The sequence below is a fragment of the Mycobacterium nebraskense genome (genome assembly GCF_002102255.1).
Classification (GTDB): Bacteria; Actinomycetota; Actinomycetes; order Mycobacteriales; family Mycobacteriaceae; genus Mycobacterium; species Mycobacterium nebraskense.
This window is the reverse complement of record NZ_LQPH01000007.1, coordinates 1-57,091: the sequence shown is the minus strand read 5'-3', so window position 1 is coordinate 57,091 and position 57,091 is coordinate 1. Positions and strand designations below refer to the sequence as shown.

57 protein-coding genes (1 of these 57 cut by a window edge) are annotated in these 57,091 nt (G+C 68.7%); 33 read left to right on the top strand and 24 right to left on the bottom strand.

All coding sequences use genetic code 11. The annotated features are described in order from the left end of the window. Positions 1–987, bottom strand: the 5' portion of a protein-coding gene (gene mycP, locus AWC17_RS00655) for a type VII secretion-associated serine protease mycosin (RefSeq protein WP_047322553.1). The gene continues 315 nt to the left of window position 1, outside the view; only the first 987 of its 1,302 coding nucleotides appear in the window; it begins with the start codon at positions 985–987; the stop codon falls past the left edge of the window. Continuing rightward, a complete protein-coding gene (gene eccD / locus AWC17_RS00650) occupies positions 984–2,411 on the bottom strand; it encodes a type VII secretion integral membrane protein EccD (RefSeq protein ID WP_046185620.1) in 1,428 nt (475 codons plus the stop codon). Before eccD ends, mycP begins: the two co-directional genes overlap by 4 nt. Before the next feature lie 94 nt (positions 2,412–2,505). Between eccD and eccCa the strand changes: the two genes are divergently transcribed. The 9 genes from eccCa to AWC17_RS00605 all read left to right on the top strand — a co-directional run bounded on the left by eccCa (position 2,506) and on the right by AWC17_RS00605 (position 12,459). After that, on the top strand, positions 2,506–6,195 hold the full coding sequence (gene eccCa / locus AWC17_RS00645; RefSeq protein WP_085164127.1) for a type VII secretion protein EccCa: 3,690 nt from the start codon (positions 2,506–2,508) through the stop codon (positions 6,193–6,195). Continuing rightward, on the top strand, positions 6,192–7,424 hold the full coding sequence (locus AWC17_RS00640) for a type VII secretion-associated protein (protein ID WP_046185616.1): 1,233 nt from the start codon (positions 6,192–6,194) through the stop codon (positions 7,422–7,424). The genes eccCa and AWC17_RS00640 overlap by 4 nt, the downstream gene beginning before the upstream one ends. A gap of 49 nt (positions 7,425–7,473) precedes the next feature. After that, positions 7,474–7,791, top strand: coding sequence for a WXG100 family type VII secretion target (locus AWC17_RS00635; protein WP_046185618.1), 318 nt, complete (start codon positions 7,474–7,476; stop codon positions 7,789–7,791). Positions 7,792–7,806: 15 nt separating this feature from the next. Then, positions 7,807–8,103: a WXG100 family type VII secretion target gene (locus AWC17_RS00630; RefSeq protein WP_046185615.1), complete on the top strand. Its 297-nt coding sequence runs from the start codon at positions 7,807–7,809 to the stop codon at positions 8,101–8,103. 230 nt (positions 8,104–8,333) lie between these two features. Next, on the top strand, positions 8,334–8,777 hold the full coding sequence (rplM, locus tag AWC17_RS00625) for a 50S ribosomal protein L13 (protein WP_046185614.1): 444 nt from the start codon (positions 8,334–8,336) through the stop codon (positions 8,775–8,777). Positions 8,778–8,794: 17 nt separating this feature from the next. Continuing rightward, positions 8,795–9,289: a 30S ribosomal protein S9 gene (gene rpsI / locus AWC17_RS00620; protein WP_276038869.1), complete on the top strand. Its 495-nt coding sequence runs from the start codon at positions 8,795–8,797 to the stop codon at positions 9,287–9,289. A 149-nt stretch (positions 9,290–9,438) separates the two neighbouring features. Then, the gene (gene glmM, locus AWC17_RS00615) at positions 9,439–10,776 is read left to right on the top strand and encodes a phosphoglucosamine mutase (RefSeq protein WP_046186885.1); all 1,338 of its coding nucleotides are present in this window, start codon (positions 9,439–9,441) and stop codon (positions 10,774–10,776) included. 43 nt (positions 10,777–10,819) lie between these two features. Beyond that, entirely contained in the window at positions 10,820–11,152 is a 333-nt protein-coding gene (locus tag AWC17_RS00610) for a type VII secretion target (RefSeq protein ID WP_046186884.1), read from the top strand. 2 nt (positions 11,153–11,154) lie between these two features. Next, on the top strand, positions 11,155–12,459 hold the full coding sequence (locus AWC17_RS00605; protein WP_085164126.1) for a hypothetical protein: 1,305 nt from the start codon (positions 11,155–11,157) through the stop codon (positions 12,457–12,459). Between the two features lie 4 nt (positions 12,460–12,463). Here AWC17_RS00605 and AWC17_RS00600 read toward each other — a convergent pair whose 3' ends face one another. From AWC17_RS00600 to AWC17_RS00585, 4 genes are all read right to left on the bottom strand, one after another. Further along, positions 12,464–13,507, bottom strand: a complete 1,044-nt coding sequence (locus AWC17_RS00600) for an LLM class F420-dependent oxidoreductase (RefSeq protein ID WP_046185368.1) — start codon at positions 13,505–13,507, stop codon at positions 12,464–12,466. A 49-nt stretch (positions 13,508–13,556) separates the two neighbouring features. Continuing rightward, positions 13,557–14,396, bottom strand: coding sequence for a dienelactone hydrolase family protein (locus AWC17_RS00595; protein ID WP_046185366.1), 840 nt, complete (start codon positions 14,394–14,396; stop codon positions 13,557–13,559). 23 nt (positions 14,397–14,419) lie between these two features. Then, on the bottom strand, positions 14,420–14,644 hold the full coding sequence (locus AWC17_RS00590; protein ID WP_046185365.1) for an Rv1535 family protein: 225 nt from the start codon (positions 14,642–14,644) through the stop codon (positions 14,420–14,422). Between the two features lie 421 nt (positions 14,645–15,065). Beyond that, positions 15,066–15,467: a DUF2510 domain-containing protein gene (locus AWC17_RS00585; RefSeq protein ID WP_052742806.1), complete on the bottom strand. Its 402-nt coding sequence runs from the start codon at positions 15,465–15,467 to the stop codon at positions 15,066–15,068. A gap of 83 nt (positions 15,468–15,550) precedes the next feature. Here AWC17_RS00585 and glmS point away from each other — a divergent pair, with 83 nt between their 5' ends. The 14 genes from glmS (at position 15,551) to AWC17_RS00515 (ending at position 30,662) form a co-directional block, all read left to right on the top strand. Further along, positions 15,551–17,416, top strand: coding sequence for a glutamine--fructose-6-phosphate transaminase (isomerizing) (gene glmS, locus AWC17_RS00580; RefSeq protein ID WP_046185363.1), 1,866 nt, complete (start codon positions 15,551–15,553; stop codon positions 17,414–17,416). 92 nt (positions 17,417–17,508) lie between these two features. Continuing rightward, positions 17,509–18,372, top strand: coding sequence for a DUF4436 domain-containing protein (locus tag AWC17_RS00575; protein ID WP_046185362.1), 864 nt, complete (start codon positions 17,509–17,511; stop codon positions 18,370–18,372). Between the two features lie 100 nt (positions 18,373–18,472). After that, entirely contained in the window at positions 18,473–19,150 is a 678-nt protein-coding gene (locus AWC17_RS00570) for a rhomboid-like protein (RefSeq protein ID WP_046185361.1), read from the top strand. Between the two features lie 33 nt (positions 19,151–19,183). Further along, entirely contained in the window at positions 19,184–20,605 is a 1,422-nt protein-coding gene (locus AWC17_RS00565; RefSeq protein ID WP_085164135.1) for an NAD(P)H-hydrate dehydratase, read from the top strand. A 14-nt stretch (positions 20,606–20,619) separates the two neighbouring features. Then, positions 20,620–22,002, top strand: coding sequence for a glutamate decarboxylase (gene gad / locus AWC17_RS00560; protein ID WP_046185360.1), 1,383 nt, complete (start codon positions 20,620–20,622; stop codon positions 22,000–22,002). 236 nt (positions 22,003–22,238) lie between these two features. Beyond that, complete coding sequence (gene alr, locus AWC17_RS00555) at positions 22,239–23,405, top strand: alanine racemase (RefSeq protein WP_141224378.1); 1,167 nt, start codon at positions 22,239–22,241, stop codon at positions 23,403–23,405. Positions 23,406–23,457: 52 nt separating this feature from the next. Then, the gene (locus AWC17_RS00550) at positions 23,458–24,513 is read left to right on the top strand and encodes an alpha/beta fold hydrolase (protein ID WP_197083438.1); all 1,056 of its coding nucleotides are present in this window, start codon (positions 23,458–23,460) and stop codon (positions 24,511–24,513) included. Beyond that, positions 24,503–24,985: a tRNA (adenosine(37)-N6)-threonylcarbamoyltransferase complex ATPase subunit type 1 TsaE gene (gene tsaE, locus AWC17_RS00545; protein WP_141224376.1), complete on the top strand. Its 483-nt coding sequence runs from the start codon at positions 24,503–24,505 to the stop codon at positions 24,983–24,985. The genes AWC17_RS00550 and tsaE overlap by 11 nt, the downstream gene beginning before the upstream one ends. A 49-nt stretch (positions 24,986–25,034) precedes the next feature. Then, on the top strand, positions 25,035–25,658 hold the full coding sequence (gene tsaB, locus AWC17_RS00540; RefSeq protein WP_046184666.1) for a tRNA (adenosine(37)-N6)-threonylcarbamoyltransferase complex dimerization subunit type 1 TsaB: 624 nt from the start codon (positions 25,035–25,037) through the stop codon (positions 25,656–25,658). Continuing rightward, entirely contained in the window at positions 25,655–26,125 is a 471-nt protein-coding gene (gene rimI, locus AWC17_RS00535) for a ribosomal protein S18-alanine N-acetyltransferase (protein ID WP_046184667.1), read from the top strand. Before tsaB ends, rimI begins: the two co-directional genes overlap by 4 nt. After that, positions 26,122–27,156, top strand: a complete 1,035-nt coding sequence (gene tsaD / locus AWC17_RS00530; RefSeq protein WP_046184668.1) for a tRNA (adenosine(37)-N6)-threonylcarbamoyltransferase complex transferase subunit TsaD — start codon at positions 26,122–26,124, stop codon at positions 27,154–27,156. The genes rimI and tsaD overlap by 4 nt, the downstream gene beginning before the upstream one ends. Before the next feature lie 238 nt (positions 27,157–27,394). Continuing rightward, complete coding sequence (gene groES, locus AWC17_RS00525) at positions 27,395–27,697, top strand: co-chaperone GroES (RefSeq protein WP_007167930.1); 303 nt, start codon at positions 27,395–27,397, stop codon at positions 27,695–27,697. Between the two features lie 77 nt (positions 27,698–27,774). Then, complete coding sequence (gene groL / locus AWC17_RS00520) at positions 27,775–29,397, top strand: chaperonin GroEL (RefSeq protein WP_046184669.1); 1,623 nt, start codon at positions 27,775–27,777, stop codon at positions 29,395–29,397. 164 nt (positions 29,398–29,561) lie between these two features. Continuing rightward, complete coding sequence (locus AWC17_RS00515) at positions 29,562–30,662, top strand: ferritin-like domain-containing protein (RefSeq protein WP_046184670.1); 1,101 nt, start codon at positions 29,562–29,564, stop codon at positions 30,660–30,662. Positions 30,663–30,705: 43 nt separating this feature from the next. Here the strand turns inward: AWC17_RS00515 and AWC17_RS00510 are convergent, their stop codons facing one another. The 8 genes from AWC17_RS00510 to AWC17_RS00475 form a co-directional block, all read right to left on the bottom strand. Beyond that, on the bottom strand, positions 30,706–31,356 hold the full coding sequence (locus tag AWC17_RS00510; protein ID WP_046184671.1) for a DUF1345 domain-containing protein: 651 nt from the start codon (positions 31,354–31,356) through the stop codon (positions 30,706–30,708). A 9-nt stretch (positions 31,357–31,365) separates the two neighbouring features. Then, positions 31,366–31,815 (bottom strand): VOC family protein, encoded by a 450-nt coding sequence (locus tag AWC17_RS00505; protein WP_197083439.1) that lies wholly within the window; start codon positions 31,813–31,815, stop codon positions 31,366–31,368. A gap of 109 nt (positions 31,816–31,924) precedes the next feature. Continuing rightward, a complete protein-coding gene (locus AWC17_RS00500; RefSeq protein ID WP_046184673.1) occupies positions 31,925–32,326 on the bottom strand; it encodes a styrene oxide isomerase in 402 nt (133 codons plus the stop codon). A 104-nt stretch (positions 32,327–32,430) separates the two neighbouring features. Continuing rightward, positions 32,431–33,192, bottom strand: coding sequence for a superoxide dismutase family protein (locus AWC17_RS00495; protein WP_046184674.1), 762 nt, complete (start codon positions 33,190–33,192; stop codon positions 32,431–32,433). Positions 33,193–33,239: 47 nt separating this feature from the next. Further along, positions 33,240–33,653 carry a hypothetical protein gene (locus tag AWC17_RS00490; RefSeq protein WP_197083440.1) on the bottom strand — a complete coding sequence of 138 codons (414 nt, stop codon included), beginning with the start codon at positions 33,651–33,653 and terminating at the stop codon, positions 33,240–33,242. Between the two features lie 51 nt (positions 33,654–33,704). After that, complete coding sequence (locus AWC17_RS00485; protein WP_046184675.1) at positions 33,705–34,184, bottom strand: hemerythrin domain-containing protein; 480 nt, start codon at positions 34,182–34,184, stop codon at positions 33,705–33,707. Beyond that, entirely contained in the window at positions 34,181–34,960 is a 780-nt protein-coding gene (locus AWC17_RS00480) for a Rieske (2Fe-2S) protein (RefSeq protein ID WP_231588601.1), read from the bottom strand. The genes AWC17_RS00485 and AWC17_RS00480 overlap by 4 nt, the downstream gene beginning before the upstream one ends. A 359-nt stretch (positions 34,961–35,319) precedes the next feature. Beyond that, the gene (locus AWC17_RS00475; RefSeq protein WP_046184677.1) at positions 35,320–35,628 is read right to left on the bottom strand and encodes a WhiB family transcriptional regulator; all 309 of its coding nucleotides are present in this window, start codon (positions 35,626–35,628) and stop codon (positions 35,320–35,322) included. Positions 35,629–35,984: 356 nt separating this feature from the next. Here AWC17_RS00475 and AWC17_RS00470 point away from each other — a divergent pair, with 356 nt between their 5' ends. The 3 genes from AWC17_RS00470 (at position 35,985) to AWC17_RS00460 (ending at position 38,220) form a co-directional block, all read left to right on the top strand. Next, the gene (locus AWC17_RS00470) at positions 35,985–36,803 is read left to right on the top strand and encodes a hypothetical protein (protein ID WP_085164122.1); all 819 of its coding nucleotides are present in this window, start codon (positions 35,985–35,987) and stop codon (positions 36,801–36,803) included. 90 nt (positions 36,804–36,893) lie between these two features. Next, complete coding sequence (locus tag AWC17_RS00465; protein ID WP_046186905.1) at positions 36,894–37,469, top strand: sigma-70 family RNA polymerase sigma factor; 576 nt, start codon at positions 36,894–36,896, stop codon at positions 37,467–37,469. Then, a complete protein-coding gene (locus tag AWC17_RS00460) occupies positions 37,456–38,220 on the top strand; it encodes an anti-sigma-D factor RsdA (protein ID WP_231588699.1) in 765 nt (254 codons plus the stop codon). The genes AWC17_RS00465 and AWC17_RS00460 overlap by 14 nt, the downstream gene beginning before the upstream one ends. A 26-nt stretch (positions 38,221–38,246) precedes the next feature. On the opposite strand, the gene AWC17_RS00455 is transcribed toward AWC17_RS00460, so the two are convergent. Continuing rightward, on the bottom strand, positions 38,247–38,654 hold the full coding sequence (locus AWC17_RS00455; protein ID WP_046186907.1) for a DUF5319 domain-containing protein: 408 nt from the start codon (positions 38,652–38,654) through the stop codon (positions 38,247–38,249). Positions 38,655–38,818: 164 nt separating this feature from the next. On the opposite strand from AWC17_RS00455, the gene guaB reads away from it, so the two are divergent. Genes guaB through AWC17_RS00440 form a run of 3 tightly spaced genes read left to right on the top strand, consistent with a single transcriptional unit; the run spans position 38,819 to position 43,354 of the window. Then, positions 38,819–40,426 carry an IMP dehydrogenase gene (gene guaB, locus AWC17_RS00450; RefSeq protein WP_047322520.1) on the top strand — a complete coding sequence of 536 codons (1,608 nt, stop codon included), beginning with the start codon at positions 38,819–38,821 and terminating at the stop codon, positions 40,424–40,426. 7 nt (positions 40,427–40,433) lie between these two features. After that, positions 40,434–41,561 (top strand): GuaB3 family IMP dehydrogenase-related protein, encoded by a 1,128-nt coding sequence (locus AWC17_RS00445; RefSeq protein WP_046184690.1) that lies wholly within the window; start codon positions 40,434–40,436, stop codon positions 41,559–41,561. 50 nt (positions 41,562–41,611) lie between these two features. After that, positions 41,612–43,354 (top strand): GMC oxidoreductase, encoded by a 1,743-nt coding sequence (locus AWC17_RS00440; RefSeq protein ID WP_046184689.1) that lies wholly within the window; start codon positions 41,612–41,614, stop codon positions 43,352–43,354. Positions 43,355–43,407: 53 nt separating this feature from the next. Here AWC17_RS00440 and AWC17_RS00435 read toward each other — a convergent pair whose 3' ends face one another. Next, the gene (locus AWC17_RS00435) at positions 43,408–44,310 is read right to left on the bottom strand and encodes a TauD/TfdA dioxygenase family protein (protein ID WP_046184688.1); all 903 of its coding nucleotides are present in this window, start codon (positions 44,308–44,310) and stop codon (positions 43,408–43,410) included. A gap of 61 nt (positions 44,311–44,371) precedes the next feature. On the opposite strand from AWC17_RS00435, the gene AWC17_RS00430 reads away from it, so the two are divergent. After that, positions 44,372–44,941 carry a TetR/AcrR family transcriptional regulator gene (locus AWC17_RS00430; protein ID WP_046184687.1) on the top strand — a complete coding sequence of 190 codons (570 nt, stop codon included), beginning with the start codon at positions 44,372–44,374 and terminating at the stop codon, positions 44,939–44,941. Between the two features lie 3 nt (positions 44,942–44,944). Here AWC17_RS00430 and AWC17_RS00425 read toward each other — a convergent pair whose 3' ends face one another. The 7 genes from AWC17_RS00425 to AWC17_RS00395 form a co-directional block, all read right to left on the bottom strand. Continuing rightward, positions 44,945–47,311 (bottom strand): glycoside hydrolase family 65 protein, encoded by a 2,367-nt coding sequence (locus tag AWC17_RS00425; protein WP_046184686.1) that lies wholly within the window; start codon positions 47,309–47,311, stop codon positions 44,945–44,947. Then, the gene (locus AWC17_RS00420; RefSeq protein ID WP_197083441.1) at positions 47,308–48,102 is read right to left on the bottom strand and encodes a beta-phosphoglucomutase family hydrolase; all 795 of its coding nucleotides are present in this window, start codon (positions 48,100–48,102) and stop codon (positions 47,308–47,310) included. The genes AWC17_RS00425 and AWC17_RS00420 overlap by 4 nt, the downstream gene beginning before the upstream one ends. Before the next feature lie 98 nt (positions 48,103–48,200). Beyond that, complete coding sequence (locus tag AWC17_RS00415; protein WP_046184684.1) at positions 48,201–48,593, bottom strand: hypothetical protein; 393 nt, start codon at positions 48,591–48,593, stop codon at positions 48,201–48,203. Then, positions 48,590–49,474 carry an alpha/beta fold hydrolase gene (locus tag AWC17_RS00410; protein ID WP_052742786.1) on the bottom strand — a complete coding sequence of 295 codons (885 nt, stop codon included), beginning with the start codon at positions 49,472–49,474 and terminating at the stop codon, positions 48,590–48,592. The genes AWC17_RS00415 and AWC17_RS00410 overlap by 4 nt, the downstream gene beginning before the upstream one ends. Before the next feature lie 5 nt (positions 49,475–49,479). Beyond that, a complete protein-coding gene (locus AWC17_RS00405; protein ID WP_046184683.1) occupies positions 49,480–50,283 on the bottom strand; it encodes a class I SAM-dependent methyltransferase in 804 nt (267 codons plus the stop codon). Beyond that, positions 50,280–51,098: a class I SAM-dependent methyltransferase gene (locus AWC17_RS00400; RefSeq protein WP_046184682.1), complete on the bottom strand. Its 819-nt coding sequence runs from the start codon at positions 51,096–51,098 to the stop codon at positions 50,280–50,282. Before AWC17_RS00400 ends, AWC17_RS00405 begins: the two co-directional genes overlap by 4 nt. Beyond that, complete coding sequence (locus tag AWC17_RS00395; protein WP_046184681.1) at positions 51,095–52,612, bottom strand: MFS transporter; 1,518 nt, start codon at positions 52,610–52,612, stop codon at positions 51,095–51,097. Before AWC17_RS00395 ends, AWC17_RS00400 begins: the two co-directional genes overlap by 4 nt. Before the next feature lie 80 nt (positions 52,613–52,692). Between AWC17_RS00395 and AWC17_RS00390 the strand changes: the two genes are divergently transcribed. Continuing rightward, positions 52,693–53,334, top strand: a complete 642-nt coding sequence (locus AWC17_RS00390) for a winged helix-turn-helix transcriptional regulator (RefSeq protein WP_085164120.1) — start codon at positions 52,693–52,695, stop codon at positions 53,332–53,334. Between the two features lie 13 nt (positions 53,335–53,347). On the opposite strand, the gene AWC17_RS00385 is transcribed toward AWC17_RS00390, so the two are convergent. Next, positions 53,348–53,920 (bottom strand): TetR/AcrR family transcriptional regulator, encoded by a 573-nt coding sequence (locus tag AWC17_RS00385; RefSeq protein WP_197083535.1) that lies wholly within the window; start codon positions 53,918–53,920, stop codon positions 53,348–53,350. A 141-nt stretch (positions 53,921–54,061) separates the two neighbouring features. On the opposite strand from AWC17_RS00385, the gene AWC17_RS00380 reads away from it, so the two are divergent. Together AWC17_RS00380 and guaA are read left to right on the top strand one after the other, a co-directional pair. Continuing rightward, positions 54,062–55,267: an acyl-CoA dehydrogenase family protein gene (locus AWC17_RS00380; RefSeq protein WP_085164134.1), complete on the top strand. Its 1,206-nt coding sequence runs from the start codon at positions 54,062–54,064 to the stop codon at positions 55,265–55,267. A gap of 57 nt (positions 55,268–55,324) precedes the next feature. Then, entirely contained in the window at positions 55,325–56,884 is a 1,560-nt protein-coding gene (guaA, locus tag AWC17_RS00375; protein WP_167385530.1) for a glutamine-hydrolyzing GMP synthase, read from the top strand. The last annotated feature ends 207 nt before the right edge of the window (positions 56,885–57,091 follow it).

Below are 57,091 nucleotides of genomic sequence, written 5' to 3'. Positions count from 1 at the left end.
CAACGTCGGGAACCGGGCCCGGATCAGTGCGGCCAGCCCACTGACCACCGGCGCGGCATAACTGGTGCCGGACACCGGTTCCGAGCCGAGCGGTGTCACCGCCTCGCCGGGGGCGGCGACGTCCACCCACGGGCCGGCAAGGGTGAATGCCGACGGCGCCCCTCCGGGATTCACCGAACCGACGGTCAGCACGTAGTCGTCGTACCACGCCGGGCTGACGGCGACAGTGACGGTCTCCCAAGTGGCGTCCGAACGCTGTGGTGGGCACTGCGCGGCTCCGCCGGTGTTGCCGGCCGCGGACACGATGACGGCATTCTTGACGTCCACGGCGTAGGCCAGCGCGGCGCCCAGCGCACGGTCATCGAGTGCCGACGCGACCGGAACGCAGGCGACAGAGGATATGTTGATCACCGATGCGCCGAGATCGGCGGCGGTTCGGACGGCTTTCGCCATGGTGTCGACATCACCGACGCCGACACGGGACCGATCGCTGGCGAGGGAGAACTTCGCGCTGGACTGGCGAATGCTGATCAAGGTGGCTTCGGGTGCCATCCCGCTGAAGCCAGCGTCCGTCGAATCCGTTGTGGCAGCGATGATTCCGGCCACCAGGGTGCCGTGCGCGTCGCAATCCTGGGTGCCGTCGCCGCTGGACACATAATCCCCGCCCGGCACCACATCGGGTAGCAGACGGTGCCGCGAAACGCCGGTGTCGATCACCGCCACCCGTTGTCCGGCGCCGCGGGTGAGCTGCCAGACCCGCGTCAGGTCGAGGGGGTCTGTCAGCCGGTTAGGCGCCGATCCGGCCGCCATCTTCGCGCAAACCTCGCGTTGCACCGTCGGCCACGATGGCGCGGGCCGAGCGGGCTTCGGCAACCACGTGTCATCGATCTGCGGCGGCGAAACCGCTTGCGCGAGCGGCGTTCCAAGGATCGACACCGACGCCAGCGCCGACACCGACAGGAGGCGGGTGACGCGCGACGTCCTCACTTGAGATTCAATCCCCGTGCGGCGCCATAGAGCCCACATATCCAGCACGTCAGCGGGACCATCGCAACCAGCGCCAGCCACTCCAGCGCATCGACGGCCCGGCGTAGCAGGGGCGGAGGCGATATTGCGGGCGCGACGAAGCCGAGATACATAGCCGCGGCGGCCAATGTTGCCGCCGCCGCGGCGACCCACGGCCCGCGGCCCGGTGTGCTCAAGGCGGCGACACCGAAGGTTGTGCCCACGACCACGGTTCCGGCGATGACGAACGTCAGCATCCTGCTGCTGTCAGTGGAACGCGCACGCAGCAGTAGCAACGCGCCGGTGATGCTGCCGAACGCCATGCAAGACAGGCGCGGTGCGCCGGCCAGGACGGTGACGACGGCGCCGACGGCCGCCGTTGACGAAAACCCGGCGAGCAGGCTCGACAACCATGTGTCGGCACGGAGCGCTTGCACCGCCACGCAAGCGTCGCCTGGTTCGGTGTCGTCCATGTTCGGGGTCGACGGCAGGCGGGGTGATAACCCCGCCAACACGATCGACACCCGCGCCGCCGCCCCAAGCAGCCCGAGCGACACCAACGCCGAAGCCGCGCCGATCACGTGCGGCGGGGCGGCGGTGATCACCCCCACCAACGCGGCCACGGCGACGACCGTCGCGACGCATGACAAGGAAGTCAAGGTGACCCCGCCGCAGCCCGATACCCGCTTCGCCAGCACGCAGGTGGCGGCCGCCGCGGTCGCGGCGAGCAATACATTGCAGACACCTGGGGCGCCGGGCACCGCCACAAAACCGGCAACGGTAGCGAACACGGTGGCCATCGCGTTGAGCGCCAGCGCCGCGACCGCATCCCGATAGGACCGGTGCGCAACCGCAGCGGACAGCAGGGCGACCAACCACGCGCCTGCCGCCACGCCCACCGTGATTTTGATCTCATGGTTGACGTTGGTGCTGAAAGAGTTTCGCGCAAGCGCCAGCACGCCGATGGCGGTCAGGCAGCTCGCCGCCATTGCACCGGCGAGCCGGACCGCCAGTCGGCGCCGGGCGTCCGTCCACGGTTCGGGACCCGCAACCAGCGCCTCCGACACGGCCTCCGCGACATCGTGGTGACGAGCGGCGGGCGGCGGGGTCAACGGCTGGCTCAGCAACAACACAGCGCCGTCCGCAATGCCGCTCTGCGCCAGCGTCTTCGACGGATCCAGGGTGGCGCAGCCGGGGAGTGACAGGTGGTAGCGCTTGGCGATCAGACCGTCATCGACGTCGCGGACCTTCAGGATGTCGACGATCGACGGGGTCAGTATGGCGACGGGAATCTCGGCCGGTAGGGCAAGGTCGGCGACGGCGGTGCCGGAATGGATTGACACACGGCGCAGCGCCGGATCGATTGCGGGCAATGGCGACCCTTTCGGTCGGATTGCCGCGAACATAGCCAGGTTTCGGTCACCGGGTATGCGGCTGTCCACAGGTGACTTGTCGTTGATTTCGGTGCTGCCTACCGTCGTCGGACGAGAAGGGAACGAGATGACCCAGGGTTTCGTGCCCGTGGCGCGGCGGCCGCCACCGGCGGTAGCGACCGCGGACCTCGTTGTCGATGCGCCGCCCGCCCCGCCGTCGCCGGCGATGCCGGGCTTGCTGCCCCGTCTGCTACCGGCCGTGCTGGCGATCGCCGGAATGGGCGTCATGGTGGCGGCACTGAGATCGGGGTCGGGTGGCGCCCGCAACCCCATGTTCCTGGCCTTACCGGTCATGATGCTGGCCTCGTCGATGGTGACAGTTCTGTCAGGGCGCGCCGGCCGCCAGGGCGGCGGCATCGACGTCGAACGCCTCCGCTACCTCGGATACCTCAGTCGGCTGCGCCATGTTGTCACCGAAACGGCTGCCGCGCAGCGTTCCTCGCTCATCTGGAGACACCCCGACCCCGACACGTTGTGGACATTGATCGGCGGCCCCCGAATGTGGGAGCGGCGCGCGACCGACCCCGACTTCTGCCTCGTTCGCGTCGGCACCGGGTCCCAGCCGCTCGCCACCCGTTTGGTGGCTGCGCCCACTAGTGAGGCTGCCGACCCGGCCACCGCCGCCGCCTTGCACAGCTTCCTGCGTACGCATTCGACGATCGTCGCGCCGATCGCCGTCGGCTTGTGCGGAAGCCCGCGCCTCAGGATCGACGGCGATGTGACCGCGGCACGCGGAATGCTGCGCGCGATGGTCTGCCAACTCGCCGTCTTGCACCCTCCCGATCAGTCGCTGATCGTCGCCGCGATCAGCGACCGGAACCATCGGCAGTGGGAGTGGCTGAAATGGTTGCCGCACAACCAACACCCGACCGCGGCCGACGGGGTGGGCCCGGTGCGGATGGTGTATCGCGGCGTGGCCGAGGCGCAAGACGCGCTCACCGGTGTGCGGTCGCACGCGGTGGTGGTCGCCGATTTGGACGAGAGCGTCCACGGCTTCGCGGGCGCGACCGTTGTCGAAGTCGGCGACGGCCGCGACGGCGCACCGGTGACGATAAGCGGGCTGGGTGAAACCCAGACGTTGCCGCGCCCCGATCGGATGGACCCCCTGGACGCGCTGGTGTGTGCTCGTCGGTTGGCGATGTACCGGGTCGGCGCGGCCCTCCGCGGCGGCGACGGCACGGGGTGGCCGGGCCTGGTGGGGATCAACGACCTGGACCTTTTCGATCCGGTTGCGTTGTGGCGCAACCAAGACCACCCCGGTCGGCTCTGCATCCCGATCGGAACCATGGCGGACGGCGCGGGGTTGGAGCTGGATATCAAGGAGGCCGCGGAGAACGGCATGGGCCCACACGGGCTCTGCGTCGGCGCCACCGGGTCGGGCAAGTCGGAGCTATTGCGCACGATCGCACTGGGCATGATGGCGCGCAACTCTCCCGAAGTGCTCAATCTGCTGCTCATCGACTTCAAAGGCGGCGCAACCTTTCTCGATTACGCGCGGGCTCCGCATGTGGCCGCCGTCATCACGAATCTCGCCGACGAGGCGCCGCTGGTGGCCCGGATGCGTGACGCCCTGGCCGGTGAAATGAACCGGCGGCAACAGCTGTTGCGGGCGGCGGGGTGCGTGAGCGCCGCGGCCTACGAACGTGCGCGCCGGACGGGTGCCGCAGCGACCGCGGCCCTGCCCACCCTGTTCATCATCGTTGACGAGTTTTCCGAGTTGCTCAGCCAACACCCGGATTTCGCCGACATGTTCGCGGCGATAGGGCGGCTTGGCCGGTCGTTGGGCATGCATCTGCTACTGGCCAGCCAACGACTCGACGAGGGCCGACTACGCGGACTCGACGCCCACCTGTCCTATCGGCTCTGCTTGAAAACCCTGTCGGCCGCCGAATCACGTGCGGTGCTGGGAACACTCGATGCCCATCAACTGCCGAATATCCCCGGGGCGGGCTACCTGTGCACGAGCGATGGAGAGCTGACCCGCTTTGACGCCGCATACGTTTCGGGACCGGCACCGCCCGGCGCGCCGACCGCTGTGTCCGTGTCCTTGCCTTCCGTGCAGACGTTCGGGACTCAGAGAGTCGGCGCGATCACCCATGCCGTCGAAACCTGCGGGCCGTCCGAGCGGACGGTCCTGCGCGCGGTCCTGGACCGGTTTTCCGGGCACGGACCGCCCGCGCACCAAGTTTGGCTGCCGCCGCTGGGCGCGGCACCCGCGCTGTACACCCTGCTTCGCGATGCTGTGCCCAACCCGATTGCCCTGACGGTTCCCCTCGGCATCGTCGACCGGCCCTTCGACCAGCGCAGGACGCCGCTGATGGTCGATTTGCGCGGAGCCGCAGGCAACGTGGCGGTCGTCGGGGCGCCCCAATCGGGCAAGTCGACGGCGCTGCGCACCCTGATCACGGCGTTGGCGGCCACTCACGAGCCTGGGCAGGTGCAGTTCTACTGCCTGGACTTCGGCGGCGGAGCACTGACATCGACACGGACGATCCCGCATGTCGGTGCCGTCGCCGGCAGGGCCGAACCCCGACTTGTCGCGAGGATCGTCGCCGAATGCGAGTCGGTTATCCGTTCGCGGGAGGCAATATTCAGTGACAAGCGGGTCGGATCGATCGCGGAATACCGTCAGTTTCGGGCGCAGCGCGGGGCGCCGGGCATCGATCCGTTCGGCGACGTCTTCCTCGTCGTCGACGGCTGGGCGGGCTTGCGCGAGGCATTCGGCGCGCTGGAGTCGTCGGTCACCGCCGTTGCGACCCAGGGGCTTTCGTTCGGCGTACACGTGGTGGTGTCGGCATCGCGGTGGGCCGAGATCAGGCCGGCATTGCGGGACCAGATCGGGACACGCATCGAGCTGAGGTTGGGTGATCCCGCCGATTCCGAACTGGACCGAAAAGCGGCGCAAAACGTGCCCCGGGGCAAACCGGGCCGCGGTCTCTCCGGCGACGGATCGCACATGATGATCGCCTTGCCCCTGGCCGAGATTGGTTCCGCTGAATCTGTTGCGCCGCCAATACCGTTGCTGCCCGGGATGGTAGAGCGTGACACCCTCATCGACCGGGTGGGTGACCGCATCCTCCTGGGTATCGACGAGCGTCGACTGCAGCCCGTGCCGTGCGAGTTCGACCGGCAGCCTCATCTTTTGATACTCGGAGACAAGGGGTGCGGCAAGACGGCGACGCTACGGACACTGTGCCGCGAGATCGTCCGGACGAAGACCCACGCGCAAGCCCAGCTCGTGATCGTCGATTTTCGGCGCTCGCTGCTCGGCGTCGTCGAATCGGAACACCTAGGCGGCTATGTCATGTCACCGGCCGCGCTGGCTGGAATACTGCCAGACCTGCTTGATGTGTTGGGGCGGCGAATGCCCCCGGCCGACGCGAGCCAGGCGCAACTGCGAGCGGGGTCCTGGTGGTCCGGGCCCGATATCTATGTCGTCGTCGACGACTACGATCTGGTCGCCGGCCCGGCCGCCAACCCGCTGGCCCCGATTATCGAATACCTGCCGTACGCAACGGATCTGGGCCTGCATCTGGTCATAGCGCGGCGTAGCGGTGGCGCAGAGCGCGCGTTGTTCGAGCCGTTGCTGGCGGGCTTGCGCGACCTCGGGTGCATGACACTGATGATGAGCGGATTTCCGAGCGAGGACGTGCCGTTCGACTCCCGTCGGTCCGCGCGGTTGCCACCCGGCCGCGGTGTCCTGCGCACCCGCGCGGGCGACGAACAGCTCGTCCAGGTGGCCTGGAGCGCGCCGTGAACGCACATCGCACCGTCATTGAAGCCGGTCCCAGCACGATCCGCCGATTATGTTGCGGGACAGGCGCGGTCGCCAGGGGCGAGGCGTCCGAGATCATCGGGGCGGCGCTCGGCGCGATCGACGATCAGGTGACGTTGGTGGGCGAGCACCCGGTTGCCGTTGCTTCGCTGTGGAGTGATGCGCTGCGATCGGCGGCCTGTACACGCGGCGAGGGCATGATCGTGGTGCATCCATCCTGGTGGTCGTCGTCGCGCGTCGGGGTCGTGAGATCGGCCGCGGGCACCGTGGTCGATGACGTGCTGGCGCGGCCCCGGTCGTGGTTGCTGGCGCGGGCCGCCGGTGCCGATGCGGAAGCGACGGTCGTGGTGGAGATCACCGAAAGGATGGTGGTGATCGGTGGTGCCGAAGTCGTCGCTGTACCGCGCCGGCCCTCACCTCATCCCTTCGCCGACGACGTGGTGGCCGCCATTGCGGGCATGCCCGCGGCCGTCGTGCTCATCGACACGCCGAGCACGGTCACCGGGGCGTCGACGATTGCGGCGTCGATCGCCGACGCGGTGCGCGCCAACGGCCGGAAAGCCGTGCGGATCGACGACGCCCGGCTGGCCCGGCTGGCCCGATTTGCCGTGTCCAATCATGATGCGACGACTGAGCCACGCGAACGTAGCGATCGCCTCCGATCCCGCGCGCGGAGGCTGAGCGGACTCGGTGCCGCCACCATCGTGCTGGCCGCAGCGTCCCCTGCCGTGATCACCGTCGGGCGGCACGGCACAGTGATCCCACCGCCAATGGCAGCTGCACCCACAACCTTTCTCGTGGAAGGGCGGGTAGCAGTGACGGTCCCCGCGGATTGGCCCACGCAGCGGGTGGTGGCCGGGCCGGGTTCCGCGCGAGTGCAGGTCACCTCGCCGTCCGACCCGGAAGTGGCGTTGCACGTCACGCAGTCGCCGGTCGCCGGCGAGACGCTGAGTGGCACCGCCGAGCGCTTGAAACGCGCGATCGACGCGGAGCCCGCCGGAGTGTTTGTCGACTTCAACCCCTTCGGGACTAGCGTCGGTCGGCCGGCGGTGACCTACCGCGAAGTCCGCGCCGGCCATCACGTGCGGTGGACGGTGCTGCTGGACGGCCCCGTCCGGATCAGCCTCGGATGCCAAAGCCGGCCCGGGGAGGAAGAGGCCGTCCGCGGTGTCTGCGAGCAGGCGGTGCGGTCCGCGCACGCGGTCGGATGAACGAGGAATCGGGTGGAACCAAATGACCGTCGTCGGGGTCGAACTCAATATGGACGCGCCGAACACATTGAGCACCGACTTCGACCTGATGCGGTCCGTCGCGGCGACGACGGACGCCCGCAACGAGGAAATCCGGGCCATGCTGCAGGCATTCATCGGTCGCGTGGGCGGTGTGCCGCCATCAGTGTGGGGTGGGCTAGCGGCCGCGCGGTTCAAAGACGTGGTGGATCGCTGGAACGCCGAGTCGTTGCGGCTCTACCACGTCCTGCACACGATCGGCGAGACCATTAGGCACAACGCCGCCACTCTGCAGGAGGCCGGCCATGACCACGCAACCCACATCGCCGCCGCCGGCGGAAACCTGTGATCGAGAGGATCATCCGTGGAATCGGCGCTTTCCTATGACTTCGGCGAAATCGAGTATTCGGTGCGCCAGGAAATCCACACCACATCGGCCCGTTTCAACGCGGCGCTGGAAGAACTGAGGGCGCAGATCGCCCCGTTGCAGCAGCTCTGGACGCGTGAAGCGGCGGCCGCCTACCAGGTTGAGCAGCAGAAATGGCACCAGGCGGCGACCGCCCTCAACGAGATACTGGTCGATCTCGGAGACGCGGTGCGCGACGGTGCCGAAGAGGTGGCGAACGCCGATCGGCGGGCGGCCGGCGGGTGGGGACGGTAGCCGCGCCCATAGTCGTCTGTGTGGTCCCGGCGGGGGAGAGCCGTCGGGACCACACAGTCATTTTGACCTGCGGGGACGCGCATCGGTAAGCTGCTCGGTTGGCGTGCGGTACGCCGGGGCCTCGGGTCAATGTCGGTCGCCGAGAACCCTTCCTTTTGGACCCACCGCGGACGCCTGACCGGCACCCGGCTCGACCCGGGAACCACCTCGAGAAAGAAAAGGTAAGCGCTGTGCCCACCTACGCGCCAAAGGCGGGTGACACCACGCGGTCGTGGTACGTCATCGACGCCACGGACGTGGTGCTTGGCCGCCTTGCCGTCGCGGCAGCCACCCTGCTGCGCGGCAAGCACAAGCCGACGTTCGCCCCCAATGTCGATGGCGGTGATTTCGTCATCGTCATCAACGCCGACAAGGTCGCCCTGAGCGGCGACAAACTGCAGAGCAAGCTGGCTTACCGCCACTCGGGGTATCCCGGCGGCCTGCACTCGCGCACGACCGGCGAGCTGATGGAAAAGCACCCCGACCGCGTCGTCGAGAAGGCGATCGTCGGCATGCTGCCCAAGAACAAGCTCAGCAGTCAGATCCAGCGCAAACTCCACGTCTACGCCGGCCCCGAGCACCCACACGCCGCTCAGAAGCCGGTTCCGTTCGAGATCAAGCAGGTGGCCCAGTGACCGAAACAACCGAGGCCCTGGACACCACGGCCACCGCGGAAACCCCGGAAACCCCGGAAACCCCGGAAACCCCGGACGTACCGGCCGAGGCGCCCGCGCCCGCGGCCGCCGAGTCGTTCGTCTTCGACCGGCCCATCCAGACCGTCGGCCGCCGCAAGGAGGCCGTGGTGCGGGTGCGCCTGGTGCCCGGCACCGGCAAGTTCGACCTCAACGGCCGCAGCCTGGAGGATTACTTCCCTAACAAAGTGCACCAGCAGCTCATCAAGGCCCCGCTGGTCACGGTCGACCGGGTGGAGAGATTCGACATCTTCGCCCTCCTGCACGGCGGCGGCCCGTCGGGTCAGGCCGGTGCGCTGCGCCTGGGCATCGCCCGGGCGCTGATCGTGGCGCAGCCCGAGGACCGGCCCGCGCTGAAGAAGGCCGGCTTTCTCACCCGTGACCCGCGTGCCACCGAGCGCAAGAAGTACGGCCTGAAGAAGGCCCGCAAGGCGCCTCAGTACAGCAAGCGCTGATCAACCATCACTTTCTGGCCGCAACGGGGCCTCAAATGGGGTAGTCGCGCGCTTCCTTCGGCGTGTCTGCGCGCAAACGCGCCCCGTTTCGGTCAGAAAAGAACGGGCACGTTAGGTGCTAAACCGTCAACTGTGAGAGGTTTGTCCGCATGGGTCGACTATTCGGCACCGACGGTGTCCGTGGGGTCGCCAATCGGGAGTTGACCGCCGAGCTGGCGCTGGAGCTGGGCGCCGCGGCCGCGCGGCACCTGGCCAGCGCGGGTCGACCGGGCCGGCGCGTCGCCGTGATCGGGCGCGACCCCCGGGCCAGCGGCGAAATGCTGGAGGCCGCGGTGATCGCCGGGCTGACCAGCCAGGGCGTCGACGCGCTGCGGGTCGGGGTGCTCCCCACGCCCGCGGTGGCCTACCTGACCGGCGCGTATGACGCCGACTTCGGCGTGATGATCTCCGCGTCGCACAACCCGATGCCCGACAACGGCATCAAGATCTTCGGCCCCGGCGGCCGCAAGCTGGACGACGACACCGAGGACCGGATCGAAGCACTGGTCACGGCAGAAGCCGGGTCGCGCCCGGTCGGCGCCGGGATCGGCCGCGTCATCGACGCCGAGGATGCCGACGACCGCTACCTGCGCCACCTGAGCAAGGCCAGCACGATGCGGCTCGATGGCCTGACCGTGGTGGTGGACTGCGCGCACGGCGCGGCCTCGTCGGTGGCGCCGCGCGCCTACCGCGCGGCCGGTGCGCGGGTCATCGCGATCAACGCCGAACCCAACGGCCTCAACATCAACGAAAACTGCGGCTCCACCCACCTGGATTCGCTGCGCACCGCGGTCATCGCCCACCGGGCCGACCTCGGCCTGGCCCACGACGGCGATGCCGACCGGTGCCTGGCCATCGGCGCCGACGGCGAACTGGTCGACGGCGACGCGATCATGGTCGTGCTCGCGCTGGCGATGCGGGAGGCCGGCGAGCTGGCCTCGGACACCCTGGTGGCCACCGTGATGAGCAACTTGGGGCTGCACCTGGCCATGCGCTCGGCCGGGATCACCGTGCGCACCACCGGCGTCGGTGACCGCTACGTGCTGGAGGAACTGCGGGCCGGCGACTACAGCCTCGGCGGCGAGCAGTCCGGTCACATCGTGATGCCGGCGATGGGCTCCACCGGGGACGGCATCGTCACCGGGCTGCGCTTGATGACGCGGATGGCGCAGACCGGCTCGTCACTGACCGAGCTCGCCGCGCCGATGCAGACGCTGCCGCAGGTGCTGATCAACGTCCACGTCGCCGACAAGGACACCGCCGCCGAAGCGCCCGCGGTGCGCACCGCGGTCGGCGACGCCGAGGCCGAGCTCGGTGACACCGGCCGAATCCTGTTGCGGCCCTCCGGAACCGAGCCCGTCATCCGGGTCATGGTGGAAGCGCCCGACGCGGACGTGGCCCAGCGCGTCGCGAACCGGGTCGCCGAGGCGGTCAGCTCCGCGCGCTGAATCCGGCCGGAACCCGGGCGCGTCCCCGGGCGTCGGATTAGGCATGAGATTCGACAGGGGAGTACGACCGGCCACCACCGTGGCCCGTACGGAGATCGACGTCCCGGCGACGCACCGAGCCGCCGACCAATTCTGCGCCGCCTCCGGCATCATCGACCGCGCCCTCAGCGATCAGCTGGGCAGGCTGGCGTTCGGCGGGGCCAGCGCCGGGCGGGCGCACGCCGCGCGCGGCGAGGCGCTGCGCGCTGAGCTGGAGCGGCTGACCGCCGAAGTCGCGCAGTGGTCGCGCGCGTCGGTCGAGATCGCCGCCGCCCTGCGGGCCAGCGCCGACCGCTACGCCGATGCGGAGCTATATGCCGCGGCGCGGATCGCCTGATCGTGGCCGACCGGCTGGACGTCGCCGAGCGCCTCGCCGAGGGCCTGCCCGCCGTCGAGCACACGCAGATTTACGTGCGGGCCTGCCATGCCGTGGGCTACCACCATCCCGACCTGACGGCGCACCCCTCGCAGATCCGCGACTGGTATGACACCGAAGACGGCCTGGACCTGCACGCCCTCGACCGCGACTGCGCGGAGCTGCGGGCGGCGGGCGAGGCGGTCTCCGAAGCGCTGCGGATGCAGCGCGCCCAGGTGGCGGAGCTCGCCGCGGCGTGGACCGGGCCGGGCGGGGACGCCGCGGTGCGGTTCGTGGAGCGCCACTGCGACACCGCGAGCGCGGTGGCCACCGAACTGCGCGCGGCGGCCCAACGGTGCGAATCACTGCGCGACAACCTGTGGTACCTGGTCGACTCGAAGGTCGCGACCGCTATCGCCGTCGACGACCGCACCCAGGCGCAGCGGCCGGCGTGGTTGGCCGCCGCTGCCGCGGTCACGACCGGGGTGGGGGATCGGCAAGCCGCCGAAGAGGTGGTCCGCGAGCAGGTGATGCCTTACGTGGACAACGAGATTCGCGACGACTGGCTGACCACGATGCGTTCGACGCGCGACGGCGTGGCGACCTCCTACGACATGGTCACCGACCGGATGGCCGCCGCGCCGACGGCGTGCTTCGAAGCCCCCGGTGATCTCGGACCCGGCTACCAACCGTTGCGACCGGCCCCGGCCAGCGATCCGCCCGTTGCCGTCACGCCGGCGGCCGCGGCCCCGAGCTCGCCGGTGGACCCGGCGCCGACCGCGACGACGCTCGCGCCGGCCCCGGTTCCGGCCGCGCCCGAACCGGACTGGGGAACCGCGCTCGGTGACGCAGCCGGCATGCCGGCGGGCGATCTGGGCGGCGGACTCGGCGGCGGTGGCGAAGGCCTCCTCGGGTTGGCCAGCAGGATCGTGGATGCGGTCGGCGGCCTGCTCGGCTCGGCCGGCGACGAGCTGGGCGCCGCCGATCCCGTCGAGGACGGCGACGCCTTCGACGAGGACCCCTTTGAGGCCGACGACACGGACGACGAGCCCGCGGAAACCGAACGCACCGAAGACGTCGCGGACACCGACGAGGTCAAGCCCGGCGCGGCGGCTCAGCCGATTGAGGCGCCGGTGCCTGCCGATGCGGCGCCGCCACCGGTTGCCGCACCGGTCGAGACGCCCGCACCGGCCGGCGCTCCAGCGGCGGGCGAGCCGGCGCCTCCGGCGACCGACGGTAAGACGCCCTGTGAGATCGCCGCGGACCAGTTGCCGCAGGCGGGGCAGTGACGGATCAGGCCGAACGAAGCCGCAGCACTTCCTCGACGTAGCGCACCGATTCGGCGGGGTCGCTGGCCAGCGGACTGAGCAGCAACGTCGTCACACCGGCCTCGGCGAAGGCGGCCAGGCGTTCGGCGACGTAACCGCGCGGGCCGACCAGTGACATGCCGCGCACCAGTTCGTCGGGCACCGCGTCGATGGCCTCCCGCTTGCGGCCCGACAGGTACAGCTCCTGGATCCGGTCGGCGACCTCGCCGAACCCGTAACGCGTCGCCAGGGCGTGGTAGAAATTGCGGCCCTTGGCGCCCATCCCACCGAGGTAGAGGCCCAGCTGCGGCTTGACCCATGCCAGCCGCTCGTCGACGTTGTCGCCGATGGCCACCGACGCGTGCACCATGACGTCCAGCGGCCCCAGCGCGGGATCCCGCTTGGCCGCGCCGGCCGCCAGCGCGTCGCCCCACACCGACGCGGCCTTGTCCGGCAGGAAGAAGACGGGCTGCCAGCCTTCGGCGATCTCGGCGGTCAGCTCGACATTCTTCGGGCCCAGCGCGGCGATCGTGATCGGAATACGTTCGCGCACAGGGTGATTGATGAGCTGCAGGGCCTTGCCCAAACCGGTTCCACGGTCGGAAGGCAACGGGATCTGGTAGTGCTTGCCGTCGTACTGCAGCCGTTCCCGGCGCCACACCTTGCGGCAGATCTCCACGATCTCGCGGGTGCGGCCCAGTGGGGCGTCGAACTCCACGCCGTGAAAGCCCTCGATCACCTGCGGTCCGGACGTGCCGATCCCAAGCCGGAAGCGCCCGTCGGACACGAAGTCCAGGCCCGCGGCCGTCATCGCCAGCAGCGAGGGGGTGCGGATGTAGATGGGAAACACCCCAGAGGCCAACTCGACGGTGTTCGTCTTGGCGGCCAGGTACCCGAGCTGGCTGACGGCGTCGAAGGCGTACGCCTCGGCCACCACGGCGATGTCGATGCCGGCCTTCTCGAGTTCGACCACGCGGTCCACGGCCTGGTGAAATCCGCCCGAATAATCCAGAGCGATCCCGATTCGCATCAACGACAGATACCACGACGGCACCCGCGAGCCGCGATGCGCTACCGCATCACTTCAACAGCGCGACGATCTTCTCTTCCAGGGCGACCGGCGGCGCCTCGGGGTCCACCGGAACGGTCTTGGGTAGGTGGACGTGGGGATCGGCGAAGTCGCGGTATGTCTTGTCGCCGGCCAGCGCGTAGAGCAGGTAGCCGGTCAACAGCGCGCGCACCGTTCGCTGTGTGCGCCGGTGCGGGCTGGCCAGGCCGAACACCTTCGTCAACCGCCGGCCCTCCACCAGCCCACCGGGCTGGGCCTTGCTCACGATGCGCAGCGTGGCCCCGTCCCACGCGTGGGATAACGACAGCGCGTTCGAGGTCAGCGACTGCGGATCCTTCGGCGCGGTCAAGATCAATCCGGGGAGCTTCAGCCTTGTCGCCGGGTCCTCGGCGGGTGGGCTGGTCGCGGCGGGAAACAACGCGGCCGCCGCCGCCAGCCTGTTCGGCATGCCGGCCGCGGCGAACACGGCGGCCGAGCCGCCGAAACCATGCCCGACCACACCGAGCTTGGCGGGATGCACGCTGATCTTGCCCGGCCCGAGGCGCACACCCGACACGATGTCCAGTGCGGTCCCGAGGTCGAAGGCGAAGTTCAGGACGGAAGGGGCCAGGCCGCGCTCGGTGTCGGGAGCACCGGCCACGATGCCCCACGACGCCAGGTGGTCGAGCAGACCCGAATAGTGGGCGGCCTTGGTGAGCCAATCGTGACCGAACGCAATCCCGGGCAGACCCAGCCCCGCCTCCGGCGTGTACACCACCCCCGGCAAACCGGCAAACGCCAGGTCACCGCGCAAAACCCGATGCGGGCCACGGCGACTGAGGGCTGCGAAAAGCTTGCGGGTGCGGGCCACGCGTCGACGTTAGCGCATCGGCGCTAGGCCCTGACCTCGATCATGCCCACCCGCCAGAGCACCGCATACATGTGGCGCAGCGGGATGCTCAGCAACCGGGCGGCCGCGTCCACCATCGGGTCGCCACCGCCGATCGGCTCGCGGTCACGCCGGGGCGCGGGCCGGCTTACCGGCTTGGGCGCCGCCGCCAGCGTCAGGCTGGGCGCGGGCGAAACAGTTACCACATCGTCGAACAGAACCGCAGTCATGATTCTCCCCTTGAAGAAGGTGTGCAAAATTTCGGATTAACAGTTATGAACATTTATCTATCCGGCGGTTTACGCGTTGCTTGAATGTTTATGCCAGGCCGAATTAACGGGCAGGGCATGAAACGCGATTACCGGGTAGCTGGACTATCGGCATTGATGTCTGTCAAAAGCGGTTATTGCGGAAAAGATATGGTTGCGCTGCGCGCATTCACACCGGTGAATCCCGTGATTCCCCAGGTAGTGGTGGTCAAGCGGGCGTCAACGAGCCGTCCTTTCTGCTGGCTTCGGTGGTAGCCAGTCGTAGCCGATATGCAGAATTCTAAGTAGCTGGATTGCTAGAGCGATGACGCAAGCGAAAACGTCACGAATACATCAGGTGAAAACGTTTCTACCGTTTATGAGGACGGCATGAAGAGGACGGTCAGCGTCCTTGCGGTGGAAAACCGGGTGGATTGGTCCACGACGTCCACCTGATCCCGTCCCAGTAGCGGTGCCCGGGCCCCGACGGGTCGCCGTACCACCCCGGCGGCGGGCCGACGGCGGCGGGCGGGGCGGGGACGTAGCCGGCGGCTGCGGGCTGTTCGGCCAGCTGGCGCACTCCCCGGATCGCGCTCCAATTGGAGATCAGCGCGACCCAGTTCATCACCAGCAGCGACACCACGCTCCACCACCCGGCCCCCAGGTTGTGCAGCTGCGCGGTGCGGTATGCCCGCTCGCATTGCTCGAGGGTGCCGGTGAAGGTGTAGCGGCGGTGCTGCCAGAAGAAGACGGCGCCGGTGTGCTCGCAAAGGGTGACATGAAAACGGCGGTAAGGAGCGGTCAACACGTGCCTTTCGCGCAGGTGGGCGCCCTAACGTTAGCGTCGGTGTGCCGTGGCGGGGTGGCGGCTGCACTACCCTGGTTCGAATGTGCGGAATTGTCGGCTACGTCGGGCAGCAGCCTGCCTGCCAGGTCGTCATGGATGCGCTGCGCCGGATGGAGTACCGCGGCTACGACTCGTCGGGGATCGCACTGGTCGATGGCGCGGGCACGCTGACCGTGTGTCGCCGGGCCGGTCGGCTGGCCAACCTGGAGGAAGCGGTCGCCCAGATGCCGCCGGAGTCGCTGGGCGGTACCACCGGCCTCGGCCACACCCGCTGGGCCACCCATGGGCGCCCCACCGACCGCAACGCGCACCCGCACAGCGACGCCGCCGGCAAGATCGCCGTCGTCCACAACGGCATCATCGAGAACTACCCGATCCTGCGCCACGAGCTGGAGGCCCAGGGCGTGGAATTCGCCAGCGACACCGACACCGAGGTCGCGGTGCACCTGGTGGCGCAGGCCTACCGGCACGGCGCGACCGCCGGCGACTTCGCCGCCTCGGTGCTGGCCGTGCTGCGCCGGCTGGAGGGCCACTTCACGCTGGTGTTCACCAACGCCGACGAGCCCGGCACCATCGTGGCCGCCCGCCGCTCCACACCGCTGGTGCTCGGGATCGGCGACGGCGAGATGTTCGTCGGCTCCGACGTGGCCGCGTTCATCCCGCACACCCGCAACGCCGTCGAACTCGGCCAGGACCAGGCCGTGGTGATCACCGCGGACGGCTACCGGATCACCGACTTCGACGGGAACGCGGACGTCGAGTACCGCGAGTTTCACATCGACTGGGACCTGGCCGCCGCGGAAAAGGGCGGCTACGAGTACTTCATGCTCAAGGAGATCGCCGAGCAGCCCGCCGCGGTGGCCGACACCCTGCTCGGGCATTTCGTCGACGGCCGGATCGTGCTCGACGAGCAGCGGCTCTCCGATCAGGAACTCCGCGAGATCGACAAGGTGTTCGTGGTGGCGTGCGGCACCGCATATCACTCGGGGCTGCTCGCGAAATACGCGATCGAGCACTGGACCCGGCTGCCGGTTGAGGTGGAACTGGCGAGCGAATTCCGCTACCGGGACCCGGTGCTGGACCGCAGCACCCTGGTGGTCGCCATCTCGCAGTCCGGGGAAACCGCCGACACGCTCGAAGCGGTCCGGCACGCCAAGGAGCAGAAGGCCAAGGTGCTGGCCATCTGCAACACCAATGGCTCGCAGATCCCGCGCGAATGCGACGCCGTGCTCTACACCCGGGCCGGCCCCGAGATCGGCGTCGCCTCGACGAAAACGTTCCTGGCGCAGATCGCCGCCAACTACCTGGTGGGCCTGGCGCTGGCGCAGGCCCGCGGCACCAAGTACCCCGACGAGGTCGAGCGCGAGTACCGGGAGCTGGAGGCGATGCCGGACCTGGTCGCGCGGGTGCTCGCGACGATCGAGCCGGTCGCCGCCCTGGCGTATCGGTTCGCCCAGTCCTCGACCGTGCTGTTCCTGGGGCGCCACGTCGGCTACCCGGTGGCGCTGGAAGGCGCGCTGAAACTCAAGGAACTGGCCTACATGCACGCCGAGGGGTTTGCCGCCGGCGAGCTCAAGCACGGCCCCATCGCGCTGATCGAGGACGACCTGCCGGTCATCGTCGTCATGCCCTCGCCCAAAGGGCAGGCCACGCTGCACTCCAAGCTGCTGTCCAACATCCGCGAGATCCAGGCCCGCGGGGCGATCACCATCGTGATCGCCGAAGAAGGCGACGACACCGTGCGGCCCTACGCCGACCACCTGATCGAAATACCTTCGGTGTCAACGCTTCTGCAGCCGTTGCTGTCGACCATCCCGCTCCAGGTGTTCGCCGCGTCGGTGGCGCAGGCCCGCGGTTACGACGTCGACAAGCCGCGAAACCTCGCCAAGTCCGTCACCGTGGAATAGGTAGTGTCGCTTCGGCCGTATCGCCGCGAGCTCCTCAGCCGTTCCGCTAGATTCCCCTGGGACAGATCGACTCCACCGGGGGTAGGAGCAGCATGCGGTCGGCGGCCACCAGATTCGGCTTCGCAGGTCTCGTCGTAGTCGTTGTCGCGGCGTACGTCGCCTCGGTCGCGCTGTACGCCAACAGCGGGGGCCACCACCACCCGGAGATTCCGGCCGGCGGCGACCGGAGCACGGCCACGTTGGTCATCGAAGACATTCAGTCGAACTACAGCGTGCTGTCGGCCAACCTATCCATCTCGCCGGGCTCGGCCCTGTTGGATCCGCAAACCCAGCACCTCAACGAAGACCTCAGCCTCCGAGTGCGATCCGTCGCTACGCCGACCCGCCGCACGTGGACGAAAGGCATGCTGCCCGGTGTCTTCCCCGTCCCGCTGACCATCGCGGGGGAGATCGAGAATTGGCCCTTCGACCACTACGGTTCGGGGCCCGTCGAGATCGAGCTCATGCACGGCCCCGGGAACGTGCCCGAACGCGTGCCGGTGACCTTCGTCAACCACCTGTCCGGTTGGCAGGTGTCCACCGACGGGTCCGGCCCCTACCGGGTGAGCGTGCACCGCTCGCTCAGCGCGGCGGCGTTCGGAATTGTCATCCTGTGCGTGCTCATCGCCATCGCCGGCCTGGGCCTCTTCGTCGCCGTTCAGACGGTGCGCAACCGGCGGAGGTTCCAGCCACCGATGACAACGTGGTACGCCGCGATGCTCTTCGCGGTGGTACCACTGCGAAACGCGCTTCCGGGCTCGCCGCCCTTCGGGGGCTGGATCGACATCACGCTCGTGCTGTGGGTGCTCGTCGTCTTGGTGGTCTCGATGCTGCTCTACATCATGTGCTGGTGGCAGCACCTGAGGCCGGAGGCCGCCGCGCCGGCGGAGCCCGTCCCCGCACCGTCGAGCCCATGAGAGCCTCACCCCGGGCCGCCGCATAAGTTGCGCGGCGCAGCGATCAGCGTGCGAAGGTGATGACGTGACGAATGCACCGGTGCGGTCCCGGCTACGCAGCATGGGGTTCGCGGTCTGGCATTACGTCAGCAGCGCCCCGCTGACCTACGGATGGCTGCTGGTCCTGCTGATCACGACGCTCATTCAACACTGGCTTCCCCAACGGCAACTGCACTCGATGTTGATGCACCATTCCACCAACATCCACGGCCTTGCGCGCGATCCGCTCGACGTGCTGTTCTCCAGCCTGCTGTGGATCGACGGGGACAACCTGACGCCGTACCTGCTGCTGTTCACGTTGTTCCTTGCGCCGGCCGAACACTGGCTGGGCCAATTACGTTGGCTCACAGTAGGATTGAGCGCGCATATCCTATCCACCTATTTCAGTGAGGGCGTGCTGTATCTCGCGATCGAGGTGCACGACGCGTCGGAACGGCTGGTGCACGCCCGCGACATCGGCGTGAGCTACTTCCTGGTCGGGGTGATGGGCGTGCTGACCTATCACATTGCGCGGCCGTGGCGCTGGGGCTATCTGGGCGTGCTGTTCATCATCTTCGGCTTCCCGTTGATCGCGATGGACCGTATTGAGCTGAACTTCACGGCAATCGGGCACTTCACCTCGATCCTCGTCGGGCTCTGCTTCTACCCGATGACGCGGCACCAGGACCCCCGGCAGCTGAGCCCGGCGCGCCTGCGGGCCATGGCGCGACGACGCCGATCGCCCGAGGCATCGGCCTGAGCGGCGCGGCCGTTGACCCGTAGTGTGGCTACCGTGCGGCACTACTACTCCGTAGACGCGATCCGCCAGGCCGAGGCGCCGCTGCTGGCCAGCCTGCCCGACGGGGCCCTGATGAGGCGCGCGGCCTTCGGGCTCGCCGCCGAGATCGTCGCCGAATTGAGAGGCCGCACCGGCGGGGTGGCCGGCCGCCGGGTGTGCGCCGTCGTCGGCTCGGGCGACAACGGCGGTGACGCGCTGTGGGCCGCCACCTTCGTGCGCCGTCGCGGCGCGACCGCCGACGCGGTGCTGCTCAATCCGGAACGCACCCACCGCAAGGGGCTGGCGGCGTTCACGAAGGCCGGCGGGCGCATCGTGGAAAGTGTCTCGCCGACAACCGATCTCGTCATCGACGGGGTGGTGGGCATCTCCGGCTCCGGGCCGCTGCGCCCAGCCGCGGCCAAGGTGTTCGCCGTGGTCGAGGACGCGGGGATCCCGGTGGTCGCGGTCGACATCCCCAGCGGCATCGACGTGGCGACCGGGGCGATCACCGGACCGGCGGTGCACGCCGCGGCGACCGTCACCTTCGGCGGGCTCAAACCCGTGCACGCGCTCGCCGATTGCGGGCGGGTGAAGCTGATCGACATCGGGCTCGACCTGCCGGACACCGACATGCTGGGCTTCGAGGCCGCCGACGTGGCCGCCCGCTGGCCGGTGCCCGGACCCCACGACGACAAGTACACCCAGGGCGTGACCGGTGTGATGGCCGGCTCGTCGACGTATCCGGGTGCGGCCGTGCTGTGCACGGGGGCCGCCGTCGCGGCGACCTCCGGCATGGTTCGCTACGCCGGCAGCGCGCACCGCGAGGTGCTCGCGCACTGGCCGGAGGTGATCGCGTCACCCACCCCGGCGTCGGCCGGGCGGGTCCAATCATGGGTCGTGGGGCCGGGATTGGGCACCGACGACACGGGGGCCACCGCGCTGTGGTTCGCGCTGGAGACCGACCTGCCGGTGATCGTGGACGCCGACGGGCTCACCATCCTGGCGGCGCACCCCGAGCTGGTCGCCAACCGCACCGCGCCCACGGTGCTCACCCCGCACGCCGGCGAATTCGCCCGCCTGGCGGGTAGCCCGCCGGGGGACGACAGGGTGGACGCGTGCCGGAAGCTCGCCGACACATTCGGCGCCACCGTGCTGCTCAAGGGGAATGTCACCGTCATCGCCGATCCGGGCGGCCCGGTGTACCTCAACCCGGCCGGGCAATCCTGGGCGGCCACCGCCGGCTCCGGCGACGTGCTGTCCGGGATGATCGGCGCGCTGCTCGCGGCGGGCCTGCCGGCGGGTGAGGCGGCCGCGGCGGCGGCGTTCGTTCACGCGCGGGCGGCGGCGCTGTCGGCCGCCGACCCGGGCCCCGGGGACGCGCCGACGTCGTCGTCCCGCATGGTTCCGCACATCAGGGCCGCGCTCGCCGCCCTCTAGAAAGGATTCTCCTAGTGCCCCAACACCCGTCCCTGCCCGCGCACGGCATCGCCCCCGCCTACACCGGCCGCATGTTCACCGCGCCGGTGCCGGCGCTGCGGCTGCCCGACGAGTCGATGGACCCCGAGGCCGCCTACCGCTTCATCCACGACGAGCTGATGCTCGACGGCAGCTCCCGGCTGAACCTGGCCACCTTCGTCACCACGTGGATGGATCCCGAGGCCGGGCGGCTGATGGCGGAGACGTTCGACAAGAACATGATCGACAAGGACGAGTACCCGGCGACCGCGGCCATCGAGCAGCGCTGCGTGTGCATGGTGGCCGACCTGTTCCACGCGGAAGACCTGAACGACGCCGACCCCTACAGCGCGTGCGGGGTGTCGACGATCGGCTCCAGCGAGGCGGTCATGCTGGGCGGGCTGGCCATGAAGTGGCGGTGGCGGCAGAAGGTCGGTAAGGACTGGGAAAGCCGCCGGCCGAATATGGTGATGGGCTCCAACGTCCAGGTGGTGTGGGAGAAGTTCTGCCGCTACTTCGACGTCGAGCCCCGCTACCTGCCGATGGAGGAGGGACGCTACGTCATCACCCCCGAACAGGTCGTCGACGCCGTCGACGAGGACACCATCGGGGTGGTGGCGATCCTGGGCACCACCTACACCGGTGAACTGGAACCGGTCGCCGAGATCTGCGGTGCGCTGGACAAGCTGGCGGCCGGCGGCGGGGTGGACGTTCCCGTCCACATCGACGCCGCCAGCGGGGGATTCGTGGTGCCCTTCCTGCACCCCGAACTCAAGTGGGACTTCCGGTTGCCCCGGGTGGTGTCGATCAACGTCAGCGGCCACAAGTACGGGCTGACCTATCCCGGTGTCGGGTTCGTGGTGTGGCGCAGCAAGGAGTACCTGCCCGAGGAGCTGGTGTTCCGGGTCAACTACCTCGGCGGTGACATGCCGACTGTCACACTGAACTTCTCCCGCCCCGGCAACCAGGTGGTCGGCCAGTACTACAACTTCCTGCGGCTGGGCCGCGACGGCTACACCAAGGTCATGCAGACACTGTCGAGGACGGCGCGCTGGCTGGGCGAGCAACTACGGGTCAGCGACCACTGCGAGCTGATCTCGGACGGTTCGGCGATCCCCGTGATCGCCTTCCGGCTGGCCAAGAACCGCGGCTACACCGAGTTCGACGTCTCCCACGAGCTGCGGGGTTACGGCTGGCAGGTGCCCGCCTACACCATGCCCGACAACGCCGCCAACGTCTCGGTGCTGCGCATCGTGGTGCGGGAAGGGCTCTCCGCGGACCTGGCCCGGGCATTGCACGACGACGCCGTGTCGGCGCTCACTTCGCTGGACAAGCTCAAGCCCGGCGGCCACTACGAGGCTCAGCACTTCGCGCACTGAGTTCTCGGCGAGCTTCCGCTTGGGAAGGGATGCGTGTGTTGCCCGCCTCACAGCGACAAGGGACCGTGGGGTCCCAGAAGCGGCGGCTCGCAGTGCTGACGTCGTCGATTGTCGCTCGGAGGCGGGCACATCGGGTGTCTCCCGGTGCGGGGGCGCGTGTGACGGATGTGGCCATTGCGACGAAGTGGGGCTGTGGGCGGTCGGCGCGTGCGGCCGATTCTGGGAGAATGGCGGCCGTGGCCGTTACGCCGATATCGCTGACACCGGGGCTCCTCGCCGAGGCCCTGGTGGACCTGGGCGCCATTGAGCACAACGTGCGGTTGCTGTGCGAGCACGCCGGCCGCGCGCAGGTGATGGCCGTCGTCAAGGCCGACGGCTACGGCCATGGGGCCACCCAGGCCGCGCGTGCGGCGTTGGCCGGCGGCGCGGCCGAGCTGGGCGTCGCCACCGTCGCCGAGGCGCTTGCGCTGCGCGGCGACGGGATCACCGCACCCGTGCTGGCCTGGCTGCACCCGCCCGGCATCGACTTCGGGCCCGCGCTGCTAGCCGACGTGGAGATCGCCGTGTCGTCGGAGCGCCAGCTGGACGAGTTGCTGGACGCCGCGCGCCGGACGGGCCGGACCGCGACGGTCACCGTCAAGGTCGACACCGGGCTGAACCGCAACGGCGTCCACCGGGCGCGGTACCCGTCGATGCTGACCGCGCTGCGCCGGGCCGTCGCCGAGGACGCCATCCGGTTGCGCGGCCTGATGTCGCACATGGTGTTTGCCGATCAACCGGCCAACCCCGTCAATGATCTTCAGGCCCAACGCTTCAGCGACATGCTGGCGCAGGCGGGCGAGCAGGGGGTGCGGTTCGAGGTCGCGCACCTGGCGAACTCGTCGGCCACCATGTCGCGCCCCGATCTGGCCTTCGACCTGGTGCGGCCCGGCGTCGCGGTGTACGGCCTGAGCCCCGTGCCCGAGCTCGGGGACATGGGGCTGGTGCCGGCCATGACGGTGAAATGCCCTGTGGCGCTGGTGAAGTCGATTCGCGCGGGTGAGAGCGTGTCATACGGGCACACCTGGACCGCGGAGCGCGACACGAATTTGGCGCTGCTGCCGGTCGGCTACGCCGACGGCGTATTCCGGTCGCTGGGGGGACGATTGGACGTGTTGATCAACGGCAAGCGGCGGCCCGGGGTCGGGCGGATCTGTATGGATCAGTTCGTCGTCGACCTCGGCCCTGGTCGGACCGACGTGGCTGAGGGCGACGAGGCGATCCTGTTCGGGCCCGGCAGCAGCGGGGAACCCACCGCACAGGACTGGGCCGACCTGCTCGGCACCATCCACTACGAAGTGGTGACCAGCCCCAGGGGGCGCATCACCAGGACCTACCGCGAGGCGCGAACCATTGAGCCTTGAGAAAACCCGCAGGCGCCGTAAGGCGAGGGCTTGGCTTGCGGGAGGGGCGGGGGTGACTGCCCTCGCCACCATCGTCGGAGCCTCGGCCCGCCGCTCGATGATCCAGCGCGCCCGCGGCATCGAAGACCCTTACGCCGACGAGGATTTCGACAGGATCGACGACGACCGCCGTTCGGTGGTAACCACCCCCGACGGGGTGTCGTTGGCAATCCGTGAAGCCGGCCCCGCGGACGCCCCGCTGACCATTGTCTTCGTCCACGGATTCTGTCTGCGGATGGGCGCCTTCCATTTTCAGCGGACGCGGCTGCCCCACCACGTGGGCCCTGGCGTCCGGATGGTCTTCTACGACCAGCGCGGGCACGGGCAATCCGACGAGGCCGACCCCGAGACCTACACGCTGACCCAACTCGGCAAAGACCTCGAGAGCGTGCTCCAGGTGGTCGCACCGCGCGGGATGGTCGTGCTGGTCGGCCACTCGATGGGCGGCATGACGGTGTTGTCGCACGCCCGCCAATTCCCCGACCAGTACGGGCGCCGGATCGTCGGCGCCGCCCTGATTTCCTCTGCGGCCGAAGGCGTCGCCAGGTCCCCGCTGGGCGAGATCCTGAAAAACCCTGCGCTGGAAGCGTTCCGGTTCACCGCGCGGTCCGCTCCGAAGCTGATGCACCGCGGCCGCAGCGTGTCCCGCTCGCTGATCGGTCCGGTCCTGCGGGCCGCCTCCTACAGCGACCTGCACGTCAGCCGGAGCCTGGACGCCTTCTCGCAGCGGATGATGACCGGCACCCCGATCCCCACCATGGTGGAGTTCCTGGATGCCTTGGAACACCACGACGAAACCGCCGGCCTGTGGACCCTGCTGCGCATCCCCACCCTGATCGCCTGCGGTGACCACGACCTGCTCACGCCCGACGAATACTCCCGCAAGATGGCGGCCTCGCTGCCGCAGTCCGAGCTGGTCATCGTCCGGGGGGCCAGCCACCTCGCGCTGCTGGACAAGCCCGAGGCGATCAACGACGGGTTGATCCGGCTGGTCAAGCGGGCCACCCCGGGCCGCGCCGCGCTGGCGGCCCGCTGGATGCGGGAGAGGCTGCGTCGGCGTGGTGGCTGAAAAAGACGGGGGCACGGCCACACTGGAACACGTCGAGGACACCATCGCGCTCGGGTCGCGGCTGGGTGAGCAGCTGCGTGCGGGTGACGTGGTGGTGCTCACCGGTCCGCTCGGCGCGGGAAAGACCGTGCTGGCCAAGGGGATTGCCGCGGCGATGGACGTCGACGGCCCGGTCACCTCGCCGTCGTACGTGCTGGCGCGGGTGCACCCGCCGCGGCGGCCCGGCGCACCGGCGATGATTCACGTCGACATGTACCGGCTTTTGGACCACGACGGCGCCGACCTGCTGGGCGAGCTCGACTCACTGGACCTCGACACCGATCTCGACGACGCGGTCGTGGTCGTGGAGTGGGGCGAGGGCCTCGTCGAACGCCTCGCCGAGCGCCACCTCGACATTCGTCTGGAACGCGTTAGCCATTCCGACGTGCGGATCGCCACGTGGCAGTGGGCCTTTTCCGGGGACCGTTCATGAGTCGCACCGGCAACGATGCAGAGCGCAGCGATGAGGAGGAGCGGTGCACATGAGCATCGTCCTCGCCCTCGACACCGCCACCCCGGCCGTGACGGCCGGGATCGTCCGGCGCGAGGATCTGACCGTGCTGGCCGAGCGGGTCACGGTCGACGCCCGGGCGCACGCCGAACGGCTCACGCCGAACGTGGTGGGCGCCCTCGCCGATGCCGGGTTGACGATGGGTGACCTGGACGCCGTCGTGGTGGGCTGCGGCCCCGGCCCGTTCACCGGCCTGCGGGCGGGGATGGCCACCGGCGCCGCCTACGGGCACGCGCTGGGCATCCCGGTGCGCGGGGTGTGCAGCCTGGACGCCATCGGGGTGCGAACCACCGGCGAGGTGCTGGTGGTCACCGACGCCCGCCGGCGCGAGGTCTATTGGGCCCGCTACCGCGACGGGTTTCGCATGGCGGGGCCGGGAGTCAACGCCCCGGCCGACGTCGATCCCGGCGTCGCGCAGGCGGTGGCCGGCTCGGAAGAGCACGCGGCGCTGTTCGACCTGCCGCACTGCGGGCCGATTTATCCCACACCGGCCGGGCTCGTCGCCGCGGTGCCCGACTGGTCGCAGCGCCCAATGCCGTTGGTGGCGCTGTACCTTCGCCGCCCGGACGCCAAACCGATGGCGGCGCGCGAGTGACCGCCACCAGCGAGCCCGTGACGCTCGGCGCGTTGACCCCCGACGACGCGGCGCGCTGCGCCGAGCTCGAAAATCAGCTGTTCGACGGCGACGATCCGTGGCCCGCGGCGGCCTTCAACCGGGAACTGGCCAGCCCGCACAACCATTACGTGGGCGCGCGCGCCGGCGGCACGCTCGTCGGGTATGCCGGAATCTCACGGCTGGGCCGCACCCCGCCGTTCGAGTACGAGGTCCACACCATCGGCGTGGACACCGCGTATCAGGGGCGGGGTGTCGGGCGCCGGTTGCTGGACGAGCTGCTGGTCTTCGCCGACGGCGGCGTGGTCTTCCTCGAGGTGCGCACCGACAACGAGGCGGCCATCGCGCTGTACCGCAGCGCGGGGTTCGAGGAGGTCGGCCTGCGCCGGCGCTACTACCGCGCGAGCGGAGCCGACGCGTACACGATGCGCAGGGAGGCCCGTCGATGACGATCATCTTGGCCATCGAAACCTCTTGCGACGAAACGGGAGTCGGCATCGCGCGGCTCGACGGCACCGGTGTTGGGGCCACCGTGACGCTGTTGGCCGACGAGGTGGCGTCCAGCGTCGACGAACACGTCCGCTTCGGCGGCGTGGTCCCCGAGATCGCGTCGCGGGCGCACCTGGAGGCGCTCGGTCCCACCATGCGCCGCGCGCTGACGACGGCGGGCCTGCAGAAGCCCGACATCGTCGCCGCCACGATCGGGCCGGGCCTGGCCGGCGCCCTGCTGGTGGGAGTGGCTGCGGCCAAGGCGTATTCGGCCGCGTGGGGGGTACCGTTCTACGCCGTCAACCACCTGGGCGGGCACCTGGCCGCCGACGTCTACGAACACGGGCCGTTGCCCGAGTGCGTGGCGCTGCTGGTGTCGGGCGGACACACCCACCTGTTGCACGTGCGTTCCCTCGGGGAACCGATCGTCGAACTCGGCAGCACCGTCGACGACGCCGCCGGCGAGGCCTACGACAAGGTGGCCCGGCTGCTGGGGCTGGGCTATCCCGGCGGCAAGGTGCTCGACGACCTGGCCCGCACCGGCGACCGGAACGCCATCGCCTTCCCGCGCGGCATGACGGGCCCCGCCGATGACCCGTACGCCTTCAGCTTCTCCGGGCTCAAAACGGCCGTGGCCCGCTACTTGGAGAGTCACCCCGACGCGGTGAACGCCGACGTCGCCGCGGGGTTTCAGGAAGCCGTCGCCGACGTGCTGACCATGAAGGCGGTGCGTGCGGCGACCCGGCTCGGCGTCTCGACGCTGCTGATCGCCGGGGGAGTGGCCGCCAATTCACGGCTGCGGGAGTTCGCGGAGCAGCGGTGCGCGGCCGCCGGACTGGCGCTGCGGATCCCCAAACCCCGGCTCTGCACCGACAACGGGGCGATGATCGCGTCCTTCGCCGCGCACCTGGTGGCCGCCGGGGCGCCACAGTCACCGCTGGATGTACCCAGCGACCCGGGCCTGCCGGTGATAAAAGCCCAGGTGAGGTGATCGCTCGTAGCGAACATCCAATACGCAGCGGGCCGCCCTTGAGTGCTAGCACTCTCGTGTATAGAGTGCTAGGTGGCAATCGGCCAAGCCCTGTGCCGGCACCCGCGACGACGGCGCTCGGGCACGGACGACTGCCGAATCCCTGATATCGGACGGTTGGGGTTACCCCCGGACCGACCGCCAACTCCGGCCGGGGCACCCGCCCCGGACCCGATCTAACTAGTGGAGGGCTCCAATCGTGGCGAAGGTGAACATCAAGCCACTCGAGGACAAGATTCTCGTGCAGGCCAACGAGGCCGAGACCACGACCGCGTCCGGTCTGGTCATTCCTGACACCGCCAAGGAGAAGCCGCAGGAAGGCACCGTCGTCGCAGTCGGTCCCGGCCGCTGGGACGAGGACGGCGAGAAGCGGATTCCGCTCGACGTCTCGGAAGGCGACACCGTCATCTACAGCAAGTACGGCGGTACCGAGATCAAGTACAACGGCGAGGAGTATCTGATCCTGTCGGCACGCGACGTGCTGGCCGTCGTATCGAAGTAAGCACCGTGTTCCGCCCCGGCGATCCCCGCGCATGGTCGCGGGTGATTTCCGGGGCGGCATGCGTATGAAGGAGCCTGATGAGCAAGCTGATTGAGTACGACGAAACCGCGCGCCGCGCCATCGAGGCAGGCGTCAACGCGCTCGCCGACGCGGTACGGGTGACACTGGGGCCGCGCGGCCGGCATGTGGTGCTCGCCAAGGCATTTGGCGGCCCCACGGTCACCAACGACGGCGTCACCGTCGCGCGCGAGATCGACCTGGAAGACCCCTTCGAGAACCTGGGCGCGCAACTGGTGAAGTCGGTGGCCACCAAGACCAATGACGTGGCGGGCGACGGCACCACCACCGCGACCGTCTTGGCGCAGGCGCTGATCAAGGGCGGGCTGCGGCTCGTTGCGGCCGGCGTCAACCCGATCGAGCTCGGCGCGGGAATCTCCAAGGCGGCCGACGCGGTGTCCGAGGCGCTGCTGGCGGCGGCCATCCCGGTGTCCGGCAAGCACGGGATCGCTCAGGTGGCGACGGTGTCGTCGCGCGATCAGCATCTCGGCGAGCTGGTCGGCGAGGCGATGACCAAGGTCGGCGCCGATGGCGTGGTCAGCGTCGAGGAATCCTCCACGCTGAGCACCGAGCTGGAGTTCACCGAGGGCGTCGGTTTCGACAAGGGTTTCCTGTCGGCGTATTTCGTCACCGACTTCGACTCGCAGGAAGCCGTGCTGGACGACCCGCTGATCCTGTTGCACCAGGAGAAGATCAGCTCGCTGCCCGACCTGCTGCCCATGCTGGAGAAGGTCGCCGAGTCGGGGAAGCCGCTGCTGATCATCGCCGAGGACATCGAGGGCGAGGCCCTGGCGACGCTGGTGGTCAACTCGATTCGCAAGACGCTCAAGGCGGTTGCCGTGAAGGCGCCGTTCTTCGGCGACCGGCGCAAGGCGTTTCTCGAGGACCTGGCGGTCGTCACCGGCGGCCAGGTGATCAACCCCGACGCCGGCCTGCTGCTGCGGGAGGTCGGCGCCGATGTGCTGGGCTCGGCCCGCCGCGTGGTGGTCAGCAAGGACGACACCATCATCGTCGACGGGGGCGGCTCCAAGGATGCGGTTGCCGACCGGATCAAGCAGCTGCGCGCCGAGATCGAGAAGAGCGATTCCGAGTGGGACCGCGAGAAGCTGCAGGAGCGGCTGGCCAAGCTGGCCGGCGGCGTGGCTGTGATCAAGGTGGGTGCCGCCACGGAGACCGCGCTCAAGGAACGCAAGGAAAGCGTCGACGACGCCGTCGCGGCAGCCAAGGCCGCCGTCGAGGAGGGCATCGTCGCCGGCGGCGGTTCGGCGCTCATCCAGGCCCGTAAGGCACTGACCGAACTGCGCGGATCGCTGACCGGCGATCAGGTGTCAGGGGTCGACGTGTTCGCCGAGGCACTCGCGGCACCGCTGTACTGGATCGCCGCCAACGCCGGCCTGGACGGCGCCGTCGCGGTGAACAAGGTCAGTGAGTTGCCGGCCGGGCACGGGCTCAACGCGGACAAGCTCACCTACGGTGACTTGATCGCCGAGGGCGTGATCGACCCGGTCAAGGTGACCCGGTCCGCGGTGCTCAACGCGGCGTCGGTGGCGCGGATGGTGCTGACCACGGAAACGGCGATTGTCGAGAAGCCTGCCGACGACCACGATGACCACGGGCATGGCCACGGCCATCACCACCATTAGAAGCACCCGCTAACGAAGCGCCCCCGGTCAATCGGCCGGGGGCGCTTCGTTCGTTGGGTCGGTCAATTGGACCGCCAGTCAGGCTTGACGCGCTGCCGCCCCGCAGTGCAATGTGATACGCGTCATATGACCACTGGTCACACCGGGTAGAGAGGCGGCCGCTCATGACAACGAGGGACAAGTACACGGAGGTGCCTGTGCCGTACTCGTGGGAGGTCCCCAGCGCCGGCGACGCGCGCTTCACCTGGGAGTACGACGAGGGGCGCGCCCGGCTCCTGTCCCTCTACCAAAAGGGCAAGGACAAGCAGTGGGACGCCCAGTCGCGTATCGACTGGGCGCAAGACGTCGACCCGATGAACCCGGTCGCGCTGCCCGACGAATTCCACCCGCTGTTCGGCAGCCCGATGTGGGACGCCGCCGACGAAGCACGTCGCTCGGAGATGCGCCAGCACTTCCAGGCCTGGCAGATCTCCCAGTTCCTGCACGGCGAGCAGGGGGCGATGGTGTGCGCGGCCAAGATCGTCGAGGTCGTCCCGGACCTGGACGCGAAGTTCTACGCGGCCACCCAGACCATGGACGAGGCCCGGCACGTCGAGGCGTTCTCGCGGTTCCTGCAGGACAAGGTCGACGTGGTCTACCCGATCAACAAGCACCTGACCGCACTGCTGGACGACACCCTGCGCGATTCGCGCTGGGACATGCCGTACCTCGGCATGCAGGTACTCATCGAAGGGCTCGCGCTGGCCGCGTTCGGGGTGCTGCGTGACATGGCGGCGCCGGACTCGCTGGCCAAGCAGTTACTGGCCTACGTCATGCAGGACGAGGCGCGCCACGTCGCCTTCGGCCGAATCTCGTTGAAGGACTACTACTCCGCACTGACCGACGCCGAGCGCGACGAGCGGGAAGAGTTCGTCGTCGACGCCTGTTACCTGATGCGCGACCGGTTCCGCGGCGAGGAGGTTTTCGAGACCCTCGGCATGGACGTCAAAGCGTGCGCGGAATGGGTCGACACCTCACCGCTGATGATCCAGTTCCGCTCGCACCTGTTCAGCCGCATCGTGCCGATCGTCAAGGACATCGGGTTGTGGGGCGACAAGGTACAGAAGGCCTTCCGGGACATGGGAGTCCACGACATGGCCGGCTTCGACATCGAGGCGCTGATGAAGGCCGACGAGGATCAGGCCGAGGCGCTGGACAAGGCACACGCCGAGATGGCCGACCGGGCCCTCGAGGTGGACGAGGTGATCGCGGCGGGCGCGAGCTAGCCCGGTGGCGGGTTTGGCGAGGAGGGAGCGCGCGTCCCTCCGATTAGAACTTGGAGCCCAATCCCGCGATCAGGTTGATGGTGACCGCCAAGACGACCGCGCCGAGGAGGTAGGACAGCAACGCATGGCGCAACACCGTCGCCCTGATGGAGGTCAATCCGATCTCGGTGTCTGACACCTGATAGGTCATGCCTACGGTGAAGGCCACATACGCAAAGTCCCGAAAGCGGGGTCGCTCCGGGTCGTGGAAGTTGATTCCACCGGGCTCGTCCGAGTAATAAAGCCGCGCGTAGTGCACGGTGAACAATGTGTGCACGGCAAACCAGGATGCGGCGACGGTCAGGACGCCCACAACGGCGGCTTCTACGGCTCCCGGGCCCGAGCGCGACGCGGCGGCCACCACGTAACCGACCCCGCCCAGGCTCGCGACGCTTGCCGACACGATGACCGCGTCGGCTACCCACCGGGTGGGGTCCTCCTTCGTCACGTATTTGCAGGTTTGATCAGCATCCATTCCGCCGATAATGAGCCGCGTCCACACCACATAGACGCCAGCGGTAACGATCCAGCCGGCGAGCGCGAATCGCCAGCCGACCGTGTTACCCACCCCGAGAGCGACGGCAATTCCGAGCGCGGCTGCAACCCCTATCCGAGCCGCGACCGTGTCGCGAAACAACTTAACGAGGGATTTCACAATCCCGACCTAAGCACGAGCACTCGCCATCCGGTACCACGGCCAGGGGCTCGCGCCCCAGTCCTCGTCTACGACATGAAGCGACGGCGCATAGGAGACGCCGATGATCAAGCCATCCTCGGTGAGAACCCGAGTGACTGTTTGTCCCCACGGTTCGGTGCGGGCCGGGTGCAACAGCTCGAAGCCCGCGCGCTGGAGCTCGGCGCCTGCTGTGGCGACGGCTTCGGGATCCTTCACCTCGAACTCGATGGAGGCCTGGGGGACCACCCGATCGGCGGGCCATTGGGGTGTTCCGAAGCATGACTCTGCCGCCTCGGTGAGCGGCCACACTCCGAAGTGATTGCTGCCGGGGATGTTTCCGGTGCAGTAATAGCCATCGCCTTCGCCCTCCAACGGGAGGCCGAGGGCATCAATGAATAGCCTGCGGCTCTGCGGCGGGTCGGCGGTTACCACCGCCACGCTTGTGATGGAGAGAACGTCTACAGCCACAACTTACCGACCGGCCCGATCGACCGGGCCTTGCCCAACCGCGGGGCTAGGCGAGACGAAAGCGTCGTTGTCCCAGTGATCAGATTCCGGCGATGACGATGCCCACGCCGACCACGATCGCCAGCCCGAGTGATACCAACAGGAAGTTGACGATCCGCTCCTTCGCCGCCGACGCCTCGTGGTCGGCCGCCGCGATGGGCGCGAGCCTGCGGCCGGCGCCCCAAGCGGCTGCCAGCAGGGTCGCCAGCCAGTTCGTGTAGGCGGCGTACACGATCAGTACGACTGCCGTCACTCCCCAAGCATTGGGCAGGTGGATGTATGGCCAGAGCAGGCCGAGCAGCACGAGGAACATGCCGTTGAGGACGGCCTCGAGGTGGCTCGACAGCGCCATGCGCGGGTTCTTCAGCGCCGGGATGGCGAATCCGGTGAGCAGACCGATCAGGAACAGGACCAACCCGAGGGTGAACAGCACCGTCTGCATGTCAGAAGAGTAGGGGCGTCGGACCGCGGACGCCTTCAGTTACGGCGATCGGCTTGTGCCCTACCCCCGGCTCGGGGCCGGAGGTGGATTCGGTCTTCAGCGCGTCAGCGGCCGGGCGGAAGGCTGGGCGGCGTCGTCACGGTCGTTGTCGGAGTGGACGTGTACGCCGGGGTGCTGGTGACCGTGACGGTGCTCGTGCTCGTGGATGGCGGCGGTACGGCGGTCGTCGTGGTGATCGTCGTGACGCTGGTCGTCGTTTCGGTGGACGAAGTCGTCGTCGCGGAGGACGCGGCGATCACCCCGCAGGCCACCCGCTTGCCCGACTCACCGGTGGCGCTACCGCTCAAGTTGTCCGCGGCCTGGTGGATGACCAGCGCGGTGCCCGAGCTGTTTCGCAGATCCGAAGCGGTGAACAGGTTGGTGGTGGTGACGAGTTTCGCCGACCCGTCGTTGCGCACCTGCAACGCGGTCAGGTCACCGCTGGCCGGAAAACCCGTGTGATCCGGCGCCTGGTAGACGCTTCCGGCGGAGTTGAAGTCACCGGTCGAACCTCCGGCCGGCGCAGTCGAATTGGCCTCGCATTTGCCCACCGAGTGGATCTGAAGGCCGTGGAAACCGGGGCTCAGGACCTGGTTGGGTCCGGCTTCCACGGTCACCGTCGCGTAGCCATTGGCGAAATCGATGGTGGCGGTGGCGACCTGATTTCCGTCGGCGCCCTTCAACTGCGTGGTCATCCGCTCCGTGCCGGGCGGCGCGCTGGACGACGGTGACGTGGTGGCCTGGCCACCCTGCTGGTTTGCGCATGCGGCTAGCGGTGCGATGGTCGCGGCAAGCGCCGCGGCCGCGAAGGATACGCCCTTGTTCATTTGCCGGGCCTACCCCGATTAGCGGACCTCGAAACGATTGATCCGCGCTACCGGCCGTGCACGTCGCGGAGCCCGACGGCAAAGCGCAAGCCCGAGCAGTTGTAGCACCCCATGCACCCGACACAGTTTGTGCAACCGAAACAACCCAGGCACACGACACAACGCTTGCAGAAGGCACACCCCAGACATGCGATGCTGCCGGCAACCGCGAGAGACATCGCGGTGACGATACTTCCGGCGACGGCCGCACTGCCGGCCGTGGCAATCGATCCGGCCACGGCGGTGCTGGCCACGGTGGCTACCGATCCGGCCACGCCGGCACTGGCCACGGTGGCTGCCGATCCCGCGACTCCGGTGCTGGCCACGGTGGCCACCGATCGAACTACCGCGGTGCCGGCCGCTGTGGCTTCGGAATCGACCAGCCCGCCGTCGTCGTTAGCTGATTGGGCCACGCCTTTCATCTTGCGCCAGGTTTCCGCGGCTGTCTTGCCGTTGTCGACGCGGGGATCCGCTTACAGCGAACTCAGCAGGGCCGCGCGGCCGCGGACGCGGAGCTTGTTGATGGTGGATTGACGTAGTTGGGCGATGCGCTCCACCATTCGGTCTCCAAGTTCTTCGAGCATGTCGGCGCTCAAATCTATTGGGGCCGGGCACAAGTCGCGCTCCTCTTCACTGGCGTGGGCGTCCAGGACCGTGACGAACGAGTGCCATTCGTCCTCGTATTGCGGCGCCGTCGGCGGGGTCCGAAGTAGCACCGCCAGCTGATCCCAGACTTGCCGGTGCTCCGCATGGGCAATTGCGACCAGCGTGCTTGCCTGCGACACCGCCGGGTAGAACAAGTCGTCCTCGATCCGCATGTGGATGTCGAGCTCGATCAACAGTTCATCGAGGGCATCTTGCCGCTCGCCGGAATTCGGGGGTAGCGCGGTGATTTTCTCGCAGAACCCGCGCAACACCTTGTGGTGCTCGAAAAGCACGTCGTAGGCATTCATTTGGCCCCTCCGCGCACCTCGACGAACCCGTTGCGAATGCGTATCGGGTAATGCGGCAGTGCGGCCGTCGCCGGTCCGCGTAACACTTCCCCCGAATCGCAGTCGAAGCGGGAGCCATGCCACGGGCAGACGATTCGATCGCGGTCAATCCAGCCGTCGTCCATCGGCGCACCCAGGTGAGGGCAGCGCGCGCCGACGGCCAGCACGCGGTCGTCGTTGCGGTACAGAACCACGCCGACGCCGTTCACCTCGACTCGCTGTGGCTGGCCGTCCAGGGCCGTTGCCGGCAGCACCGGCGTCCAGTGATGCCCGCTCAGCCGATCACCGGAGCGATCCACCCCGGCGCCCGAGCCGAACACCAGCGCCCCGCCCAGATAACCGCTACTCAGGGTGAGGCCATAGCCCAGCGCGCTGCTCGCCATCCCTCGCCCGTGGCGACCGTGGCGGCGGTCCCACCACGACAGCGCGTACAGGCCCGTCGCGATCCCGTTCAGCAAGCCATGGACAAGGCCGACGCGTCGCGACTGCTCGTGGGTGTGTTGCCAGTCCGTCAGACCGGTCGCGCCCGCGCCGATGCTTCCGACGAGTCCGACGCCCAACGCGAATCTCGACGCGTCACGCCATTGCGTGGCGCGCCCCGGGAACATGGAGGCCGCATCCATCGCGACCGTCGTCGTGACCGCTCCCGTTGGCACCGACGTCAGCGCCGGATGCAGCGGATGACCGAGCCAGGTGCCGTGCAGCGCATCGCTGACCCGGTCTCGGTATCGGCCCATGGCCGCGAAGAGGAATGTCAGACCGTGCTCGAGGCGGTAGCTCGGCCGGTCCAGCCATTGCTGTCGTCCCAGGGTTGTCACCGCAGCATGTCCGGCATTGCGGACGTGATCTAGAGATCGGTGTGATCGTTTCGTCACGGCACCCCTCCTGTGCGCGTGAGCGAACCGACGCGGGGCCCCCGACACGACGGAACGCCCGGATTCGGACCGACGCGATCCAGCGGTTTTCCGGTGCCGCGTCGATATGGAATCAGCCAGCGGGCGGCCTAGTCCATGACTACTACACGGGCCGCGACGGCGCTACGTTCAACCGTGTCGTGCAGAAGGCGTGCTGCCCCTTCGGGCTGCTCGATGAACCGCTAGGCCGAGCGGCGGATGCCACGGGTGCGGCCGATGTCGCCCTTCAGCAGCAGGTCGCGCTCGGATTCGGACAAACCGCCCCAAACCCCGTAGGGCTCACCGACTTCGAGGGCATGCGAACGGCATTCCTGAATGACCGGGCACTGCCGGCACATTTCTTTGGCGCGCTGCTCGCGCTGCATGCGGGCGCGCCCGCGCTCACCGTCGGGGTGGAAGAACATCGACGAGTCAACGCCGCGGCACAAGCCCTGCAGTTGCCAGTTCCAGATGTCGGCGTTGGGTCCAGGTAGCTGCTCCGGCTGTGGCATTGGTGTGTTCCCTCTCTGCACGGCACGCCCAGTAAGGTCTTAGATCGCGAAGCGATAGTGCAACTGAATTGAAGTGGCGTCACCGATGACTACCCGTCATGCGTAGACGTTAGGGCGGACGGCGAATTTGCGTCAATAGCCACTTAGCCCGGCAAAGTATGTAATGGTTATAAAAGAATTAACGTTGCGTTCATCTGCTACCTATTGGCGAAACACGCACCGTGCTACCAGGCACTTGACCGAAACGAGATTTCCCAGCTCACGGGCCAGGGGAGGGCTAGCTGCGATTAGTACAGGATCTATAGTGATTAACAGTTCGGTAACGCGAACAGCACAAACTGTTTACCGCCATCGCCGTGATTGAAACTCGTCACACTTCCGTGATTTGGCGCAAGTTGGCCGCCGCCGCCTTCGGTGACCAGCCCGGAACCTGGCCGCTGCCGACGGCGGTCACGCCGGACGAATTGTGGCTGCGCGCCGTCGCGGCGGGCGGGCAGGGCCGCTACGGCAGCGCCTATCGCGATCTGGCGGCCCTGCGGCGCAGCGCCCCCGCCGGACGGCTGGTCTCCCTGGCGCACAGCACGCAGGGATCGTTTCTGCGCCAACTCGGTTGGCACACATTGGCGCGCGGCTGGGACGGGCGCGCCCTGGCGTTGGCGGGCGCGGACCCCGAGGCCCGCGCCGACGCCCTGATCGGGCTGGCGGCCGACGCGCTGGGTGTCGGCCGCTTCGCGGCCGCGGCGGCACTGTTGGCCCGCGCGGACTCGGAGCTGAGTGCCGGGCCGGTGCCCGACCGGCAGCCGGTGCGCCGCGGGTGGGTGGCCGCCGAATTGGCGATGGCCCGTGGCGACGGCGAAGTCGCTGTCCGCCATGCCACCGAAGCGGTGCGGCTGGCGGGCGCCATGGCCGTCCCGTCGGCGCGGCACGCGGTCAAGAGCGAAGTGGTGCTGGCGGCCGCCCTGTGCAGCGCGGGGGCCGTCGAGCGCGCCCGTGCGGTGGCGGAGGCGGCGCTGGACGCGGCCGGCGTGCTGGGGCTGGTCCCGCTTCGGTGGGCGTTGGCGTGCTTGCTGATTGATCTCGGGAGCGTCACGTTTTCGACTCAGCAGTTGCGCGAAATTCGCGATGTCTGCGCAGGCCAAGTGCGGCGCGCCGGTGCGACGTGGCGTTCCGCTTGAAATGGCCTCCGGGCCGTTATTGTCATTTCGTTAGTTAGCCCGGTTAGCCCGCGATGTGTCTGGTTCGTAACGTTGGAGATACCGCCGTCGATGACAATTCAAGGGGATCGTCTCGACGCTGTGGTGGCCAAGGCCGTGGCGGGGGACACCAACGCACTACGGGAGGTGCTGGAGACCATCCGTCCGATTGTCGTGCGGTATTGCCGCGCGCGAGTCGGGACAGTCGAGCGGGGTGGCCTTTCGGCGGATGACGTGGCACAGGAGGTGTGCTTGGCGACTATCACGGCGCTGCCGCGTTACCGGGACCGCGGGCGTCCCTTTCTCGCCTTCCTGTACGGCATCGCGGCCCACAAGGTCGCGGACGCCCATCGCGCCGCCGGCCGCGATCTCTCCTACCCCACCGAGGTGATCCCCGAGCGTTGGTCTGCCGACGCGGGCCCGGAACAGCGTGCCATCGAGGCCGATTCGGTCAGCCGGATGAGCGAACTGCTCGAGATCCTGCCCGCCAAGCAGCGCGAAATCCTGATCCTGCGTGTCGTCGTCGGCCTGTCCGCCGAGGAGACCGCGTCCGCCGTCGGCAGCACCACGGGAGCGGTCCGGGTGGCCCAGCACCGTGCGCTGTCCCGGCTGAAGTCCGAAATGATCGCGGCGGGTGACTGTGCCTGAATCACCGGACGAATTCGCCCACACCGACCTGCTCCTCGACGCGCTCGCCGAGCGGCGGCCGGTGCACGTCGGTGACCCCGACACGGACGCGATGGCCACCCTGCTGGAGGACTGGCGGGACAACCTGCGGTGGCCACCCGCCAGCGCGCTGGTGTCGGCCGAAGAGGCCGTCGAGGCCCTGCGCACCGGGTTGGCCGACCGCCGCCGCGGCCGCCGCGGGTGGGCGACGATCGGATCGGTCGCCGCGGCGCTGTTGGTGATGAGCGGCTTCGGCGCCATGGTGGTCGAGGCCCGTCCCGGGACCACGCTGTACGGGCTGCACGCCATGTTCTTCGACCAGCCGCGGGTCAACGAGAAGAATCAGGTCATGCTGTCCGCCAGGGCCGATCTGGCCAAGGTGCAGGAATCGATTGATCGGGGTCAATGGGAGCAGGCCCGGAATCAGCTGACCGAGGTGAGCAGCTTGGTGCAGTCGATCGACGACCCGGCCAGCAAACAGGAGCTGACGAATCAGCTGAAACTGTTGAATGTCAGGGTGCAGTCGCGCAACCCGAACGCGACGTTGCCGCCCCCGGCGAACACACCGTCGGCGTGGTCGACTCCGACCACCGCGGCCCCGACGGCGGCCACGACGCCTTCCGAGGCTTCCCCGAGCCCATCAGTCACGCCGTCGCCGAGTCAGTCGTGGAGCAAGCACCGGCATCACGGCCAGACGTCCAGCCCGTCGGCGGTGACGCCGAACAATCCCTAGCTAGGGCTAGCGGGAACCCGCCTGGCTCAGCGGCGGTATCCGTCGGCGTCCGAGGTGGCCTCGTTGAGCGAGGCGTCGGCGTAGCCACGGCAGTAATCCCACGTGACGTAGGCGTCCGGCTCGGGGTCGTAGGCCGGCTCGTGCGGGCGGACGGTGCCGTCGATCAGCAGCTGCAACAGGTTCGCCCGGAGCATGTCCCAGTCGTGATAGTGATCCTGCTGGCATTCGTCACAGCACACCACGAGTCCGCGAATGCCCTTGTGCGCCAACAGTGCCTCGTAAACCGCCAGGTCGGCGAGGTCGGCCTCGACCGCCATCCGCTCTTGGGCGTCCAGGGGCTGCCCCGGCTCTACGGCTTCCAGCGCAGCCGACGGATCGCAGGGGTCGTCGGCGAAGGGGTCGGGTGGCAAACCCGGAGGGAGGTGATCGCGCACGCACACTAGCCTACGCAGCCGTGCCGGGATAACGCCAGCAGGGAAGCCGCCCGTCGTTTCCCGTGCCGTTTGGCGCCCGCGGCGCGCCCCGGCAAGCGGGTCGGCGCGGTGAGCGAGCCGATAGGATGGAAGTCTCACGCCGCATCGCATGGAGGGCCCCACCGATGACCCGTGGCTTGTCCCACCTGGAAGACAGTTCCGACCTCGTCGGCAGCCCCTACGTGCGCGACCCCCATATCGCGGGACTGGTCGACGACCCGGTGCCCACCGGCGGCGACAACCCGCACAAGGTCGCGATGCTGGGGCTCACCTTCGACGACGTCTTGTTGTTGCCCGCCGCTTCCGATGTGGTTCCCGCCACCGCGGACACGTCCAGTCAGCTCACCAAGAAGATCAGGCTCAAAGTGCCGCTGGTCAGCTCGGCGATGGACACGGTCACCGAGTCGCGGATGGCGATCGCGATGGCCCGGGCCGGTGGCATGGGTGTGCTGCACCGCAACCTGCCCGTCGCCGAACAGGCCGGCCAGGTCGAGATGGTGAAGCGCTCGGAAGCCGGCATGGTCACCGACCCGGTCACCTGCCGGCCGGACAACACCCTGGCGCAGGTCGACGCGCTGTGCGCCCGGTTCCGGATCTCGGGTCTGCCGGTGGTCGACGACGACGGGGCGCTGGTCGGCATCATCACCAACCGCGACATGCGGTTCGAGGTCGACCAGACCCGGAAGGTCGCCGAGGTGATGACCAAGGCCCCGCTGATCACCGCCCAGGAGGGCGTGAGCGCCGACGCGGCGCTGGGGCTGTTGCGCCGCAACAAGATCGAGAAGCTGCCCGTCGTCGACGGCCACGGCCGGCTCACCGGGCTGATCACCGTCAAGGACTTCGTCAAGACCGAACAGCACCCGCTGGCCACCAAGGACAGTGACGGCCGGCTGCTGGTGGGCGCCGCCGTCGGCGTCGGCGGCGACGCCTGGGTGCGCGCCATGATGCTCGTCGACGCCGGGGCCGACGTCCTGATCGTCGACACCGCGCACGCGCACAACCGGCTGGTACTCGACATGGTGGGCAAGCTCAAGGCCGAGGTGGGCGAGAAGGTCGAGGTGATCGGCGGGAACGTCGCCACCCGGTCCGCGGCCCTGGCGTTGGTCGCCGCCGGCGCCGACGCGGTCAAGGTCGGCGTGGGACCGGGCTCCATCTGCACCACCCGGGTGGTGGCCGGGGTCGGCGCGCCACAAATCACGGCGATCCTAGAGGCCGTCGCGGCCTGCGGGCCGGCGGGCGTGCCGGTGATCGCCGACGGCGGACTGCAGTATTCCGGCGACATCGCCAAGGCCCTGGCCGCCGGCGCCTCGACGGCCATGCTGGGCTCGCTGCTGGCCGGCACCGCCGAGGCCCCCGGGGAGCTGATCTTCGTCAACGGCAAGCAGTTCAAGAGCTACCGGGGTATGGGGTCGCTGGGCGCGATGCAAGGTAGAGGCGGGGCTGGAGGGGGGAAGTCGTACTCCAAGGACCGCTACTTCGCCGACGACGCGTTGAGCGAGGACAAGCTGGTGCCCGAGGGGATCGAGGGCAGGGTGCCGTTCCGCGGTCCACTGTCCTCGGTGATCCACCAGCTCACCGGCGGTCTGCGCGCCGCGATGGGCTACACCGGCTCGCCCACCATCGAGGCGCTGCAGCAGGCGCAGTTCGTCCGGATCACCTCGGCCGGGCTGCGCGAAAGCCATCCGCACGACGTCGCCATGACCGTCGAAGCGCCCAACTACTTTGCGCGCTGAGGGCGGCATGGTCGAAATCGGGATGGGCCGCAACGCCCGTCGCACCTATGAACTGAGCGAAGTCAGCATCGTGCCGTCGCGGCGCACCCGGTCGTCACAGGACGTGTCCACCACCTGGCAGCTGGACGCCTACCGGTTCGAGATCCCGGTGGTGGCCCACCCGACCGACGCGCTGGTGTCGCCGGAGTTCGCCATCGAGCTCGGCCGGCTGGGCGGGCTCGGCGTGCTCAACGGCGAGGGGCTGATCGGCCGGCACGCCGACGTAGCGGGCAAGATCGCCCAGCTCGTCGAGGCCGCCAGCAAGGAGCCCGAACCGTCGGCCGCGATCCGGCTGCTGCAGGAATTCCACGCCGCGCCGCTGAACCCCGACCTGCTGGGATCCGCGGTAGCGCGCATCCGGGAGGCCGGGGTGACCACGGCGGTGCGGGTCAGCCCGCAAAACGCCCAGGCGCTGACCCCGGTGCTGCTGCAGGCCGGCATCGACCTGCTGGTCATCCAGGGCACCATCGTCTCGGCGGAGCGGGTGGCCAGCGACGGCGAGCCGCTGAACCTGAAGACCTTCATCTCCGAGCTCGACGTCCCGGTGGTGGCCGGCGGCGTGCTCGACCACCGCACCGCGCTGCACCTGATGCGCACGGGCGCCGCCGGCGTCATCGTCGGCTATGGCTCCACCCGGGGCGTGACCACCAGCGACGAGGTGTTGGGCATCAGCGTGCCGATGGCCACCGCCATCGCCGACGCCGCCGCCGCGCGGCGCGAATACCTCGACGAGACCGGCGGCCGTTACGTGCACGTGCTGGCCGACGGCGACATCCACACCTCCGGCGAGCTGGCCAAGGCGATCGCCTGCGGCGCCGACGCGGTGGTGCTCGGCACCCCGCTCGCCGAATCCGCCGAGGCGCTCGGCGAGGGCTGGTTCTGGCCCGCCGCCGCGGCGCACCCGTCGTTGCCGCGCGGGGCGTTGCTGCAGATCGCCCTCGGTGAGCGGCCGCCGCTGCAGCGGGTGCTCAACGGGCCCTCCGACGACCCATTCGGTTCCCTGAACCTGGTCGGTGGCCTGCGCCGATCGATGGCCAAGGCCGGCTACTGCGACCTCAAGGAGTTCCAGAAGGTCGGGCTGACCACGGGAAGCTGACCCTTCGGGGCCGCTGGTTTATTACCGGCCGGTAAGGCCATACTGGTGCGATGAGGCCGGATTACGACGTTCTGATCATCGGTTCGGGTTTCGGGGGCAGCGTCAGCGCGCTGCGGCTGACCGAAAAGGGCTACCGCGTAGGCGTATTGGAGGCCGGGCGGCGCTTCGCCGACGAGGATTTCGCCGAGACGTCCTGGGACCTGCGCAAGTTCCTGTGGGCGCCGAGGCTGGGTTGCTACGGCATTCAGCGCATTCACCCGCTGCGCAACGTGATGATCTTGGCCGGCGCCGGGGTGGGCGGCGGCTCCCTGAACTACGCCAACACGCTCTACGTGCCGCCGGAGCCGTTCTTCAAAGACCGGCAGTGGTCGCACATCACCGACTGGCGCGACGAGTTGATGCCGCACTACGAGCAGGCGAAACGGATGCTCGGGGTGGTCACGAACCCGACCTTCACCGACGCCGACCGCATCCTGAAGGAAGTCGCCGACGAGATGGGCTGCGGTGACACCTTCGTGTCCACCCCGGTGGGCGTGTTCTTCGGTCCCGACGGCAGCAAGACGCCCGGCAAGACCGTGCCGGACCCGTATTTCGGCGGCGCGGGACCGGAGCGCACCGGCTGCCTGGAGTGCGGTTGCTGCATGACGGGTTGTCGCTACGGTGCCAAGAACACGCTACTGAAGAATTACCTCGGCCTCGCCGAATCGGCTGGGGCACAAGTCATTCCGATGACAACGGTCAAGGGATTCCAGCAGCGCCCCGACGGTGTGTGGGAGGTCAGCACCGTGCGCACCGGGAGCTGGCTGCGCAGGGACCGGCGCACCTACACGGCGACGCACCTGATCCTGGCCGCCGGCACGTGGGGAACGCAGCACCTGCTGTTCAAGATGCGCGACAAGGGCAAGTTGCCGCGCCTTTCCGAGCGCCTGGGCGTGTTGACCCGCACCAACTCCGAGTCCATCGTCGGCGCCGGGAAGCTCGAGGTCGACCCCAACCTCGACCTGACGCACGGCGTAGCCATCACGTCGTCGATCCACCCGACCGCCGACACCCACGTCGAACCCTGTCGCTACGGCAAGGGATCCAACGCGATGGGGTTGCTGCAGACCCTGATGACCGACGGCACCGGTCGGGAGGGCACCGACGTGCCCCGCTGGAAGCAACTGTTGGACCAGGCCCGCGAGGATCCGCGCCGCATGATGCGGATGCTCAACGTCAGCCAGTGGAGCGAGCGCACCCTGATCGCCCTGGTCATGCAGCATCTGGACAACTCGATCACCACCTACACCAAACGCGGGAAGCTCGGCATCCGCTGGTACACCAGCAAGCAGGGACACGGCGACCCGAACCCGACCTGGAACCCCGTCGGGAACAAGGTCACCCGGCGCATCGCCGAGAAGATCGACGGGGTGGCCGGCGGCACCTGGGGCGAGCTGTTCAACATCCCGCTGACCGCGCACTTCCTCGGCGGCGCGGCGATCGGCGACGGCCCCGAACACGGGGTCATCGACCCCTACCACCGGGTCTACGGCTACCCCACCATGTTCGTGGTGGACGGCGCCGCGATCTCGGCCAACCTGGGCGTCAACCCGTCGCTGTCCATCACCGCGCAGGCCGAACGGGCCGCGTCGCTGTGGCCGAACAAGGGCGAGAACGATCAGCGCCCACCGCAGGACCAGGCGTACCGCCGGCTGGATCCGGTCGCCCCGGAGCATCCGGTGGTGCCGGCCACCGCACCGGGCGCGCTGCGCTGGTTACCGATCACCCCGGTGCGTTCGGCCGCGGATGCGTGACGACCGCGAGCGCGGCGTAGCCGGGCGCTGCGGGTCGTCACCGTCAGCTGAGGCTAGCTCGCGATCGCCTCGAGCGGGGCGCCGCTGACCACCCGGCTGCGCTCGCCGTGCACGTCGACGGGCACGTCGCCCATCAAGGTGACGCGGTGCATCAGCCGAGGCTGGTCGTCATAGTCGTCGATGGCGCGATGCTGGGTGGCCCGGTTGTCCCAGATGGCGACGTCGCCCGGCGCCCAGCTCCAGCGAATGGTGTTCTCCGGCATCGTGATTCGCCGCTGCAACAGCTCCAGCAGCACGCTTGATTCGTGGCTGTCCAGGCCGACGAAACCGCGCACGAAGTCGCCGGCCAGCAGGGTGCGTTCGCCGGTCTCCGGGTGCACCCGGACCACCGGGTGTTCGGTCCGGAAGTCCGGTTTCTCGAAGACCTGGCGGAACGCCCGCTGCGCGTCGGTCATCGCCTGCACGGATTCGGTGGTCACGTAGTCGTAGCGGTTGGTGTGCAGCGCCCACAGGTTCTCGACCAGGCCCTTGAGCGCCTCGGGCAGGTGCTCGTAGGCGGCGGCGGTGTTGGTCCACAGCGTCGACCCGCCATAACGGGGCAGGGTGACCGCGCGCAGGATCGAGGCCGCCGGGTAGTTCGCGACGAACGTGACGTCGGTGTGCCAGCGGTTCGCCTTGCCGTACTCGGAGTTGATCGGCGTGATGACCGGCGCGTTCTTCGTGGCGAGCAGCTCGGCGGCCGGGTGGCCGACGGGCGTGCCCAGCAGGCCGGCGAACGCCAGCTGCTGCTGGTCATCGAGGTGGTGCTGGTGGCGGAAGAAGATCACCTTGTGGGCCAACAGCGCCTGGTGGATCTTCTCGATCGCCGCCGGGCCGAGGTCGCCCCCGAGGCGCACCCCGTCGACACGCGCGCCGATGCGGCTTCCCAGCTTGGTGACGGTTATCTGACCTGTCATTTTCGTCAATCCTAGTTCGAAAGGGGTGTAGTCAACCGACTACATCAAGTACTGTAGCCATATGACTACAGCTTCCGCAAGTGGCCGCGCGAACATGCCCACCGGGCGGGCCGAGGTCGCCGCCGCGATCCTGGAGGCCGCCACCGACCTGTTCGCCGAACGTGGCCCGGCCGCGACCTCGATCCGCGACATCGCCGCTCGGTCCAACGTCAACCACGGGCTGGTGTTTCGTCACTTCGGCACCAAGGAAAATCTGGTCGGCGCCGTGCTCGATCACCTGGGTGCCGACCTGAGCGCCCTGCTGCTGAACCCAGAGACGCCCGCCGACGTCCGGGACCGGGCCTTCGACCGGCAGATGAGGGTCATGGCCCGGACCGTGCTCGACGGGTATCCGGCGGGGCAGCTGCAGAAGCGCTTTCCCAGCGTCGCGGCGTTGCTCGAGTGGGTGCTGCCGCTTTACGACAATGAGACCGATGCGCGGCTCGCCGTCGCCAATGCCCTTGCGCTGCAATTCGGTTGGCGGCTGTTCGCGCCGATCCTGCGCTCGGCGACCGGGCTCGACGAGCTGACGGACGATGAAATACGGGAGGCCGCGAGGGCCGAGGTTGGGCGGATCCTCAACCCCGGCTGATGCTCACTTGTTCCGGGCCAGCGCCCGGCGGTGTAGCGGCTCGCGCCCCGGCGGCTGCTGCGGGGGCGACAGCAGTGGCTTGCGAGCGCGCACCGCAATGGTTTTCGGCGCATCGGTACTCAGGGTGATCTCTTCGCCCGCGTGCCGGATGGTGAGCTGGCCGCCCGGCCCGTCGCGCACGGTGTAGGTGACCTCGGAATGGTTGACGTCGACGGTCAGCCGGAAATCGCGCCACCGAAGCCGGAACCGCAGCCGCGAAATGCCGTCGGGCAGCGCGGGATCCAGCGACAGGATGCCCTCGTCGTCGCGCAGGCCGCCGAAGCCGCCCACCAGCGCCGTCCAGGCACCGGCCAGCGACGCCATGTGCAGCCCGTCGCGGGTGTTGTGGTGCAGATCGCGCAGGTCGATCAGCCCGGCCTCGTAGGCGTAGTCGTGCGCCAATTCCAGGTGCCCGACCTCGGCGCACATCACCGCCTGGGTGCAGGCGGACAGCGACGAGTCGCGCACCATGCGCCGCTCGTAGTAGTCGACGTTGCGCGCCTTCTGTTCTGGAGTGAACGCGTGACTCTGCCACTGCATCGCCAGCACCAGGTCCGCCTGCTTGATCACCTGCGCGGGATAGAGCCGCACGTACGGGTCGTGCAGCAGCAATGGGTAGGCGTGGTTCTCCTGGAAGTCCCACTCGGCGAGGGTGGTGAACCCCTCGCACTGCTGATGGACCCCGAGGCCGGCATCGTAGGGGATGTTGGCGGCGTCGGCGGCGTCGCGCCAGGAGGCCGTCTCCTCGGTGGTGACGCCCATCGCCTCCGTCGCCTCGGGGTGGCGGTTGCAGGCGTCGGCAGCGGCGCGCAGGTTGTGCGCGGCCATCAGGTTGGTGAAGACGTTGTCGCGCACGATCGCCGTGTATTCGTCGGGGCCGGTGACTCCGTCGAGGTGCCAGACGCCGTGCCGGTCGTGATGGCCGAGGGAGAGCCAGAGCCGGGCGGTCTCGACGAGTACCGCGAGGCCGCAATGCTTTTCCAGTTCCTCGTCGCCGGTGACGATGCGGTATCGCTCGAAGGCCATGGCGATGTCGGCGTTGATGTGCCAGGCCGCGGTGCCGGCCGGCCAGTAGGCCGAGCACTCCTGTCCGCGAATCGTCCGCCACGGGAAGCTGGCGCCCTCGAGGCCCAGTTCGGCCGCCCGCTCCTTGGCGAGGTCCAGGGTCGACGCCCGCCACCGCAGCGCGTCGGCCACCGCATGCGGTGCGGTGTAGGTGAGCACCGGCAGCACGTAACCCTCGGTGTCCCAGAAGGCGTGGCCGTCGTAGCCCGTCCCCGTGAGCCCTTTGGCCGCGATCGCGCGCCGCTCGGCGCGCGCGCTGGCCTGCAACAGGTGAAAAAGCCCGAACCGCACCGCTTGCTGGGATTCTGGGTCGCCCTCGACCTCGACGTCCGCGCTGTCCCAGAAGTCGTCCAGGTACGCCCGCTGCGAGTCCAGCAGCCCCTGCCACCCGCTGTAGCGGGCGCTGTGGATGGCGGCGGCGGCCTGGTCGCGCAGCGCCGGGCGCGAACGCATGCTCGACCAGCCATACGCCAGGTACTTGACGATGCGCAGCTTCTGGCCGGCGCGCAGCCCGCAGATCACCGTGGTCCGCGCCAGATCGTCGCGCGCGTCGGTGCTGAACTCGACGCGGCCGGGAACGTCGATCTCGTGATCCATGGCGGCCGCCATCATCAGGGCGCTGCTGCGGGTGCGGTGCATGAGAAGCGCACCGGTGTCGGTGTTTTCGTGGTCGACGGCCACCAGCGGGCTCTCCAGAATGGCCGAAACCCGCGGGTCACCCGAGGTCTGGGGCTGGTCCTCGTTGGTGACCAGTTCGGACTGCACCGTCACGCGAACGAAATCGCCGACCGCTTCCACGACGTATTCGAGGGCGGCGACGCCGCGCTGCACCAGAGACACCAGCCGGGTGGACACCAGCCTGATCTCCTTGCCCGCGGGGGAGCGCCAGTGCGCGCTGCGGGTCATCGTCCCGGCGCGCATGTCGAGAACCCGCTCGTGCGAAAGCAATTCGCCGTAGCGGACGTCGAACGGCTCGTCCTCGACCAGTAGGCGGATGATCTTGCCGTTGGTGACGTCGACGAGCGTCTGGCCGGCCTCCGGGTAGCCGTAACCGGCCTCGGCGTAGGGCAGCGGCCGGATTTCGTAGAAGGAGTTCAGGTAGGTGCCGGGCAGGCCGTAGGGCTCACCCTCGTCGAGGTTGCCGCGCAGCCCGATGTGCCCGTTGGACAAGGTGAACAGGGATTCGGACTGGGCCAACAGGTTCAGGTCGAGCCTGGTTTCACTGACGTGCCACGGATCAACGGGGAAGGCTTCGTCGTCGATCATGACTGCAGCAGCTCGGCGAGGTCGGTGACCACCACGTCGGCGCCGTTGCGTCGCAGATCGTCGGCCTGGCCCACTCTGTCGACACCCACCACGTAGCCGAAGTTACCGGCATGGCCGGCCTGCACGCCCGATATCGCGTCCTCGAACACGGCCGCGGCGCCGGCGCCGACGCCGAGCAACTCGGCTCCCCGCAGGTAGGAGTCCGGCGCCGGCTTGCCGGCGATGTGCTCGTCGCGCAGCGTGACGCCGTCCACCCGCTTCTGGATGAACCGGTCCAGGCCGGTGATCTCCAGGACGTCGCGGGTGTTGGCGCTCGAGGACACCACCGCGATTCCCAGGCCGGCCGCCGAAACCGCCTCCAGGTAACGCCGCGAGCCCTCGAACACCTCGACGCCGTCCTTGCGCAGGACCCGTTGGAACATGTCGTTCTTGCGGTTGCCCAGGCCGTATACCGTCTCGGCGTCGTCCGGGTCGTCGGGACTGCCGTCGGGCAGATCGATCCCGCGGCTCTGCAAAAATGACCGGACCCCGTCCTCGCGCTTCTTGCCGTCCACGTATTTCCGGTAGTCGGCGGCCGCGTCGAAGGGGACGAATTCTTCCCCGGTGCGCTTGGCCCGCTGGGACAGGTAGTCGTCGAACATGGCCTTCCAGGCCTTGGTATGCACGCTGGCGGTGTCGGTGAGCACACCGTCGAGGTCGAACAGACAGGCATGCACCTGCTCGGGCAGACCCAGCGCTGGGCTCACAGCGGACCTCACTCTCGGGTATCGCGGGAGACTACTTGGTGCGATACCCACTCCACCATGCCGAGATGCGTGCCGCCAATGTTCACCTGCCCTTCGGAGTGGACCGCGGTGCCGGCCGGCCGAATCGAATCGGCCCCGCGAACTTAGTCCCTTCGCCGGACCGGAAGCCAGCACGCCGCCAACGGCACCGTCGTGATCAATCCGAGCGCGACCACGCCCGCCAGGTGCGCGCGCTCGTCACGCATGGTCACGGCCATGGCGAACATGGCGGCGAAGTGCGCGGAGTTGGCGGTGAGATTGAAATCGAGGAACAGCCGGTTGGCGAGCGGGGCCTTCGCCGAGGCGAACAGGAACAGCGCCCAGACGATGTAGACGGTGGAGAACATGACGGCGATCGGGTCGCCGCCCCCGCCCCAGTCGAAGAGCGCGTTGGCCCGATGGGTAATTGCGAACACCAGGTCCGGAACGAAGAAGAGCAGGTACCCGACCGCGGTCAGGCGGATCATCACCGGCAGCCACGACACCGCGCGGTTCATCTTCCGGTGCTTTGCCGGATGATCCGGACCATCTCGGCTGGGCGCTCGAGCGCCGAGAAATGGCCCGCGCCAGGCACCGTGATCGTCTGGGCGCTCCTGAGCTGGCGAGCGACGTCCGCTCGCTCCGCCGGACGCGACCAATCGTGCTCGCTGTAGGTCAGTGTGACGGGTGCCGTCACCTGTGGGTAGCGGTCTTTCGCGTCGACGAACCCGTTGAGGCTGCGCATGATTGCCCGGTTCACGGTGGGGTAGCCGGGTCGGCGGCCGCTTCGCCGCAGCTCGGTGAGGAAGTCCTTCGGCAGCGCGTGGCGGTCGGCGAAGCCGCCGGCCAGCACGCCTTCGAGGATGAGGCGGTTTTCCAGTCGGGCGAACAGCGGTCCCGAACCGGGCGGACGGACGCCCGTGCCGATCAGGCGGGCGAACCAGTTGCCGCGTTCCAGGCCGCCCGGGTAGTCGTATGGGTTGAAGGCCACCACGTTGCGCACGGTGTCGGTCAGTTCGATCGAGGCCAACAAGGCGAGCGCGGCGCCCATCGATTCGCCCGCCAGCGTGACGCCGTCCAGGTCGAGAGTTCTGACGAATTCGACGACGGCGCCACGCAATTCGTCCTCCCCGTATCGGGCTCCGGGTCTGACATCGGACCACCCCATACCGGGCAGATCGAGCGCGTACACCGTGAAGTCGTCCCACAGCGCGGGCACGACCCGCTGGAAGTAGTCGAGCTGGGTGCGAACGGTGTGCAGCAAGACGAGCGGTGGGCCGGTTCCCGTCGTGAAGTAGCGCAACCGCGAGCGGTCGGACCGTCGGAGGAACTTGACCTCGCCTCGGCCGCCGCTCCACGTCATCGTGTAGCGCTGGTCCGGAGTCTCGTTGGGCCACATGGTATTCACCGTTTGCTCACGGCTTGAATGGCCCGAAGCCGCCCGTCCGCCAGCGCCTGGGTGAGGTTTTCGGCCTTGCGCCGGAAGTCGGTGACGAAGGCGTGCAGGCCCAGCGGGTTGGCGGGCTGGCCCAGCATGGCCTTCATGAGCGAGGCCGCCTCGTCGGTGAGGTCGTTCCAGTGTTCGACGGCGAACCCGGCGGCCTCGACGACGGCGCGCAACTCAGCGGGGGTGACCAGATGGCTGCGCGCGGGGTGGTCGGCCCAGGGCAGCGGATAGTCGAGTCGGCCGTGTTTTCCCGTCGTGATGTCCCACAGAGCGAGCCGTCCGCCGGCTTTGAGGACTCGGCGCGCTTCGGAGTAGAGGCGGGCCTTGTCGGCGACGTTCATCTGGACATGCTGGCTCAGCACCACGTCGAAAGCCGCGTCGCCGAAGGGAAGTTCGGTCACGTCGGCTTGGTGAACGGATATCCGGTCGTCCAGGCCGACAAGGCGATTGAGCCAACGCGCCGTATCGCAGTACTCGTCGGTGAGATCCACGGCGGTAACCCGGCAGCCGTAGCGGTCGGCGACGTATCGCGCGGTGCCGCCGACCCCGCTGCCGGCGTCGAGCACTTCACTCTCTCCGGTGATCTGCGCGAGGTCCACCAGCTGGGCGGTGGCGAGGCGGCCCATGGTGTGGAAGTCCTCCAGCAGGCCCAGGTCGGCGGGTGCCAGCCGGTCGAGGTCTTTCCCGGCTGAGATCAGCGCACGCTCGATGTGGCGGCGTGACAGGCCGGTCGAGTATTGGCTCGCGATAGTGTCGTTCACGGCCGTACCTGGGCCCAGGCGGTGATCAGCGGGGGCATCGTGATGAGGGCGTCGGCCGCGAGCGCTTCCCGGTGGAATTGCGGCACGAAGTTGTCGATGTCGGTCACCTCATCGATGGCGAAGCCACCCTGTTCCGCAACGGGGGACACCAACCGCCAGACTTCCGCGGCGTAGGCGAGGATGTCGGCGTCGGCGGCGGTGCCGATCGGCGTGCCCTGGGTCAGGCGAGGCGCGCCCAGGCCGGCGTCGGTGAAGACGGTGTGCAGCGTGGTGCCGAACCGCGCGGACAGGCCCATCGCCTCGAAGGCCCGGACGATGCCCGCCGACACCCGCCCGAACAGCGGCAGGTCCGGGATGGCGCGCGTCGCGATGATGTCGTTCTCGGAGAACGCGACGACGCCGCCGGGGCGCACGAACGAGCTCAGGTGCCGCAGCGTGCCGGCCGGGTCGGGCAGGTGCATGAGGATCAGCCGGCCGATCACCGCGTCCACCGGTTCGTCCAGTGTGATCGCATCGACGGTGTCCTGCGTGAAACGCACTGTGCGCAGGCCTTGTTCGGTGGCGCGGGCGCGGGCGAGCTCGACCATCGCGGGTGCGGCGTCCACCCCGAGGACACTCCCGGTCGGGCCGACCAGCCGGGCGGCGACGAACGACACGTCACCGGGCCCACTGCCGACATCGAGCACCCGCATCCCCGGCCGGAGCCCGGCGAGCCGCAGCGCGTGCTCGGTGTAGTCGTTGTATAGCCGCCCCTGCAGGAGGAGCCGCCGCACCTCCACGTCGGCGTGGCCGAGGACATAGGTGCTGTCGCTCATGGGATTTTCCTTTCGGTTTGACGTGCCGGCAACAACCAGCCGACGACGATTGCGGCGCCCAATGCGATGCCCGCGCACACCAGCGAGCTCACCTGCAGGCCGTCCAGGAAAGCGCGATCGACCGCGGCGCGGACGCCATCGGCCCGTTGCGCGGGCAGCTGCTCGATCACCCTGTGCGCCAACGCCATTGAATGCCGCATGGCCTCGGCGGGGAGGCCCGTCAAGGCGGACGTGCCGAGGTGTCCCGAGTACACCGAGGCGAAAATGCTGCCGGCGATGGCGACCCCGAGCGTGCCCCCGAGTTCGCGCGTGGTGTCGTTGACGGCCGAGCCGACCCCGGCCTTGTCGACGGACAGCGATCCCATGATCGCCTCGGTGGCGGGCGAAACGGTCAGGCCGAGCCCGCCGCCGAGCAGCAGCATCTGCGTGGCGATCTGGGTGTACGGCGTGGCGGCGTCGGCCGTCGACGCCCACGCCAGCCCGGCGGCGAATACGGTCAGGCCGGCGGCGACGACGGCGGTGGTCCCGAGCCGCTCGACCAGCCGAGGGCCCGCAATGCTGGCCAGCGCGATGGAGACGGCGACCGGCAGCAGCCGCACCCCGCTCTGAAAAGCGGTGTAGTCCTTGATGAATTGGAAGTACTGGGTGATGACGAAGATGAAGCCGAACAACGTCAGGAAGCCGGCCGTCACCGCCAGGCTGCCGCCGGAGAACCGGCGGTTGACGAACACCGAGACGTCCAGCATGGGGTGGCTGGTGCGCCGCTCCCAGAGCGCGAAAGCGACGAGGATGGTTGCAGCCAAAGCGAACCCGATTGCGGTTCGGGCGTTGGTCCATCCCCAGGTGGGCGCCTCGATGACCGTGTAGACCAGCGTCGTGATGCCGGCCGCGGACAAAATCAGGCCGGGGATGTCGACGCGCGGTGCCGCCGGGTCGCGCGAGGTCGGCACGAAAAGGGTGCTCCCGACGATGGCCAGCGCGGCGATCGGGATGTTCACCATGAAGATCGAGCCCCACCAGAAGTGCTCGAGCAACCAGCCGCCGCTGATCGGTCCCACGGCCACCCCGACGCCGACCATCGCGGCCCACAGGCCGATCGCCTTGGCGCGAGCCGCCGGTTCGGTGAAGATGTTCGTGATCAGGCCCAGCGTGGTCGGGAAGATCACCGCCGCGCCCACTCCCATGGCGGCGCGGGTCGCGATCAGCGCTTCCGCCGAATTTACCTGCGCCGCAACGGCAGAGGTCGCCGCGAACAATGCGAGCCCGGAGTTCAGCCAGCCCCGTCTGCCGTAGCGGTCACTAAGGCTACCCGCCGAGAGCAGCAGGCCGGACATCACCAGGGTGTAGGCGTCGACGATCCATTGCAGTTGCGCGGTGTCGGCGCCGAGTTCGCGCGACAGGGTGGGCAGCGCGACGTTGACGATGGTGGCGTCGACGCTGATGACGAAGACGCCGAGGCAGATGACGGCGAGCGCGGGGATCGGGTGGTTCCGGAAAACGGGTTCGATACGCATGAAACAAGACAATAAAGTCGATAGACAAATAAATCAAGTAGATGGTAGAAAAAGATGTCTACCCTTGGTAGGATGGCCTGATGGCACCCCGCCGGACCTACAGCCAGAACTGCCCGATCGCCCGCGGCCTCGACGTCCTCGGCGAGCGGTGGACGCTGCTGATCCTGCGCGAGCTGGTCGGCGGGCCCCGCCGCTACGGTGACCTGCGCGCCGAGTTGCCCGGTATCGCAACCAATCTGCTGGCTGAGCGGCTCAAAGAACTGCAGGACGCGGGGCTCGTCGACCGCGCCGACCTGCCCGCCCCGATCGGGCGGACCGTCTACACCCTCAGTGACATGGGCTGGCGGCGGGTGCTGCCGGTGTTGCAGAGCGTCGCGTGGTTCGGCCTGGACCGGCTGGACCCGATCGACGATGGCCCGGCATCGCCCCTCAACGGGTTTTTGGCCGGCATCCTGCTCGGCTTCGATTCCGGTCGGGCCGCCGGGTTGGAGGCGACGTGCCGGGCCGAGATCGACGGCCGGCGTTTCGACTTCGCGGTGACGCAGGGGCGCTTGGCCGCTGCCCACGGCGAACCATCCGTGACGATCGCCGGCGGGGCGGCGGATCTGGTGACCGCCCGCCTCGGCCCGAGCGAGGCCAAGCGCAAGGCGGCGCTGCGGCGGATCACCGTGACGGGCGACCCGGCGGCCGTCGGCGCGGTGCGGGCGGCCTTTTCGCTCTAGGCGGCTGCTGCGGTCAGTCCCGGGTTTCGAGCAGGGCGTCGATGAGTGCATGGGCGATGAACTTGCCGTAGCGGGTGGCCGACCAGCCGCGCTCGAGGACGAGAAGTTCGTAAAGCTCGGGTGCGTGATACGTCCACAGGACATCGCGCGCTTGTCTGGTGCTGACCCGCAGTTGCCCCGTGCGGGCGAGATCGGAAGCGAACATCGTCATGGCAGCCAGCGTTTCCTGCCGGATCTGCTTCCAGACCTCGCCGGCGTCCGGCGACGACGCGGCACCATCGCGCGCGAGTAGCTGAACCGGAGCGCTGCGCGGCATGGTGGCGGCCAGGTGCTCGGCATAGATTTCCAGCTTGCGAGTCGCCTCGGGCGCATCGATCACGTTCTGGATCACGTCTCGCGCGACCATCGGGATCGGCTCGTCGTCGCCGGCCACGGACACATCGAACAGCGCTTTCAGCACGCCCGCTTTGGTCGTGAACGCCTTGTATACCGTTTCGACCGACACGGCGGCGTCGCCCGCGATCTCGGCGATGGTCGTCGCCGCATAGCCCTGCGTCAGGAAGCGCTGCCGGGCGGCCGCCAGCACCGCGCGCCGGTTCTGTTGCGCCTGTTGGCGACGACGGGTCGAGTCGTAGCGGCGCGGAGGCCGACCCTTGACAGATCCCATAATTCAGTACATGCTCCTGTATCTATTACTACTTACTGTATCAGAAATATGGAGTGTGACATGACAACCGCAACGTGCCACGCCGTCGGCCTGTCGGACGGTGACCATCCCCAGGACGTGGCGCGCGCCCTGGGACCCGAAATCACGCAGCGGGCCGGCGAGGCTGAGGCCCTCGGGACGCTGCCGCTCGACCTCGTCGAGCGGCTGCGCGCGGCCGGCATCTTCCGTGCCTTGCAGCCGCGCTCGCTCGGCGGATTTGAAGTGGTCCCCGTCGAGTTCATCCACATGATCGAGGAACTGGCGCGTGCCGACGGTTCGACGGGCTGGATCGCGGCCATCGGTGCCGGCGCACCAGCGTTCACCGCCTGGCTCGAACCCGCCGACGCCACAGCACTGTTCGGTTCGGACGCCGATTTCTTGGCGGCCACGGTTTTCGCCCCCACCGGGCGTGCCGTCCCGGATGGCCACGGGCGGTTCGCCGTCAACGGCCGTTGGCCGTTTGCCAGCGGTTGTCGGCATGCCGAATGGATCCTGGCCGGGATGTTCGTCTTCGACGGCTTCGACGGTCAGGCGCCGCGAATGATCGCCGAGCAGGGCCCCGACTGGCGCCTCGCATTCTTCCCGCGCGCTGGCGCCGAGATCGTCGACAACTGGGACGTCCTGGGGCTGCGCGCCACCGGCAGCAATGACCTGGTCGCCCGAGGCCTCCACGTCGCCGAAGAACACACCATCAGCCCGTTCTTCGCCTCGGCCCGCCAGGACGGCCCGCTGTGGAGACTGGCGTTCTTCACGCTCGTCGGGGTCGCCCTGGTCGGTGTCCCGCTCGGCATCGCGCGACGCGCACTCGACGAATTCACCGACCTCGCGACAACGAAGGTGCGCGCCGGCACGTTCGAGCCGCTCGCCGCGGACCCCGCCGCCCAAGTCGAGTTCGCCAGTGCCGAAGCCGGTTTGAGGTCGGCAAGGGCCTTCGTTCTCGATGAGGCCAGCGCCCTGTGGGAAACCGCACGCGCCGGCGATCCGCCATCGCTGGCACAGCGCGCCGGATTCCAGCTCGCCGCCCAGCAGGCGATGCGCGCGGCACGTCAGGCAGTCGATACGACGTTCGACTTGGCCGGTGCGGGCGCGGTGCACGCGGGTCACCCCCTGCAGCGATGCTTCCGGGATCTACACACCGCCAGCCAGCACGTGTACTTCAGCCCGGCCGCGATGAAGCGGTACGCCGGCACCCGATTCGGGATTGCGCAACCGACCCACCTGATGTGACCCGAGGAAGGCACCGCATCAGCCGGGCAGTCGTCGCCAGCCACTAAGCTGGCTGCCGTGGAAACCCCCTCGCCGCGGCCCGTGTTGGTCGTCGACTTCGGTGCACAGTATGCGCAGTTGATCGCCCGCCGAGTCCGCGAGGCGCGGGTCTACTCCGAGGTCATCCCGCACACCGCGTCGATCGACGAGATCAAGGCCCGGCAGCCGGCGGCGCTGGTGCTCTCCGGGGGGCCGTCCAGCGTCTACGAAGAAGGCGCCCCGCAACTCGATCCGGCGGTGTTCGACCTCGGCGTGCCCGTGTTCGGCATCTGCTACGGATTCCAGGCCATGGCGCAGGCCCTGGGCGGGACCGTCGCCCACACCGGCACCAGCGAGTACGGCCGTACCGAGCTGAAAGTGGTTGGCGGCGAACTCCATTCGGGACTGCCCAGCTCCCAGCCGGTGTGGATGAGCCACGGTGACGCGGTCACGGCCGCACCGGAGGGATTCGAGGTGGTCGCCAGCAGCCCGGGCGCGGTGGTGGCCGCCTTCGAGAACCGGAGCCGCCGCCTGGCCGGCGTGCAGTATCACCCCGAAGTCATGCACACCCCGCACGGGCAGCAGGTGCTCAGCCGATTCCTGCACGACTTCGCCGGGCTCGGCGCGGAGTGGACGCCGGCCAACATCGCCGGCGCCCTGGTCGAGCAGGTGCGCGAACAGGTCGGCGACGGGCACGCGATCTGCGGACTGTCCGGCGGCGTGGACTCGGCGGTGGCCGCCGCACTGGTGCAGCGCGCCATCGGCGACCGATTGACCTGTGTCTTCGTCGACCATGGACTCCTGCGTGCCGGCGAACGCGCGCAGGTGCAGCGCGATTTCGTCACCGCCACCGGCGCCAACCTCGTCACCGTCGACGCCGCGGACACCTTCCTGCAGGCGCTGTCGGGGGTGACCAATCCCGAGGGCAAGCGCAAGATCATCGGCCGCCAGTTCATCCGGGCGTTCGAGGGCGCGGTGCGAGACATCGTGGGGGACACGGATTCTCAGGTCGAGTTTTTGGTGCAGGGCACGCTGTACCCGGACGTGGTGGAATCCGGCGGGGGCAGCGGGACCGCCAACATCAAAAGCCACCACAACGTCGGCGGCCTGCCCGACGACCTGAAGTTCAAACTCGTCGAGCCGCTGCGGCTGCTGTTCAAAGACGAGGTGCGCGCCGTCGGGCGTGAGCTTGGCCTGCCGGAGGAAATCGTTGCGCGCCAGCCCTTTCCGGGCCCCGGCCTGGGCATCCGGATCGTCGGTGAAGTCACCGCGCGGCGGTTGGAGACCCTGCGCCGCGCCGACTTGATCGCGCGCGAGGAACTCACCGCCGCCGGTCTGGACAACCTGATCTGGCAGTGCCCGGTGGTGCTGCTGGGCGAGGTCCGCTCGGTCGGTGTGCAGGGCGACAACCGCACCTACGGGCACCCGATCGTGCTGCGGCCGGTGTCCAGCGAGGACGCCATGACCGCCGACTGGACCCGGGTGCCCTACGAGGTGCTGGAGCGCATCTCGACCCGCATCACCAACGAGGTGGCCGAGGTCAACCGCGTGGTGCTGGACATCACCAGCAAACCCCCCGGCACCATCGAGTGGGAGTGACCGGTCGGCGCGAAAGCGCCACCACATCACACCCATCCGCCCCACCGGTATCGATCGCATAAAGCCGCCCCTTCCGTTTCTTGACGGTTGTCGGAGGGCGGGTGTTTACTCTCAATCAGTCGAACATACTTACTGCTTATCTGCTTAAGTGGACTTACGCTGGTCGGTGTGGATTTTGCTGGTGTGAGTCCGGTTGGCGGGATGGAT

Bases quoted from the DNA above. Each gene is read 5' to 3' on its own strand.
- tsaB (WP_046184666.1), top strand. From the start codon at position 25,035: ATGAGCATCGTCCTCGCCCTCGACACCGCCACCCCGGCCGTGACGGCC.
- AWC17_RS00465 (WP_046186905.1), top strand. From the start codon at position 36,894: ATGACAATTCAAGGGGATCGTCTCGACGCTGTGGTGGCCAAGGCCGTG.
- tsaD (WP_046184668.1), top strand. From the start codon at position 26,122: ATGACGATCATCTTGGCCATCGAAACCTCTTGCGACGAAACGGGAGTC.
- AWC17_RS00590 (WP_046185365.1), bottom strand. From the start codon at position 14,644: ATGACTGCGGTTCTGTTCGACGATGTGGTAACTGTTTCGCCCGCGCCC.
- AWC17_RS00395 (WP_046184681.1), bottom strand. From the start codon at position 52,612: ATGCGTATCGAACCCGTTTTCCGGAACCACCCGATCCCCGCGCTCGCC.
- AWC17_RS00410 (WP_052742786.1), bottom strand. From the start codon at position 49,474: ATGTGGCCCAACGAGACTCCGGACCAGCGCTACACGATGACGTGGAGC.
- AWC17_RS00495 (WP_046184674.1), bottom strand. From the start codon at position 33,192: ATGAACAAGGGCGTATCCTTCGCGGCCGCGGCGCTTGCCGCGACCATC.
- AWC17_RS00635 (WP_046185618.1), top strand. From the start codon at position 7,474: ATGGACGCGCCGAACACATTGAGCACCGACTTCGACCTGATGCGGTCC.
- AWC17_RS00600 (WP_046185368.1), bottom strand. From the start codon at position 13,507: ATGCGAATCGGGATCGCTCTGGATTATTCGGGCGGATTTCACCAGGCC.
- glmM (WP_046186885.1), top strand. From the start codon at position 9,439: ATGGGTCGACTATTCGGCACCGACGGTGTCCGTGGGGTCGCCAATCGG.
- AWC17_RS00490 (WP_197083440.1), bottom strand. From the start codon at position 33,653: ATGAAAGGCGTGGCCCAATCAGCTAACGACGACGGCGGGCTGGTCGAT.
- eccCa (WP_085164127.1), top strand. From the start codon at position 2,506: ATGACCCAGGGTTTCGTGCCCGTGGCGCGGCGGCCGCCACCGGCGGTA.
- AWC17_RS00475 (WP_046184677.1), bottom strand. From the start codon at position 35,628: ATGCCACAGCCGGAGCAGCTACCTGGACCCAACGCCGACATCTGGAAC.
- AWC17_RS00430 (WP_046184687.1), top strand. From the start codon at position 44,372: ATGACTACAGCTTCCGCAAGTGGCCGCGCGAACATGCCCACCGGGCGG.
- AWC17_RS00575 (WP_046185362.1), top strand. From the start codon at position 17,509: ATGCGGTCGGCGGCCACCAGATTCGGCTTCGCAGGTCTCGTCGTAGTC.
- AWC17_RS00415 (WP_046184684.1), bottom strand. From the start codon at position 48,593: ATGAACCGCGCGGTGTCGTGGCTGCCGGTGATGATCCGCCTGACCGCG.
- AWC17_RS00515 (WP_046184670.1), top strand. From the start codon at position 29,562: ATGACAACGAGGGACAAGTACACGGAGGTGCCTGTGCCGTACTCGTGG.
- AWC17_RS00570 (WP_046185361.1), top strand. From the start codon at position 18,473: ATGGGGTTCGCGGTCTGGCATTACGTCAGCAGCGCCCCGCTGACCTAC.
- AWC17_RS00500 (WP_046184673.1), bottom strand. From the start codon at position 32,326: ATGCAGACGGTGCTGTTCACCCTCGGGTTGGTCCTGTTCCTGATCGGT.
- AWC17_RS00425 (WP_046184686.1), bottom strand. From the start codon at position 47,311: ATGATCGACGACGAAGCCTTCCCCGTTGATCCGTGGCACGTCAGTGAA.
- AWC17_RS00380 (WP_085164134.1), top strand. From the start codon at position 54,062: ATGACAACCGCAACGTGCCACGCCGTCGGCCTGTCGGACGGTGACCAT.
- glmS (WP_046185363.1), top strand. From the start codon at position 15,551: ATGTGCGGAATTGTCGGCTACGTCGGGCAGCAGCCTGCCTGCCAGGTC.
- AWC17_RS00400 (WP_046184682.1), bottom strand. From the start codon at position 51,098: ATGAGCGACAGCACCTATGTCCTCGGCCACGCCGACGTGGAGGTGCGG.
- AWC17_RS00435 (WP_046184688.1), bottom strand. From the start codon at position 44,310: ATGACAGGTCAGATAACCGTCACCAAGCTGGGAAGCCGCATCGGCGCG.
- AWC17_RS00440 (WP_046184689.1), top strand. From the start codon at position 41,612: ATGAGGCCGGATTACGACGTTCTGATCATCGGTTCGGGTTTCGGGGGC.
- eccD (WP_046185620.1), bottom strand. From the start codon at position 2,411: ATGTTCGCGGCAATCCGACCGAAAGGGTCGCCATTGCCCGCAATCGAT.
- AWC17_RS00445 (WP_046184690.1), top strand. From the start codon at position 40,434: ATGGTCGAAATCGGGATGGGCCGCAACGCCCGTCGCACCTATGAACTG.
- AWC17_RS00480 (WP_231588601.1), bottom strand. From the start codon at position 34,960: ATGGGCCGATACCGAGACCGGGTCAGCGATGCGCTGCACGGCACCTGG.
- AWC17_RS00485 (WP_046184675.1), bottom strand. From the start codon at position 34,184: ATGAATGCCTACGACGTGCTTTTCGAGCACCACAAGGTGTTGCGCGGG.
- AWC17_RS00390 (WP_085164120.1), top strand. From the start codon at position 52,693: ATGGCACCCCGCCGGACCTACAGCCAGAACTGCCCGATCGCCCGCGGC.
- guaB (WP_047322520.1), top strand. From the start codon at position 38,819: ATGACCCGTGGCTTGTCCCACCTGGAAGACAGTTCCGACCTCGTCGGC.
- groL (WP_046184669.1), top strand. From the start codon at position 27,775: ATGAGCAAGCTGATTGAGTACGACGAAACCGCGCGCCGCGCCATCGAG.
- AWC17_RS00610 (WP_046186884.1), top strand. From the start codon at position 10,820: ATGAGATTCGACAGGGGAGTACGACCGGCCACCACCGTGGCCCGTACG.